Annotated in this window: 45 protein-coding genes and 1 riboswitch (2 of these 46 only partly in view); of the genes, 25 read left to right on the top strand and 20 right to left on the bottom strand. The window is 71.5% G+C overall.

What is annotated here, in order from left to right:
• The 4 genes from UA74_RS13335 to UA74_RS13320 all read right to left on the bottom strand — a co-directional run.
• Positions 1-10, bottom strand: the beginning of a protein-coding gene (locus UA74_RS13335; RefSeq protein ID WP_083683180.1) for a FecCD family ABC transporter permease. 1,172 nt of this gene lie to the left of the window's left edge; 10 of the gene's 1,182 nt are visible here — the first part of the coding sequence; its start codon is at positions 8-10; its stop codon lies beyond the left edge, outside the window.
• Entirely contained in the window at positions 10-1,302 is a 1,293-nt protein-coding gene (locus tag UA74_RS13330; RefSeq protein ID WP_318533299.1) for a FecCD family ABC transporter permease, read from the bottom strand. The genes UA74_RS13335 and UA74_RS13330 overlap by 1 nt, the downstream gene beginning before the upstream one ends.
• 145 nt (positions 1,303-1,447) lie before the next feature.
• On the bottom strand, positions 1,448-2,467 hold the full coding sequence (locus UA74_RS13325; RefSeq protein WP_075764469.1) for an iron-siderophore ABC transporter substrate-binding protein: 1,020 nt from the start codon (positions 2,465-2,467) through the stop codon (positions 1,448-1,450).
• Positions 2,468-2,860: 393 nt separating this feature from the next.
• Complete coding sequence (locus UA74_RS13320) at positions 2,861-3,760, bottom strand: LysR family transcriptional regulator (RefSeq protein WP_075740517.1); 900 nt, start codon at positions 3,758-3,760, stop codon at positions 2,861-2,863.
• A 279-nt stretch (positions 3,761-4,039) separates the two neighbouring features.
• Between UA74_RS13320 and UA74_RS13315 the strand changes: the two genes are divergently transcribed.
• Entirely contained in the window at positions 4,040-5,269 is a 1,230-nt protein-coding gene (locus UA74_RS13315; RefSeq protein WP_404799975.1) for a YeiH family protein, read from the top strand.
• Between the two features lie 43 nt (positions 5,270-5,312).
• Here UA74_RS13315 and UA74_RS33520 read toward each other — a convergent pair whose 3' ends face one another.
• The 4 genes from UA74_RS33520 to lanKC form a co-directional block, all read right to left on the bottom strand.
• On the bottom strand, positions 5,313-7,337 hold the full coding sequence (locus UA74_RS33520; RefSeq protein WP_232237744.1) for an ATP-binding cassette domain-containing protein: 2,025 nt from the start codon (positions 7,335-7,337) through the stop codon (positions 5,313-5,315).
• A 404-nt stretch (positions 7,338-7,741) separates the two neighbouring features.
• The gene (locus UA74_RS13305; protein ID WP_318533298.1) at positions 7,742-9,451 is read right to left on the bottom strand and encodes an ABC transporter ATP-binding protein; all 1,710 of its coding nucleotides are present in this window, start codon (positions 9,449-9,451) and stop codon (positions 7,742-7,744) included.
• A 101-nt stretch (positions 9,452-9,552) separates the two neighbouring features.
• Positions 9,553-9,690, bottom strand: a complete 138-nt coding sequence (locus UA74_RS13300; protein WP_075740515.1) for a SapB/AmfS family lanthipeptide — start codon at positions 9,688-9,690, stop codon at positions 9,553-9,555.
• A 79-nt stretch (positions 9,691-9,769) separates the two neighbouring features.
• A complete protein-coding gene (gene lanKC, locus UA74_RS13295) occupies positions 9,770-12,337 on the bottom strand; it encodes a class III lanthionine synthetase LanKC (protein ID WP_075764465.1) in 2,568 nt (855 codons plus the stop codon).
• 617 nt (positions 12,338-12,954) lie between these two features.
• On the opposite strand from lanKC, the gene UA74_RS13290 reads away from it, so the two are divergent.
• Entirely contained in the window at positions 12,955-16,068 is a 3,114-nt protein-coding gene (locus tag UA74_RS13290; protein WP_075764463.1) for an AfsR/SARP family transcriptional regulator, read from the top strand.
• Positions 16,069-16,175: 107 nt separating this feature from the next.
• On the opposite strand, the gene UA74_RS13285 is transcribed toward UA74_RS13290, so the two are convergent.
• Positions 16,176-18,032: an ABC-ATPase domain-containing protein gene (locus UA74_RS13285; protein WP_075764461.1), complete on the bottom strand. Its 1,857-nt coding sequence runs from the start codon at positions 18,030-18,032 to the stop codon at positions 16,176-16,178.
• A 276-nt stretch (positions 18,033-18,308) separates the two neighbouring features.
• On the opposite strand from UA74_RS13285, the gene UA74_RS13280 reads away from it, so the two are divergent.
• Positions 18,309-19,358 carry a bile acid:sodium symporter family protein gene (locus UA74_RS13280; RefSeq protein WP_083683177.1) on the top strand — a complete coding sequence of 350 codons (1,050 nt, stop codon included), beginning with the start codon at positions 18,309-18,311 and terminating at the stop codon, positions 19,356-19,358.
• Positions 19,359-19,452: 94 nt separating this feature from the next.
• Complete coding sequence (locus UA74_RS13275; protein WP_075764459.1) at positions 19,453-19,890, top strand: SRPBCC family protein; 438 nt, start codon at positions 19,453-19,455, stop codon at positions 19,888-19,890.
• A gap of 147 nt (positions 19,891-20,037) precedes the next feature.
• On the opposite strand, the gene UA74_RS13270 is transcribed toward UA74_RS13275, so the two are convergent.
• On the bottom strand, positions 20,038-20,571 hold the full coding sequence (locus UA74_RS13270; protein ID WP_198043012.1) for an adenine phosphoribosyltransferase: 534 nt from the start codon (positions 20,569-20,571) through the stop codon (positions 20,038-20,040).
• A 158-nt stretch (positions 20,572-20,729) separates the two neighbouring features.
• Between UA74_RS13270 and UA74_RS13265 the strand changes: the two genes are divergently transcribed.
• The 6 genes from UA74_RS13265 to UA74_RS13240 all read left to right on the top strand — a co-directional run bounded on the left by UA74_RS13265 (position 20,730) and on the right by UA74_RS13240 (position 28,823).
• Positions 20,730-21,530, top strand: coding sequence for an SAM-dependent methyltransferase (locus tag UA74_RS13265; RefSeq protein WP_232237743.1), 801 nt, complete (start codon positions 20,730-20,732; stop codon positions 21,528-21,530).
• A gap of 317 nt (positions 21,531-21,847) precedes the next feature.
• Positions 21,848-24,013, top strand: a complete 2,166-nt coding sequence (locus tag UA74_RS13260; protein WP_075764457.1) for a catalase — start codon at positions 21,848-21,850, stop codon at positions 24,011-24,013.
• Positions 24,014-24,114: 101 nt separating this feature from the next.
• Positions 24,115-24,531: a CBS domain-containing protein gene (locus tag UA74_RS13255; RefSeq protein WP_075743768.1), complete on the top strand. Its 417-nt coding sequence runs from the start codon at positions 24,115-24,117 to the stop codon at positions 24,529-24,531.
• Positions 24,532-24,667: 136 nt separating this feature from the next.
• The gene (locus tag UA74_RS13250; RefSeq protein WP_075743767.1) at positions 24,668-25,258 is read left to right on the top strand and encodes a DNA polymerase ligase N-terminal domain-containing protein; all 591 of its coding nucleotides are present in this window, start codon (positions 24,668-24,670) and stop codon (positions 25,256-25,258) included.
• Positions 25,259-25,386: 128 nt separating this feature from the next.
• Positions 25,387-26,301: a non-homologous end-joining DNA ligase gene (ligD, locus tag UA74_RS13245; RefSeq protein ID WP_075740508.1), complete on the top strand. Its 915-nt coding sequence runs from the start codon at positions 25,387-25,389 to the stop codon at positions 26,299-26,301.
• An 836-nt stretch (positions 26,302-27,137) separates the two neighbouring features.
• Complete coding sequence (locus tag UA74_RS13240) at positions 27,138-28,823, top strand: BCCT family transporter (protein ID WP_075740507.1); 1,686 nt, start codon at positions 27,138-27,140, stop codon at positions 28,821-28,823.
• Between the two features lie 181 nt (positions 28,824-29,004).
• On the opposite strand, the gene UA74_RS13235 is transcribed toward UA74_RS13240, so the two are convergent.
• Positions 29,005-29,223, bottom strand: coding sequence for a hypothetical protein (locus tag UA74_RS13235; protein WP_075764455.1), 219 nt, complete (start codon positions 29,221-29,223; stop codon positions 29,005-29,007).
• Between the two features lie 248 nt (positions 29,224-29,471).
• Entirely contained in the window at positions 29,472-31,001 is a 1,530-nt protein-coding gene (locus UA74_RS13230) for a serine/threonine-protein kinase (RefSeq protein WP_232237742.1), read from the bottom strand.
• A gap of 188 nt (positions 31,002-31,189) precedes the next feature.
• Between UA74_RS13230 and UA74_RS13225 the strand changes: the two genes are divergently transcribed.
• Positions 31,190-32,233 (top strand): methyltransferase, encoded by a 1,044-nt coding sequence (locus UA74_RS13225; protein WP_075764451.1) that lies wholly within the window; start codon positions 31,190-31,192, stop codon positions 32,231-32,233.
• A 411-nt stretch (positions 32,234-32,644) separates the two neighbouring features.
• On the opposite strand, the gene UA74_RS13220 is transcribed toward UA74_RS13225, so the two are convergent.
• Complete coding sequence (locus UA74_RS13220; RefSeq protein WP_075764449.1) at positions 32,645-32,869, bottom strand: hypothetical protein; 225 nt, start codon at positions 32,867-32,869, stop codon at positions 32,645-32,647.
• A 929-nt stretch (positions 32,870-33,798) separates the two neighbouring features.
• On the bottom strand, positions 33,799-34,356 hold the full coding sequence (locus tag UA74_RS13215) for a YceI family protein (RefSeq protein WP_075764447.1): 558 nt from the start codon (positions 34,354-34,356) through the stop codon (positions 33,799-33,801).
• 141 nt (positions 34,357-34,497) lie between these two features.
• Between UA74_RS13215 and UA74_RS13210 the strand changes: the two genes are divergently transcribed.
• Positions 34,498-35,205, top strand: coding sequence for a TetR/AcrR family transcriptional regulator (locus UA74_RS13210; protein WP_083683174.1), 708 nt, complete (start codon positions 34,498-34,500; stop codon positions 35,203-35,205).
• Between the two features lie 1,072 nt (positions 35,206-36,277).
• Here UA74_RS13210 and UA74_RS13200 read toward each other — a convergent pair.
• Complete coding sequence (locus tag UA74_RS13200; RefSeq protein WP_198043011.1) at positions 36,278-36,751, bottom strand: hypothetical protein; 474 nt, start codon at positions 36,749-36,751, stop codon at positions 36,278-36,280.
• Positions 36,752-36,985: 234 nt separating this feature from the next.
• Between UA74_RS13200 and UA74_RS13195 the strand changes: the two genes are divergently transcribed.
• The 3 genes from UA74_RS13195 to UA74_RS13185 all read left to right on the top strand — a co-directional run bounded on the left by UA74_RS13195 (position 36,986) and on the right by UA74_RS13185 (position 40,270).
• Complete coding sequence (locus tag UA74_RS13195; protein ID WP_075740499.1) at positions 36,986-37,183, top strand: DUF397 domain-containing protein; 198 nt, start codon at positions 36,986-36,988, stop codon at positions 37,181-37,183.
• Positions 37,184-37,460: 277 nt separating this feature from the next.
• The gene (locus UA74_RS13190) at positions 37,461-38,753 is read left to right on the top strand and encodes a glycosyltransferase (RefSeq protein ID WP_198043010.1); all 1,293 of its coding nucleotides are present in this window, start codon (positions 37,461-37,463) and stop codon (positions 38,751-38,753) included.
• 233 nt (positions 38,754-38,986) lie between these two features.
• Positions 38,987-40,270 carry a glycosyltransferase gene (locus UA74_RS13185; RefSeq protein ID WP_075764440.1) on the top strand — a complete coding sequence of 428 codons (1,284 nt, stop codon included), beginning with the start codon at positions 38,987-38,989 and terminating at the stop codon, positions 40,268-40,270.
• Between the two features lie 197 nt (positions 40,271-40,467).
• Here the strand turns inward: UA74_RS13185 and UA74_RS13180 are convergent, their stop codons facing one another.
• On the bottom strand, positions 40,468-41,688 hold the full coding sequence (locus UA74_RS13180; RefSeq protein ID WP_075764438.1) for a hypothetical protein: 1,221 nt from the start codon (positions 41,686-41,688) through the stop codon (positions 40,468-40,470).
• A gap of 469 nt (positions 41,689-42,157) precedes the next feature.
• Positions 42,158-42,301, top strand: a riboswitch (cobalamin riboswitch).
• Between the two features lie 280 nt (positions 42,302-42,581).
• On the opposite strand from UA74_RS13180, the gene UA74_RS13175 reads away from it, so the two are divergent.
• The 7 genes from UA74_RS13175 to UA74_RS31775 all read left to right on the top strand — a co-directional run bounded on the left by UA74_RS13175 (position 42,582) and on the right by UA74_RS31775 (position 49,448).
• Positions 42,582-43,679, top strand: a complete 1,098-nt coding sequence (locus UA74_RS13175) for a CbiQ family ECF transporter T component (protein WP_232237741.1) — start codon at positions 42,582-42,584, stop codon at positions 43,677-43,679.
• A complete protein-coding gene (locus UA74_RS13170; RefSeq protein WP_075740494.1) occupies positions 43,676-45,292 on the top strand; it encodes an ABC transporter ATP-binding protein in 1,617 nt (538 codons plus the stop codon). The genes UA74_RS13175 and UA74_RS13170 overlap by 4 nt, the downstream gene beginning before the upstream one ends.
• Positions 45,289-46,152 (top strand): ECF transporter S component, encoded by an 864-nt coding sequence (locus UA74_RS13165; protein ID WP_083683173.1) that lies wholly within the window; start codon positions 45,289-45,291, stop codon positions 46,150-46,152. The genes UA74_RS13170 and UA74_RS13165 overlap by 4 nt, the downstream gene beginning before the upstream one ends.
• A gap of 319 nt (positions 46,153-46,471) precedes the next feature.
• Positions 46,472-47,224 carry a DUF742 domain-containing protein gene (locus UA74_RS13160; RefSeq protein ID WP_075740493.1) on the top strand — a complete coding sequence of 251 codons (753 nt, stop codon included), beginning with the start codon at positions 46,472-46,474 and terminating at the stop codon, positions 47,222-47,224.
• Positions 47,225-47,440: 216 nt separating this feature from the next.
• Positions 47,441-48,088 carry a DUF2231 domain-containing protein gene (locus tag UA74_RS13155; protein ID WP_198043009.1) on the top strand — a complete coding sequence of 216 codons (648 nt, stop codon included), beginning with the start codon at positions 47,441-47,443 and terminating at the stop codon, positions 48,086-48,088.
• Positions 48,089-48,114: 26 nt separating this feature from the next.
• Positions 48,115-49,146: an NAD-dependent epimerase/dehydratase family protein gene (locus UA74_RS13150; RefSeq protein ID WP_232237740.1), complete on the top strand. Its 1,032-nt coding sequence runs from the start codon at positions 48,115-48,117 to the stop codon at positions 49,144-49,146.
• Between the two features lie 128 nt (positions 49,147-49,274).
• A complete protein-coding gene (locus UA74_RS31775; protein WP_157434155.1) occupies positions 49,275-49,448 on the top strand; it encodes a hypothetical protein in 174 nt (57 codons plus the stop codon).
• A gap of 275 nt (positions 49,449-49,723) precedes the next feature.
• Here UA74_RS31775 and UA74_RS13145 read toward each other — a convergent pair whose 3' ends face one another.
• Positions 49,724-50,449, bottom strand: a complete 726-nt coding sequence (locus UA74_RS13145) for an SGNH/GDSL hydrolase family protein (protein ID WP_083684034.1) — start codon at positions 50,447-50,449, stop codon at positions 49,724-49,726.
• Positions 50,450-51,164: 715 nt separating this feature from the next.
• Positions 51,165-52,643 carry a phytoene desaturase family protein gene (locus UA74_RS13140; protein ID WP_075743763.1) on the bottom strand — a complete coding sequence of 493 codons (1,479 nt, stop codon included), beginning with the start codon at positions 52,641-52,643 and terminating at the stop codon, positions 51,165-51,167.
• A gap of 501 nt (positions 52,644-53,144) precedes the next feature.
• Between UA74_RS13140 and UA74_RS13135 the strand changes: the two genes are divergently transcribed.
• The gene (locus tag UA74_RS13135; protein ID WP_075740490.1) at positions 53,145-53,390 is read left to right on the top strand and encodes a hypothetical protein; all 246 of its coding nucleotides are present in this window, start codon (positions 53,145-53,147) and stop codon (positions 53,388-53,390) included.
• 101 nt (positions 53,391-53,491) lie between these two features.
• On the opposite strand, the gene UA74_RS13130 is transcribed toward UA74_RS13135, so the two are convergent.
• Both UA74_RS13130 and UA74_RS31770 read right to left on the bottom strand, forming a co-directional pair.
• On the bottom strand, positions 53,492-54,478 hold the full coding sequence (locus UA74_RS13130) for an aldo/keto reductase (RefSeq protein ID WP_075740489.1): 987 nt from the start codon (positions 54,476-54,478) through the stop codon (positions 53,492-53,494).
• A 405-nt stretch (positions 54,479-54,883) separates the two neighbouring features.
• On the bottom strand, positions 54,884-55,609 hold the full coding sequence (locus tag UA74_RS31770) for a zf-HC2 domain-containing protein (protein ID WP_257787507.1): 726 nt from the start codon (positions 55,607-55,609) through the stop codon (positions 54,884-54,886).
• Positions 55,610-55,646: 37 nt separating this feature from the next.
• On the opposite strand from UA74_RS31770, the gene UA74_RS13120 reads away from it, so the two are divergent.
• Positions 55,647-56,252, top strand: coding sequence for a sigma-70 family RNA polymerase sigma factor (locus UA74_RS13120; RefSeq protein WP_075764434.1), 606 nt, complete (start codon positions 55,647-55,649; stop codon positions 56,250-56,252).
• Positions 56,253-56,647: 395 nt separating this feature from the next.
• On the top strand, positions 56,648-57,671 hold the 5' portion of the coding sequence (locus tag UA74_RS13115) for a cellulase family glycosylhydrolase (RefSeq protein WP_075740487.1). The gene runs 593 nt beyond the window's last position; 1,024 of the gene's 1,617 nt are visible here — the first part of the coding sequence; its start codon is at positions 56,648-56,650; its stop codon lies off the right edge, out of view.

The raw sequence follows: 57,671 nt of genomic DNA, 5'->3' as shown, positions 1-57,671 counted from the left end.
TGGTCGCCATCACAGCTCCAGCAGTCGACGTCGGCGGATCAACGCGATGAACAGGGGCGCCCCGAGCACGGCCGTGACGACCCCGACCTGCAGTTCACCCGGATTCGCGACGACACGCCCCAGGATGTCGGCGGTCAGCAGGAGGATGGGGGCGAGCAACGCCGAGTAGGCGAGGATCCACCGGTAGTCGGGTCCGGTGATCAGCCGGGCGACGTGCGGCACCGCGAGACCGATGAAGCCGATCGGACCCGCTGCGGCCGTGGCCGTCCCGCAGAGCACCACGACGGCGATCAGGACGAGCAGTCGATCACGGCCGACCCGTCTGCCGAGCGACCGCGCGAGGTCCTCCCCGAGCGAGAGCGCGTTGAGCACCCGGCCGCAGACCAGCGCGAGCAGCAGCCCGGCGAGGATGAAGGGCAGCGCCTGCACCACCACGTCCATCCCTCGACCCGCCAACGCGCCGACCTGCCAGAAGCGGAAACGGTCGAAGGCGGCGGAGTCGGTGATCAGCACCGCCGTGGTCAACGACAGCAGCGCGGCGTTCATGGCCGCACCGGCCAACGCGAGCTTGAGCGGCGTCGCGCCCTCGCGACCCATCGCCGCGATGCCGTAGATCACGACGACGCTCACCGCCGCCCCCGCGAAGCCGAACCACACGTATCCGGTCAACGTGGTGACCCCGAGAACACTGATCGCGGTCACCAGGAAGAAGGCGGCGCCCGCGTTCACCCCGAGGATTCCAGGGTCGGCCAGCGGATTGCGGGTCACGCCCTGCATCAGGGCGCCCGCGACACCGAGCGCCACGCCCGCCAGGATGCCGAGCAGCGTCCTGGGCAGCCGCATCTCCCGGACGACGAGGTGATCGCCGTCGGCGGCGTCGAAGGTCCAGAATCCGTCGTGGGTGAAGGCGTCCAGCACCACGGAGAACGGGATGGGCTTGGCGCCGACGGCCAGCCCGGCGAGCACCGCGACCAGCAGCACCAGCCCGAGTCCCAGCAGGCCCGCGCCGAGCCCGAGGGTGCGCCGGACGGACGGGCGGCCGACGGGATCGACGGTCGCGGGGTCGGTGGAGTCCTCGTCCGCCGGGCCGGTCGAGGCTGAACCTGCTCCGACGACGTGGTCCCCGGCGGAGCCCCGCTCCTGCCCCGCGGCGGCGGTGCCGCCGCCCGCCTGCCGGGATTCGTCGGCGGCAGGCGGCCCGGAGCGGGTCCGCGCACCACTGTCGAGGGCAGCCCGGTCCGTCGATCGATTCGCGACGGACCGGGGTTCGACCGTGCCGGTGCCCGGCACTGGACCGGGCACCGATCCGCCAGGGGGCAGCGTCGTCACGGCTGCCGCCCGGGTGGCCCCGGAGGCCTCGACAACGCTGCGACGAGTCCGGTCGCCTCGTTCCACATCTCGTCTTCCCTCGTGCATGGACGTTCGCGGCTGCCGAGCTGCGGCCGGGTCAACCCACCTTCTCGACGATCAGGGGCAGGAGTTCGTCGATCGTGTAGGGAATGCTCAGCACCGTGTTGTGCGCCATGGCCAACCCGAGGTATTCGGTGTCCAGCCAGATGACGTCATCCCGCTCGACGACGTCCAGTGCCTGGAAGACCGCGTCGTCCTGGGCGGCCTCCTCGCTGCCGCCCTGGTCGAGGATCACCAGTACATCGGACTCCAACAGGTCCATCCGCTCGGCGCTGAGGTCGATGTAGAAGGCGCCGTCGTCGAGTTCGGCCAACTCGTCGGGCAGTCGTAATCCCATGGCCGTCATGAACTGGCCTCGGGCGTCGAGGTCGGTGAACGGCCAGTAGCCGCCGTCGGGGTTGGGCAGCAGCGCGGCGCCGGTCCGGCCCGCCAGTTCCGGATGTTCGGTGGCGGTGTCGGCGAGCAGCGTCTCGGTCTCCTCGATCAGCGCGGCGGCCTCGTCGGGCTTGCCGACGGCATCACCGATCACCTCGGTGTGGTCCTGCCACGGGATGGCGTAGTCGGCGTGATCTGCCGAGCGGACGACCGTGGGCACCAGTTCGGAGAGCGCATCGTAGGTGGCCTCGTCCATGGAGTAGGTCACCGCGAGGATCAGATCGGGTGCCAGAGCGAGCACCTCCTCTGGCGTCGGGTCGGAGTTGCCGGGCAGGACCGCCGGCTCGGCGTCGCCGAGGGCGTCGGCCGCCCACGGGCCCACCGAGTCCAATCCGACCCAGGGATGGACGGCCATCGGCGTCACGCCCAGCGCCAGCAACGGGTCATGATCATTGATGCCGAGGGTGACGATGCGCTGCGGCGGCTCGGTGATCTCGGTCTCGCCGTACTGGTGCTCGATGGTCACGGGGAAGGCGGCGCCCGCTCCGCTGTCGCCCTCGAATCCGGTGTCCGGTAACTCGGCGGACTCGTCGGCCGTGCCGCAGGCCGACACCAGCAGGAGAGCGGCGGTGAGGCCGACGACCACCCGGCGTAGATTCCGGGGGGACGAGTGCGGCACCATGATTTTCCCTTCACCAGCACGGACCAGAGTTAGGTCAGGCTAGCCTAAAGCTCTCGATCATTCGTCGGCGCATGAACGTGTCCCAGGTCGCAGGTCCGCGCCGCCCCGCAGGACCGCGTTCACACTGCCCCGCCGATCCCGCCGCGCAGGTCGCACGTCACGCCGTCCGGGCAGGCTCGGGCCGCTGCTGCGGAGGATCAGGGCCGGTCAGCGCGCCCGGCGGATCGGAGACCACTTCGGTGCCGGAGCGGGCACGCCCACCACGCGCACCGAACCAGCCGCGTGTGATGTCGACACCGCCCTCGCCGAACGCTCTCCGCTGCCCGAGACACGCTCGGTCGCGTGACCCTGGAGCCGGACGGGGCCGTGAGCGGGTGGCGGCGGATACGCGGGCTAGCTCGGGCGCAGCGCGATGGCCAGCAGCTCGGCAGGCGGCCCGACGAGCCTGCGACCCGACGTCCACACCGCCCGCAGCGTCCGCCGCAGGTCGACGTCGGCCACCGCGACCTCGACCAGTCTGCCCTCGCGAAGATCCACGGCGACCGCGAGGACGCTGAGCACGGCGGGGCCTGCCCCGGCGATGACCGAACTGCGCACCGCCGTGGTCGAGCCGAGTTCGAGCAGGACGGTGGCGGGCGGCGCACCCGCTCTGGTCAGGGCACGATCCAGTGTCTCGCGCGTGCCGGAGCCGATCTCGCGCACCACGAGCGGCGTGGCCGCCAGGCGCGCGGCGTCGACGGGCCTGCGACGCCGCGCCCACGGATGCCCCGGCGCGACCACCACGGCCAGCCGATCGGTGCCCACCCGGCGAGCGGCCAGCCCTGCCGGGGCCGACGGCGACTCGACGAACCCCAGATCGACCCCGCCCGAGCGCACCAGCTCCGCCACCGTCTCCGAGTTGGTGACCTGCAACCCCGCATAGAGGTCCGGTGCGGCCGCCCGCAGCTCGCCGAACCAGCCGGGGGCGAGGTGCTCGGCCACGGTCATGCTCGCCGCGACCCGCAACGTCGCCTGATGCCTGGCGCGCAAGGCCTGCGCCCCGGTCACCAGACCCGCGAACTCGTCGAGCACCCGCCGCGCCCAGTCGGCGACCATCTGCCCGCCGGGGGTGAGTGTGGAGCCGCGCCGGGTGCGATCGACCAGCACCAGGCCGAGCTGCCGCTCCAACAGGGAGAGTCGCTTGCTCGCCGAGGGCTGACTGACGTGGAGGTCGGCGGCCGCCCGGCTCAGGCTGCCGTGCTCCCCGACCGCCACGAGCAGCCGCAACGAGCGGAGATCCGGGTCGTCGGTCATGCACACAGGTTATGACCCCAGTCGGATTCGAGGGCTACCGACCCGCAGGCGACACCCGAATGCTGGGGCGTCGTGAGCATCGGCGACCCGACGACAGGAGCAGACCGCCTCCCGAGGTGGGCGGGCGAGGAGGCGGTGGACGCGGGACGGGCCCGGCCTGCGTCGGATTCGTGGGACTGCGCGGGTGGTGCCGGCTCGGCGGACGGCGAAGCGTGCCTCGCGGCCTGCGACGCCGGGGCCGGATGCAGCCCGGCCGCCCTCGGTGCCGACAGTGTCGCCGTGGGCACCGCCGCGTCGGCCTGCAATCGTGGAGCCGTCACCGAGACGACCCGTCCGGTGGCAGGCGGACCGCACCCGACCGGTTCCGACGCCGAGCGTCCCAGCGCAGACCGTCCCACCGCAGACGCGGAGGCCTGCGGCGAGAGCACCGTCGGCGTCTCGACGGCAGCCGGCGACCCGTCCTCCGACGCCTGCGACATCGGCGCACCGCCGACCGACCCGCGACCGTCGACCGTCGCCGCCTCGAGTTCTCGCCTCGCCCCCGCCCGGCTGGTGCCGGGGCTCGTCGTCGTCGCCGTCGCCGTCGGGCTCGCGGCGGTGCTGCACGCCGCGATCCCGTCCGTCGGGTTGGTGACGGCGGCACTGCTGCTCGGTGTGCTGGCCGGAAACCTGCCGCTGCTGCCCGCCGCCGCCTCGGTCGGCGTCACGTGGGCGACCCGCAGACTGCTGCGGGCGGGTGTGGTGCTGCTCGGGTTGGGGCTGTCGATCCCGCAGCTGCTCGGCGTCGGTCCCGGCGTGCTGCTCGCCGTCCTGCTCACCGTGGCGGGGACCTTCGTGGTCACGGTCTGGCTCGGCAGGCTCCTGGGGCTCTCCCGTGGCCTGTCGCTGTGTGTGGGCACGGGATTCGCGGTGTGCGGCGCTTCGGCGGTGGCGGCCGTCGAGGGAGTGATCAGACGCGAGGAACGGGACGTCGTGACCGCGATCGCCCTGGTCACCCTCTACGGCAGTCTCGCGGTGGCGGCGCTGCCCCTGGCGGGCGGGGCGCTCGGGCTCGACGAGCAGCACCTGGGCCGGTGGATCGGGCTCAGCGTGCACGAGGTGGCGCAGGTGGTCGCCGCCGCCGCACCCGCAGGCGAGGAGGCCGTCACCTCGGCCGTGGTGGTGAAGCTGAGCCGAGTCGTGCTGCTGGCACCGCTGATCGCGGCGATCAGCGTCGTCGAACGGCGCCGCAGACCGACGACGGGGACTCGGCCGCCGCTGATCCCGCTGTTCGTGGCAGGCTTCCTCGCCTCGGTGGCGCTGCGCAGCAGCGGCCTGCTGCCCGACGTCGTCCTGGCGCAGGCCGCGACACTCACGACCGTCCTGCTCGCGGCGGCGTTGTTCGGCCTCGGCACGACGGTTCGCCTGGCCGCGCTGCGGCGGACCGGCCCGCGCGCCCTGCTGCTCGGGCTGGCCTCGACCCTCGTGGTCACCGGGTTGGCCTGGTCGACGCTGTGGGCGCTGGGCTGAGCCGCGACAGCCGTCCGCCTGCCGGGTAGACCGGGCGTACGGCTCAGCCTGCGCTGCCCGGCCCGGGTTCGCCGGGGGACTCGGCCGCCCCAGGGGCCGCTGCGCCGGCCGGCACGGACCAGGCCCGCATGAGATCGGCGTAGAGCCTGGAGGACTCGATCAGCTCCCGATGGCTGCCGGAGTGGACCCTGGCGCCGTCCATGAGCAGCACCCGCCGCGCGCGGACGGCGGAGCTGAGCCGGTGCGCGATGACCACGAGGATGCCGCCTCGGTGCGCGAAGGCGGTCTCGGCGCGCGCCTCGGCCCGCGGATCGAGGTGGGCGGTGGCCTCGTCGAGCACGACGACCGGTGCGTCGGTGGCGTAGGCCCGACTCAGGGCGATGAGCTGCGCCTGGCCTGCGGAGAGCGCACCGCCGCCGTGGCCGATGTCGGAGTCGAGCCCGCCCAGTTCGCGGATCAGTCCGGCCGCGCCGACCGCCTCGGCTGCGGCGAGCAGCGTGCCGTCGTCGGCCGTCGGCGTCAGCAGCGCCAGGTTCTCCCGCACGGTGCCGGCGAACAGGTAGGTCTCCTGCGGGATGAGGACGATCTCGCGGCCGCGAGCCGCCGGGCGCATCGCCGCGACGGGCACGCCCCCCAGCGTGACGGTCCCGCAGGCAGGTCGGAGCCCGCCGGTGAGCAGCCCGGCCAGGGTCGACTTGCCGATGCCGCTGGGGCCGATCACAGCGAGATGATCGCCGGGGCCCAACTCGACCGAGAGATCTCGCACCACCGGTCTCGCGGCGGCGCCCCAGCCGAAGGTGACGCCCCGGACCCGCAGCAGCGGCGCGCCGTCGCACCGTGCGCCGGAGATCGAGGCGTCGCGAGCGACCGAAGCTGTGGGGAGACGCTCGGCGGCAGGCGTCGGAGCTCCTGGCAGATCGCTCTCGGCCTGCTCTGCCGCAGCCTGCGGCGACCCGGTCGACCCTGCCGACCCGGTCGACCCGGTCGGGCTGGCGGGCCTGCCTGCCGCGCGGGAAGCGGCAGGGCGGGCGGCGTCGCCTGCGGCGGGTTCGCGGACGACGACGGCGGTCCCGGAGTCGGGCTCGGTGCGCGGGCCCGACGACTCGCCCGTGCTGCGGCTCGGATCCGCAGCGGCGGACGAGATCGTGGCCGTCTCACCGGGGTCCTCCGGCGCGGCCGCGCCCTCGGCGAGCCGCCGCAGGGTGGTGACGAGGCGGAGCACGGCGGTGCCCGCCGTCTGAGCCAGCGCGATCAGCGTCGGCTGCACACCGGTCGTCAGGTAGACCATGGCGGCCAGCACGGCCCCTTGGCTGAGGCGCTGCTCGGCGACCAGGCCGGGGGCGGCGGCCAGCACGAGCAGCAGCGGCACCAGCCCGCCCAGCCCGACGATCAACACCCGCAGAGCCCCGGCCGTCCCGAGTCGGACGGCCGCCCGACGTTGGGCCTCGACTCCGGAGGCCACCTGCGTGATCGCGGTGTCCGATGCGCCGCAGGCCACCACGTCGCGCATCCCGGCGAAGACGGTGCCCGCCGTGGCCGCCGTCCCCTCGTCCGCCAGGACCAGGTCCCGCTGCCTGCGGGCGAGCGGACGCAACAGCAGGGCGAAGAGCAGCAGCGCGCACACCACGGGGGGCAGGACCAGCCAGATCAGCGGGCCCGCGACGACGGCCAGCCCGACCACCGAGGCGACCGTGGTCACCACCAGTCCCCTGGCCTGGACGAGCAGGCCCGCGACGACGTCCCGGACGACCTCGACGTGTCGGGTGATCCGCGCCACCGCCCCGGCATCGCCGGTCGAGGCACCGCCGGGTGCCGCGTGCAGGACGCCGCGCACGACCTCGGTGACCAGGTTGTCGCGCAGCGGCTCCACAACGTCGCCGAGTCGGGCGAAGACGAGTCGTGACCCGATCGCCCCGATGACACAGACCCCGGCGAGCAGCAGCAGCCATGCGGTGCCGATCCACGGCAGGCCGATCCCGAACCCCCGGTCCAGCGCGAGACCGACCAGTGCGCCGGAGAGCAGCGCGGGCACGCCCTCCACCAGCGACCAGCCCAGGATCACCGCCACGGTCCGACGACTGCCCGCGAGGGCTCGACGCAGGAGGCGCAGCGGGCCCGGCGGTCGATGGACAGCGACCTCGCCGACATCGACCGGGGTGCGTCCCCGGTCCTCGTCCGCGGCGGAAGCCCCCGGCACGGCGGAGGTCGCGGGGGACGGGAGGGCACCGAGGCCTCGGGCACCCCGACGATCTCGGGCGCGACGTCGGAGGCGGCCCCCGGCATCCTCGGGCATGACGGCCTCGGCACCCGCAGCGCGGTCCCCCCGGCCTGCTCCGCCCGGCGACCGCCGCCGCAGGCTTCGGTCCTCTCGGTCCGGTCGATCGGGCCGCCCGGCGAGACCGGGCCGGCCGGGTTCCAGTGCCACGCCGTCTCCGGTCCCCCGGCGCCCGTGGGCGGGCTGCTCCTCTGCCGTCATCCCGGTGCCTCGGCGAAGACCGCGCGATAGGCGGGATCGCGCCAGAGCGTCTCGTGCGTCGCCAGGCCTCGGCGGCTGCCCTGGTGCAGCCACAGCACCCGATCAGCGCCCGCCGCCACGGCGACGCGATGCGTCACGACCAGCCGTGTCCGTCCGGGCAGCGCGGTGACGATGGCCCGGTTGACCTCGGCCTCCGTGACCGTGTCCAGGCTGGCGGTCGCGTCGTCGAGGACGAGCACCCTCGGCTCGGCGACCAGCGCCCGCGCCAGCCCCAGCCGCTGGACCTCCCCGCCGGAGAAGGGCGCGTCCGCCGTCGCGGTGCGATAGCCCTCGGGCAGCCGGAGCACCGCGTCGTCGATGCGCGCGGCCACGGCCGCCGACCGCACCCGTGACTCGTCCTCGGTCCCGCCGTAGCCGACGACCGCGCCCACGGTGTCCCCGATCAGCACCGGTCGGTCGAACGCCTGCCCCACCACGGCGCGACGCGCGGACGGGCCGAGCGCGCTGACCGCGACGCCGTCGATGCGGACCTCCCCGGCATCCGGAATCAGCAGACCGCCCGCCGCCGCCGCCACGGCGGACTTTCCGGCACCGGAGAACCCCACGACGGCGAGGAACCCGCCCTCGGGCACGTCGAACGTGAGGTCCCGGAGCGCGGGCTCGCCCTGATCGTCGTGCACGCTCACCCGGTCGAACTCCAGCCTCCCCCCGCCCGCCGGGGCCGGGAGTCCCAGGTCTGACGGAGTCGGCGTGGTCAGGACCTCGGCGAGCCGCGCGGCGCCCGCCCGCGCCGACGCGAGGGTGGTGAGCAGCGCGGCGGAGCGCACCAGCCCCATGCCCAGGGCGACATAGCCGAGCGCGGCCAGCAGCTCTCCTGCGGTCAGCCTGCCTGCGGCGACGCCGAACCCGGCGGTGACGCCGACGGCGGCCTCCACTGCGGGCAGCAGCAGCGCGGCACGCCAGACCATCACCGACTGCGTGCGCCACATGCCTCGGCCCGCCTCGCCGAGCGCGCCCAGCGGGCGCAGCACCCTGACGGTCTCCTGCTCGGCGATGCCTGCGGCGAGGATGGTGCGCCGCCCGCGCACGGCGTCGACGAGTCTCCCCGCGAGTTCACCGGAGATCCGCTGGTAGTCGGCGACATGGCCTGCGGTGCGACGCAGGTGCCCGCCCGCCAGCAGGACGGCGGGCGGCAGGCTGAGGACGAAGACCACCGCGAGCCGCCAGTCCAGCAGCGCCAGGGCGGCCAGGGCGCCCAGTGCCGACAGCGCCGCGGTGAGCAGGCCGACGAGGATCACCGCCGCGCCACCAGCCTCGGCGCAGTCGCTGGTGAGTCTGCTGAGGGCGTCGCCGGGGCGGAACGGATGACGTCGGGTGCCCAAGGCGACCAGGTGCCGGACGAGGCCTCGGCGCAGCTCGGCGCCCGTGTCGGCGACGAGCCGGGCACGCAGGACCTCGCCGAGGATCTCGGTGACGATGTCGACCACGGCCAAGGCCAGCACGACCCAGACGGCGGCGGCCATCGGCGAGCCCGCCACGGCGGCGTCCACTCCTCGGGACAGTGCGGCAGGCAGCAGCAGCACGGCGATCGTGCCGCACAGACCACTGCCGACCAGGAGGAACAGGGCTCCTCGGCGCTGCGAGACGGTGCGCATCAGGAGGCGATCTCCCGCTCCGAGCGCCATGCCCGTCCTCTCTCTCGTCAAGATCGACCATGATGGACGGGGCGGGAGCGGCGCACGTGGATTGTGCCGCTCCCGCCCGTCTCACTCAGCAGCCGATCCCGGCTCCGAGCGGTGTCCGAGCGTCAGTTACAGGTGACGACGCTCAGGCCGCTGTCGCCGCACAGCAGGAGGCTGGCACGGCTGCCGCCCGCTCCCCCGCCTGCCACCTCGAGGTGGGCGTCGGGGGTCTCGGTCGCCTGCAGGTCGAGGACGAACTCCATCGGTGGATCTCCTTCGTTGATTCTTCTTCTCCGCCGTCCGCCGGACGGCGGACGGGCTCAGGGGGCCGACGGTCGAACGTCACGTCGGCGGTCGGGCGACCTCGTCGAGGAACGGCAGCAGCGGAGCGATCGGGTCCAGCACGCAGGTCATGGCCAGCAGCACGCCCGCCCCGCCGGTCGCCAGGTCCATCGACAGCCGCAGCAGGTGGTGCCCGGGGAAGGCCAGTTCGCCCTGGTAGGGCACGGCGTGCAGGGCGAAGAGGTCGCGATGCCGCCGGATGCCCGCCTCGATCCTCGGGTCGGCGCGGCGCCGGGCGGCCAGCGCCAGGGTGCCCATCAGTCCCGCCCGGCCCAGCAGCAGTCCTGGGTGGATCACGAAGTCGCCGAGGCAGGCGTGCAGGAGATCCGGCAGTGCCGAGGCGGAGTCGGCCTCGGGGTGCTGCGCGGCGAGCGCGTTCACCACGACGGCGATGCCCGCGCTGCCGACGTCCAGGTACGGCAGGGTGCGCGTGGACCCGTCGCGGACCTGGGTGGCGCCGTCGGGAACGGCGACGCATTCCGACAGGTCTCGACCCACGGCCCGGTCGGCGGCGGTCAGCCAGGCCGGGTCGCCGGTGCGCTGGTACAGCCGCAGGAACAGCAGCGCGGGCCCGGACCAGCCGTACAGCAGCCCGGCTCGTGCCCGCCCCTCCGGGTCGGGTGCGGGCGCGAGGGCCAGCACGTCGACGAGCCGAGTGCCGATCTCCACCGCCGTGGCGTGGTGGTCCGGAGCGCGCCGGGTGGCCGCGAGATGCAGATGGTTGAGGCCGATGCCTGCCAGCCCGCCGCGCAGGCCGTGGTCGGTGATCCTCGGCACGAGACTCGCGGCGCCGTCGATCAGTTCGTCGGCCGTCTCACGGTGGCCGAGGCGGTCCAGCACGTGGGCGATGCCGTGCGCGCCGTCGTAGAACCCGGCACGCGGCGGCGGCTCGCGGCGGACGGCCTCGATCAGCCACCGCTCATGCTCGACACGCCGTTCGGCGCCCGCGACGTCCAGCGCGTACAGCACCCCGGCCGCCCCGTGGGCGAAGCAGGCGCCGCCGACGGAGAACTGTTCGACGTCGCCGGGGAAGAGTCGGTCGGCGCGGTCCGGGGTGGCGGAGGCGAGGACCGCTCGCAGCAGGGAGTCACGGGCGGCGACCGGGTCCGTCGTCGCGTCGTCCAGCACGGTGCGCGGCGCCGGGGAGTCGACCGCCGAGCCGCGCCCTCGGAGGGTGGCGGCCAGCCGGTCGCCGTACGAGGCGGGCAGGTCGAACCGTTCGGTGGCGAAGGCGAGGTGCGCGGTCAGCCGGTCCGGTGCCAGCGCCAGCATCGCGTTCAGCGGCAGGAACATCCACAGGCGCAGGGCCGCCAGGGCGTAGTGATCGATCTCGAAGCCGACGCGGTCGGCAGGCGCGGTGAAGCCCGGCGCGCCGAGCGCGGGGCGTCTGGCCTGCTCCACCGGCAGGGTCAGCTCGAAGTCGATCAGTGAAACCGAGTCGTCGGCGTCGATGAGGATGTTGCGGTCGTGCAGGTCTCCGAAGACCAGGCCGCGCTCGTGCACGCCGTCGACGAGCCGCTCCACGGCGGCCAGGATCGCCATCGCCCGGTCGCGGAAGGCGATCAGCTCGTCTCGGGCGGGGTCCTGTCTGGTGAGCGGGTAATGCACGGCCAGCCAGCGACCCAACGGGATGCCGGGCCGACGCTCCATCGCGAGGAACCGGTGCTCCCACAGTGGAAAACGTTCGTAGGCCTCGGGGACGCCGGGCAGGCCCGCGAGGGCGCGCAGGGCGGTCCACTCCCGGTCCAGTCGGGTGACGGCATCGGTGCCGTCCCGGTCGAGACCAGCCAGCGGACGCGCCTCCTTGAGCACCACCTCGACGCCGTCGCCGAGCCTGTCCGCGAGGTAGACCCCGCCGCCGTTGGAGAAGTGCAGCGCACTGTGGATCCGATAGTCGAAGTCGGCAGGCGGCCCGCCGCGGCGGGCGGCGAGGTACGGCTGGAGGAAGTCCGGCAGCGTGACCCAGTCCGGCAGGACGAAGCGGGGCTCGCGGCGGTCCGGGACCAGGGTGCCGTCCGGGCGGGTGACGGCGCTCACGCGATTCCCCGACTCATCGATCATCCACTGGTCGACGAAGCCGCCGTAGCGGAGGTACAGCGGACCGGAGGCAAACCGAAGATCACTGAGTATATAAGGGCCTTCTGCGCCGTCTAGCCGACGGTCCAGATCGACCAGAATTCGACGAAGCGCCACCTCGTCCGGCGGGTATATGGTGATCAGTTTTCCACTGCCAGCCCGCTCGGCATATTTCGAGTTTCTAGCGAGAAGAATACGTCTGGTACGCAAGAACTTGAACGAGACTCCCTGCGATGTGCAATATCTCCACACCGCGTCGAGAACCTGACCGGCATTGCTCAGACCTGCGGAAACGTGGATCTTCCACCCCTGCCTCGGCAGCGCCCCCGACATATTGAGGCACACCGCCCAGTCTTCTCGATCATGTCTTCGCCAGCCGGGCGGCAACGCGGGCAGCTCGACCTCGAATGCATCGGATTCAACACCGACCGCCGTCGACGAGTCATAGAAGACGGGATCGGCGAAGCAGTAGGCCTCATACCGAGCAGTCATCGTCGACGCCCCTCCAGTCGGTCGTTGTCACATCATTTGTTCACGCTGAACACCGGCCAGCCAATCCACCGAATTACTGAATCGACTACTCCGAACGAGCAAGCCGATTCCCACGGAAAGATGAGCGCTACGTGAGTCGGACGGCGCGATACCACTCGAACGTGAAACAAATTTCGCCGACAACATGCGGGGATTTCATCGACCTCCCAACGCTCGCAAGCGTCACACCCGCCGGAAACACCCTCGCCCGCTGCACGAAGCCGATCTCCGAGGCAGGACGACCACTCGTCACCTTCCGCACCCGACTCGCCACGATCAGTCACGCATCGTAATCGCCTGCCTGGCTGGTCGGCCGGTGAGCGCACGGCGGGCCCGCCCGTACGGACCCGCGTCTGCCGTCCTGAGGCCCGGGCATCACGCCCACCCCGCGAGGACAGCGGAACGGGCCGCGAGGTGTTCAGCCCGGAGTCACCTCGTCACCCGGTGTCGACTTCGCAGGCGATTTGCCCGCCTCATCGCGCCGACCAGTGCGTTCTACACTCATTTCATGGTCATCTCGTTCATTTCCCTCGCTCCGGCATACCGGTGAGGACACAGCCCGCACGCCGAATCGACGGATGAACAGACCGGATCACGCCACCGCCCTCCCGCTCGAGGGAACCGAGTCGACGGTGACGGGGTCTACTCAGAACGAGGGAACCTGGATGGGTGCGAACGACGTGAGGACTGACGACGGCGAGCCGATGTTCCGGCTCCTGGGTGTCGTGGATGTTCGGGGGACCGACATACCGCTCGGGCCGCCCAAACAGCGCTGTGTGCTGGCCACCCTGCTGCTGGAGCCCGGCCGCACGCGCACCGTCGAGCAGCTCATCGACGCCGTGTGGGGCGAGCATCCGCCCGCATCGGCGCGCAAGGCGATCCAGGTCTACGTGTCCAATCTCCGGCGGGCGTTGAGCGGCCGGACGTCGGTCGTGGTGGAGACCCGCCCCGAGGGCTACCGGCTCACCGCGTCGGAGGGGGCGGTCGACCTCTTCGTCTTCCGCGCCCTCCTCGACCGGGCGAAGGGCGCGCAGGGACCGCATCGCCGCACACTGCTGCACGAGGCGGTCCGGCTGTGGCAGGGCGACCCGCTCGCGGGCGCAGGCGAGAGCGACTTCGTCCTGCGCAACCGGCTACGACTGCAGGAGGAACAGCTGACCGCGGTCGAGGCCCGGATCGCGGCGGATCTCGACGCGGGCGAGATCGAAGGGCTGGCCCGCGAACTGGGCGGCCTGCTGGCGGAGCATCCGCTGCGGGAGCCGCTCTACGAACTCCTGATGCGCGTCCGCTGGGCGGAGGAGCGACCTAACGAGGCACTCGCGGTCTTCGCCAAGGCCCGCGAGTCGCTCTCCCGCGAACTCGGCACCGATCCCGGCACCGGCCTTCGCCGACTGCATCAGCAGCTGTTGGCGGCCGACCAGGGTTCCGGCGAATCGGAGCAGGCAGGCAGGCCGCTCGCGCAGCTCCCGGCCGGGACCGCGCAGTTCACCGGCCGACGAGCCGAGCAGCGGCGCATCCTGGGGCTGCTTCAGGACGACGATCCGAGCATCAGTCCCGTGATCATCGTCGACGGCATGGCGGGCGTGGGCAAGACCGGCCTGGTTCTGCGCTGCGCGCAGCAGGCCGCCGACCACTTTCCCGGCGGCCAGCTCTACCTCGACATGCGCGGCCACGGCGGCGGCCACCCGGTGTCCGCTCAGGAGGCGCTGGAGCGGCTGCTGCGGTCGTTGGACGTCCCCGCCGAACGGATACCCGACGACGAGTCGGCGGCCGCGGCCCTCTACCGCAGCACCCTGGCGGGGCGACGCCTGCTCATCGCCGTGGACAACGTGCAGCGCGCCGAGCAGCTGTACCCGCTGATCCCCGGCGACAATCAGTGCAGGCTGATCGCGACCAGCAGGCGCAGGCTCGGCGGCTTCATCGCCACGACCGGAGCGCACTCGGTGACCCTGGACGTCCTCTCACCGGAGGACTCGGTCGAGCTGATCGGTCGGGTGGCCGGAACGCACGTGGTGCGGCGCGAGCCCTCGGCGGCGCTCGCCCTGGCCGCGTTGTGCTCGTACCTGCCGTTGGCGCTGCGCATCGCCGTGGCGCGGATGTCGGATGATCGCGGGCTCGGGGATCTGGCCAGGCGGCTGATCGACGGACGCAGGCTCGCCGACCTCCAGTTCGACGACGATCCGCACGCCTCGGTCCGCACCGCGTTCCACCAGTCCTATGTCCTGCTGCCCGAGGCCCAGCAGTGCCTGTTCCGCCGGATCGGCCTCAGCGGCCTGGCCGAGATCGACCTGCACAGCGCCGCCGCACTGCTCGACGTCGGGCACGACGAGGGACGGCGACATCTGACGGCTCTGGCGGACGCGCATCTGGTCGAGCCCGGCGAGCATCGCGGCTTCCGGCTGCATGACGTGGTGCGGGAGTACGCCACCGAGCTGGGCACCGAGCAGGACTCGCCCGCCGAACAGGACGCCACGATGACGCGTCTGCTTCGGCACTTCCAACGCAGCGCCGAGGCCGCCGTCGCGCACATCATCCCCATGCACGAACAGCAGCCCAGGACGCCGGGACAGGCCGGACTGGAGTTCGCCGACCGGGCCGAGGGCCTGGACTGGCTGGACGCACAGCAGGTCAACCTGGTGATGCTCGTAGAGCACGCCGCCGAACAGGGGCGCGGCGAGGCCGCGTGGCGGCTGGCGAACGCGCTGTGGCGGTATCTGCTCTACCGCAGGCACATCACCTACTGGCTCGCTACCCACCGCACTGCGCTGCGAGCGGCGGAGCAGGCGGGCGACACGGTCGGCGTGGCCGTGACCCTGACGCACCTGGCGATCGCCACCTGGAGCGCAGGCCGCTTCCAGGAGGCCTCGGGGCTGGCACGGCGTGCACTGCACCTGCACCGTCAGACCGGGGACTGGGTGTACGAGTGGCGCACGATGAACAGCCTCGCCAACACCGCGTTCCGCCTCGGGCACACCGCCGAGGCCCTGGACTGGCACCGCCAGGCCGCCGCGCTGTGCCGACGCCACGACGCCAACGCGATGTTGGCGGGCACCTTGAACAACAAGGCGCTGCTGCACGAGCAGCTCGGCGAGTTCGACCAGGCCCTGAACTGTGCGGAGCAGGCGCTGACGGCGTATCGGGAGGTCGGCGACCGCACCGGCGAGGCTCGCGTCCTCACCAACCTCGGCAAGATCCTCGCCAGAGGCGACGAACCTGCCCGCGCCCTGGCGGTGCTGCACGACGGTCTGCGGATCAAGCAGGAGCTGGGGGATCGCGACAGTCAGGCCGCGCCGCTGACGAACCTGGGCAACGCGCTGGCCAGGCTGGGCAGGCATGCGGAGGCGGCGGAGCATCATCGTGCGGCGCTGGAGATCGTCGGCCGCACCGAGCCGACCGTGGCCGCCGAGATCCTCAACAACCTCGGTCTGGCGCTCACCGCGCTCGGCAACGGCACCGAGGCGCTTCGCCATCACCGCGCGGCACTGGCCTGGGCACGCGAGTGCCAGAACCGCTATGAGGAGGGCAGGGCACTCGACGCGCTGGCCACCGCCCACCTCTCACTGGGCGACCGGGACGCGGCGATCGAGCGGCTGCGGGAGGCGCTGGCCGTCTACGAGACCCTGGAGGTCCCCGAGGCCGAGCAGGCTCGCGCGCGACTCGCCGAGGAGATCTGCCCGTGCGGGCGGTCGTGACGCCCGCGTCGACCCGTTGATCACCAGCCGGAGGACGGCCGGGCAGGCGCGGAGCGCGGGGTCCTGCCTCGCCGAGGCCGCCGCGGTCGGCAGCGGGGCCGATCGGGTCAGTCTGCGACGAAGCCCGCGACGCGGAGGGTGCGCAGCCGGTTGAGCGCGGCGGCGACCTCCAGCATCCTCGGCACTGCCAGATCACCGGCGAAGTCGTCCGCCAGCGCCGGGAACCCGCGATCGGCGATCTCGGCGGCGAGGACGTCCAGCGCGGCGCGCATCGGGCGGTCGCCGTCGAGGCGTCCGCCGGTCGTCAACGCCGCCATGGCCAGGCCGACACCGACGAGCTGCGCCTGATCCACCAGTTGCTCGACGGCGCGCACGTCGATCTCCTCCTCGCCCAGCAGCACGGCGTCCCGGCCCCTGGCCCGGACGCGGCGTCGCCCGGTCCCGGTCGCGGCGACGACCGAGTCGGCCCGCACGATCCTGGCCCGGACCGGCGGAAACCGACGATCCGCCGCCGCCGTCCGCTCCCCGCCGAGCAGCCGAGCCCGCTCGGTGACCTCGTGCGGCTGATAGGACTCCATCATGATCACCCGGTCGGCGACGGCCAGGTAGTCCCCGGAGCCGCCGGTGACGACGACGGTGGAGACCCGGTGCTCGCGCGACAGCGACCGGACGACGTCCACGAAGGGGGTGAGCGGCTCGTGCTCGGCCGCCACCAGGGCACGCATCCTGGCATCGCGGATCATGATGTTGGTCGCGGCGGTGTCCTCGTCGATCAACAGCGCCCGCGAGCCTGCCTCCAGCGCCTCCACGATCGACGCGGCCTGCGACGTGGAGCCGGAGGCGTCGGCCGTGCTGAAGTCGTCCGTGGCGGTGCCCTGCGGCAGGTGCGAGAGGAAGGCGCTGACATCGACCCGAGTCACCGCGCGGCCGTCCTCGGCCCGGATCTTCACCGCGTCCGCCCTGGTGACGACGAGTTCCCGACCGTCGCCGGGCGCATGGTCGTAGACACCGCGTTCCAGCGCACGCAGCAGGGTGGACTTGCCGTGATAACCGCCGCCGACGACCACGGTGACTCCCTCGGGGACACCGAGGCCGGTCACCTCGCCCCGATGCGGCAGCCGGACCCGGACGGTCATCGACTCGGGGGCACGAAACGGCAGCGCTCCCGGCATGGGCTCGTCGTCCACCCCCGAGCGTCGCGGCAGGATCGCGCCGTCGGCGACGAAGGCGACGAGCCCGAGGTCGGGAAGCAGCTCCCGGAGGGCGACGGAGTCCTCCACCGAGGCGACGAAGCGGCGGGCCGTCGCCAGGTCGGCCCGCGCACCGCGCACCGCGTCGACGGCGGCGGGCAGGGTCTCGATCAGGGCTCGGCGGGCGGTGACTCCGTCGATGCGGCGGCCGTGGGCAGGCAGCGCCAGGGCCATGCGCAGCGTCAACTCGCCGTCGACGATGCGTCCGGCGCTGCGGTCGAGGATCTCGGGTCCGCCCGCGTCCACGGCGAAGGGGCCGGTGCGCCGCGTCGACCGCCGAGACCCGGCGCCCTCGAGTCCCGCGTGCTGCGACCGCCCACGTCCCGAGAACGCCGCCTCCGACGGCGAGCCCGCCTGCGCCGAGCCGCCCAGCGCCGAGGCGAATCGGCGCAGCAGATGAGAGCTCGTGGCCCGCGCCGCCGCCGGGGTACGCCAGAGTTCGGCGGGCAGACCTGCCGCCTCCGCCGAGACGCGCACCTCCACTCGGCTCGGCGGTGCATACGGATCGGCCTGGACCCGCCGGACGCTCAGGGTGAAGTGCGGGAACTTCCAGTCCCCGTGCAGGTCGTGATAGGCCGGGTAGCCGCTGCCGTCGAGCCGGTCGAGCAGCGCGGCCAGTGCGCTCGCATCACCGCCGCCCGCGCCGCGCGAGCGCGGCCGTCCTCGGTTGCCTGCGGACGTCCTGCCGCTGGGGCGGCCGTACTGTCGGGTCACATCGGACTGCCTATCACGACCACGACGGGCCGCCCGGCCTGGGCCGAGGCCGAGCCGGGCGGGGCCGCAGCGGCAGGGCGCAGGCGTGGAGATCCGCCGGGAACACCTGTCCCGGCCGCCGCTCGTGCCCCTCGCCCGGAGCGCCCGCCACAGGGTGCGGCGCGGACCACGGCTCGGCTGAGCAGGCGCGACGTCGGGGTAGCCTTCCCCGGCGTGCCCAGGCCGGCTGGTCGCCCGGCCTGCCAGGACGACACGCCTTGCTCGACTGGAGGAGCCATGACCGACGGCACTTCGCCGATCGCCCGCCTCGCCGCAGCCGTGGGCCGCTGGTTCGCACTGCTGGTGCTGCTCGGCGCGATCGTCGGCCTCCTCATCCCCGGTCCGGCCGCGACGCTCGCCCCGTGGGTCCCGCTGCTGCTCGGCGTGATCATGTTCGGGATGGGGCTCACCCTGCGCGGCCGGGACTTCGCCCTCGTCGCCAAGCGGCCCTACGCCGTGATCATCGGCGTCATCGCGCAGTTCGTCATCATGCCGCTCACGGCGTGGCTCATCGGCACGCTGCTCGGCCTGCCCCCGGAGCTGATGGTCGGAATGGTCCTGGTGGGCGCCGCACCCGGCGGCACTGCCTCCAACGTCATCGTCTACCTCGCCAAGGGCGACGTCGCCTTGTCGGTGACGATGACCTCGGTCTCCACCCTGCTGTCACCGCTGTTCACGCCGCTGCTGGTCCTGTGGCTGGCGGGCTCGGCGCTGCCGGTGGACGCGGGCGGCCTGCTGCTGTCGATCGTGCAGGTCGTGCTGGTACCGGTGGTGGCAGGGCTGCTGCTGCGGGCGCTCGCCGGCCGGTTCGTCGAACGGCTGCTGCCGCTGCTGCCGCTGGTGTCGGTGACCGGAATCGTCCTCGTGGTGGCCGCGGTGGTCGGCGCGAACTCCTCGGCCGTGCTCGGCAGCGGGCTGCTCCTCGTGCTCGCCGTGGTGCTGCACAACTCGGCGGGCCTGGCCCTGGGCTATCTGGCGGCGCGGCTCGCCGGGTTCACCGAGTCCGCGCGGCGCGCGGTGAGCGTCGAGATCGGGATGCAGAACTCGGGGCTCGCGGCGAGCCTGGCCACGGTCCACTTCACGCCGCTGGCCGCGCTGCCCGCCGCACTCTTCTCGGTGTGGCACAACATCTCCGGCGCGTTGATCGCGACGTACTGGGCACGCAAGGGCGCGCCGCGTGAGACGGTGGACACGGCGTCTTCCGGTGAGGGCGGCTCGAAGAGCGGATCGCCCGACTCCGGTGTCGACACCCGTCCCGCAGGCGACGACGGGCCCGCCGAGCACTGAGGATGATCGCCACCCGACCGCTGTGGTGATCGACACCACTCGCACCGCGCAGAGTTCGGGTATCAAGCAGTGAGACGTCAACTCTGGAGGCACGATGGAAGACCGTCAGATCAGCGCGACCCGCACCATCTCCGCGCCCGCCGATCGCCTGTTCAACATCGTGGCGGACCCGTCGAAGCACGCGCTGATCGACGGGTCGAGCACCGTCAGGGCAGCACAGGACGGCACGCCTGAGCGACTCGAGCTCGGCACGAGGTTCGGCATGTCGATGCGCCTCGGCGTGTCATACAAGATCCTGAACAAGGTGGTGGAGTTCGAGGAGGGCAAGGTGATCGGCTGGTGTCACATGGGCCTGCACGTGTGGCGCTGGGAGTTCCGAGCCCTGGACGAGGAGCGCACCGAGGTCGTGGAGACCTTCGACTGGTCTCAGGTCAAGTGGCCGAAGGCCTACGAACTGGCGGGCATCCCGCGTCGTAACCTCCGGGCGATGCAGGCGACCCTCCGGCGCATGGAGCAGATCGTCTTGATCTGATCGACGGGCGGTTCCACGCCGCCTCGACACGGTCGAGACGAGTCCACGAGGCGGCGGGCGCCCGTCGTGCCGATCGCTGATCGTGCCCAGGCGGCGGCTCGCCGCAGGCAACCATTCGCCGAGGCCGCGCCCGCCCGCGACGGCGCGTCAGAAGCCTGCGGCGGGCACGCCACACAACGAGGCGACCTCATGGCCCGCCAGCGTCCGGTCGGCACCGAGGCCCGCCAGGCTCACCAGCGTCGCCATCCCGGCCACGGTCCCGCCTGCCGCCGTCACCAGTCGGGCGGCGGCCGCGAAGGTGCCGCCGGTCGCCAGGAGGTCGTCGACGATGAGCACCCGCGTACCGGGGAAGACGGCCTGTCGGCCGATCTGCAGGGAGTTGGTGCCGTACTCCAGCGAGTAGCTCTCCTCCAGCACCTCGCCGGGGAGTCTGCCGGGCTTCCTCGCCAGGATGAGCGGTCGCGCGGTCTGCCGCGCCAGGGCGGCGCCCAGCACGAAGCCGCGCGCCTCGATCGCCAGGACCGCGTCGAACCGCTCGGCGAACCGCCGCGACAGTTCCGTCACCGCCGCGCCGAACAGCTCCGGATCGGCGTAGATCCCGGCCAGGTCGCGAAAGAGCACGCCCGGTGTGGGGAAGTCCGGGATCGACACCAGGCTTGCGGCAATGCGGTCGGCCAACACCCGGCGAACCTACCTCAGGCGAGGACGATCTCGGTCGACACCCGACCACGAGATGTCGGATCGGCCAGCAAAGCACTCACCCGAACAATGTAATGTCACTCACCCGTTCGAGTCGCTCCGACACCGAGAGCGACGAATTCGGCGCAGTGGAGGTCATCGTGACGGACAAGCAGAGCAGTCTTCCCGAGGCTGTCGACGTCAAGCGGCCCAGCGCTGCGCGGATCTACGACTACGTCCTCGGCGGCAGCACCAACTTCCAGGTGGACCGCGAGTTCGCCGACCGCGCGCTGGCCCGGTTCCCCGGAGCACGCATGGTGGCCATGCTCAATCGCTCCTTCCTGCGCCGGTCCGTGCAGTTCTGCCTCGATCAGGGCATTCGCCAGTTCCTGGACATCGGCTCCGGCATCCCAACCGTCGGCAACGTCCACGAGGTGGCGCGGAAGATCGACCCTGGCACTCGGGTCGTGTACGCGGACAACGAGCCGGTCGCGATCGCCCACAGCCGTCAGCTCCTCCAGGACGACCCGCTCACCACCGCGATCCTGGCCGACGTCCGCGATCCGCGTGTCCTGCTCGCCGATCCCGAGGTCCGGAAGCTGCTGGACTTCGAGCAGCCGGTGGCCGTCCTGATGGTGGCCCTGCTGCACTTCGTCCCCGACTCCGACGACCCGGCCGGGCTCGTCGCGGCCTATCGGGACGTCATGGCGCCGGGCAGCATGCTCGTGCTCTCCCACGGCACGACCGACGGGGTCCCGGAGGTCGCCGCGCTGGCCGAGCAGTACAAGGAGAGCGCCAACCCGGCCACCATGCGTGGCCGCGACGAGATCACCGCCATGCTGGCGGGCTTCGAGATCATGTCGCCCGGCGTGGTGTTCACCGCCGCCTGGCGGCCGGATCAGGAGCCGGTGGAAGCGCTGCCCGAGCAGTCCGGCGCGTACGCGGCCGTGGGCCGACGCTGATCCTCGCCGAGCAGGCCCGTCAGGACGGGGCTGCCGTGGTCCGGACGGCCGGAGCGCCCAGCGATCACGAGTCGTCGAGCCTCGGGTCACGCGACGCTCGGCCGGCCCCCTGGCCGAATCCCCGGCAGCCGAGCGATCCGGCAGCCCACAGCGTCCTCCTCGGAACCGGCGTCCGCCTCGAAACCCGGGAGCCCTCGGCACCGTCGACACTCGTGATCCGCTCGAGATCCGCACACCGCGTGGCCGCCACGAGTTAGGCGGGCCTGCCTCCGGGTATTCGACGCCGACAACCAGGCATCGAAGATCAGGAGGACGGCATGGCGGTCTCGCCAGACTCGGCAGGACATCCCGTCGATCCCGCGCGCGGCGGGGACGAGAAGGACGCCGACCTCGCCTCGGCGCGGGTCGACCCCGCCGAGGCGAGACTGACCACCAGTCAGGGCGTCCGAGTCGAGCACACCGACGACTCCCTGACCGTCGGCGAACGCGGACCCACCCTGCTGGAGGACTTCCATGCCAGGGAGAAGATCACCCACTTCGACCACGAGCGCATCCCGGAACGCGTGGTGCACGCCCGGGGCGCGGGCGCCTACGGGTTCTTCCAGCCGTACGACGATTCGCTGGCCGACCACACGGTGGCCGAGTTCCTGCGTGATCCCTCGATCCGCACCCCGGTGTTCGTCCGCTTCTCCACCGTCGCGGGCTCGCGGGGGTCCGCCGACACGGTGCGCGACGTCCGAGGGTTCGCGACCCGGTTCTACACCCGGCAGGGCAACTACGACCTGGTCGGCAACAACATGCCGGTGTTCTTCATCCAGGACGGCATCAAGTTCCCCGACTTCGTGCACGCTGTGAAACCGGAGCCGCACAATGAGATCCCGCAGGCTCAGTCCGCTCACGACACGTTCTGGGACTTCGTGGGCCTGCAGCCCGAGTCGCTGCACGTCGTGATGTGGCTGATGTCGGATCGGGCGCTGCCCCGCAGCTACCGGATGATGCAGGGCTTCGGCGTCCACACCTTCCGGCTGGTCGACGCCGCCGGTGTCGGCACCTTCGTCAAGTTCCACTGGACGCCGAAGCTGGGCACGCACTCGATGATCTGGGAGGAGTATCAGCGAGTCGCGGGCAACGATCCGGACTTCCATCGTCGGGACCTCTGGAACGCCGTCGAGTCCGGAGACCACCCGGAGTGGGAGCTCGGCGTGCAGCTGGTGCCGGAGTCCGACGAGTTCGCCTTCGACTTCGACCTGCTGGACGCGACGAAGCTGATCCCGGAGGAGATCGTCCCGGTCCTGCCTGCGGGCAGACTGGTCCTGGACCGCAATCCCGACAACTTCTTCGCCGAGACCGAGCAGATCGCCTTCCACACCGCCAACCTCGTCCCCGGCATCGACTTCACCAACGATCCGCTGCTCCAGGCACGCAACTTCTCCTACCTGGACACCCAGCTCATCCGGCTGGGCGGGCCGAACTTCAGCCAGCTCCCGGTGAACCGGCCGATCGCCCCGGTGCACGACAACCTGCGCGACGGCCACGGACAGCAGAACATCCACCTCGGCCGGGCCCCATACCACAAGAACAGCCTCGACTCCGGGTATCCGATGGTCTCCAGCACGGCCGAGGGCGGATTCCGGCACTATCAGGAGAAGGTCGAGGGGCATAAGATCCGGACCCGCAGCGGGAGCTTCGCCGATCACCACAGCCAGGCGACCCTCTTCTGGAACAGCATGTCCGGCTGGGAACGCGAGCACATCGTGGCGGCCTTCCGCTTCGAGCTGGGCAAGGTCACCGATCAACAGGTCCGCGAACGCGTCGTCGAGCAGCTGGATCGGATCTCCCGCGAGCTGGCCGAGCGCGTCGCACCGGGCATCGGCGTCGCGGCGCCGTCGGGGCCCGCGCCCAGGACGCACTCCGACGTCTCCCCCGCGCTGAGTCAGGAGAACACCGTCCACGACGTCGTCCGGGGTCGGACGGTCGCCGTGCTGGCCGCCGACGGCGTGCGAGGCCCGCTGCTGCGCTCGCTGACCTCCGCGCTGACCGAGATGGGTCTGGTCGTCGAGGTCGTCGCGCCCCGAGCCGGAGCCCTGCGCTCGACGGAGGGAACGGACGAGGGCTCCGAGGTGACTGCGGATCGGGCGCTGCCCACGACCGCCTCGGTGCTCTACGACGCCGTGCTGGTCGCTGACGGTGCGGAGTCGGTCGACACGCTGCGTGCCGACGGGGGCGCCGTGCACTTCGTCGCCGAGGCCGTGCGACACGCCAAGACGGTGGGCGCCCTGGGCGCGGGCGTGGAGCTGCTGCACGCGGCGCCGCTGACCGGCCTCCGACTCGCCCAGCCCGGCGAGGATCTGGTGTCTGACCAGGGCATCCTGACCAGCGGAACCGCGCACGACCAGGCATCCGCGCGCTTCCTCACCGCCTTCGCGGGCTCCGTGGCGGCGCACCGGGTGTGGACTCGGGACACCACCGGGATTCCGGCGTGAGTCATCGCTGGTCAGAGGGGTGCGTGGTTTGGCAGTAGCTGAATCGAGGTAGTAAGCCAGCACCGGCCCGACCGCCCTCGCGCAGGATGGAGGAGACCTCGATGACGGCCGCACGACACATCATGACCCCCGATCCGGCGTTCCTCCAGGTCGACGAGACACTCCGCTCCGCCGTGGGCAGGCTCCAGGAGCTCGATGTCGAGTCGATGCCGGTCTGCGACTCCGACGGCAGCCTGCTCGCCATGCTCAGCCAGCGGGACATCATGCTGCGCGTGCTCCTCGGCGGACTCGACCACGAGACGACGACCGTCGGCGAGGTGCGTGGCGACGAGCCGATCAGCATCCTGCCGGACGACTCGGCCGAGGGATTGATCAACATCATGATCGACCACCGGCTGCGGCGGCTGCCGGTGCTGGACGGCCCTCGACTGATCGGCATCGTGTCGCTGGCCGCCGCAGGCGAGGCGATGCCCGACGGCGACGTCCAACTGCTGATCGAGGCGCTGTCCATCCCCTGATCCGCGTCCTGCGGATCAGGGTGCAGGCCGGGCGTGACCCGCCTCGCGCGGCCGACTGGACAGCCGAGTGCGACGGGACGAGGGCGAGGGAGACGACGAGGTCAGGGACCGAGGTATCAGGGAACGGAGTGCAGCCATGTCGAACGACGAGCGACTCGAGACCTACGCGGGCCGACGCGACACCTCCGTCTCCGGTGAGCCCAGCGGCGGCGAACCCGGTGAACGTCCGATCTTCGTGATCCAACGTCATGACGCTCGCAGGCTGCACTTCGACCTGCGGCTGGAGATCAACGGCGTCCTGGTCTCCTGGGCCGTGCCTCGCGGTCCGTCGCTCGACCCCGGGGAGAAGCGGCTGGCCGTGCGCACCGAGGACCACCCGATGGACTATGCGCGGTTCGAGGGCGTGATCCCTCGCGGCGAGTACGGCGCGGGGACCGTCGTGGTCTGGGACACCGGAACCTACGACAACCACTCCCACGACCGGAGGAAAGAGCCCGTCGCCGTCGAGGACGCCCTGGACAGGGGGCATCTGACCTTCTGGCTGCACGGCAGCAGGCTCACCGGCCCGTTCGCCCTGACCAGGACGCCGACCGGCGGCCGCCAGGAGTCGTGGCTGCTGGTGAAGGCACGCGGGGCGGGCGTGGATCGCCAGGCGCATCCCGCCGAGAACAGTCCCGAGTCGGTGTTGACCGGACGAACCAACCATGACCTCGCCGAGGGCTCCTGACCGGCGGAGGAGGCGGTCAGATCGCACGAACGACGCCCCCGCCATCCGGCCGCGCAGCCCGCGGCCGTCCGGCCCGGCCGGGCCGCCGCAGCACCCGTCCCGTCCCGTGACCATGGAGGAGCACCGACATGAGCGGTCGAGAGCGCGTCGAGATCGACGGCAGGGTGCTCACGCTGTCGAATCCGACGAAGGTCCTCTACCCGGCGACGGACGATCGAGCCGAGATCACCAAGGCCCAGGTCGTCGACTACTACCGTGCGGTCGCCGCCACCCTGCTCCCGCACCTGCGCAACCGGCTGCTCACCCTGCGCCGCTATCCCGAGGGCGTCGAGTCGGCCGGCTTCTTTCAGAAGGACTCGGGCGGACGGCTGCCCTCGTGGGTGCACACCGTGTCGGTCCCCCATCGACACCAGTCCGGGTCGGTGCGCCACGTCGTCTGCGAGGACGAGTCGACGCTGGTGTACCTGGCCAACCTCGCGAGCCTGGAACTGCACATCCGGCTGTGCCCGGCCGATCGACCCGGCTACCCGGACCGGTTCGTGGTGGACCTGGACCCGCCGCCCGGCCATGACCCGCGCGAGCTTCGGCCGTTGGTCCGGCGCGTCAGCGAGCGCTTCGAGGAGGTCGGGCTGACCCCGTACGTGCAGACCACCGGCGGCAAGGGCTTCCACGTGGTGGCCCCGCTGGTGCCGGACTGCCCCGTCGACGAGGTCCTCGCCTCAGCACGCGAGATGGCTCGCAGGCTGGCCGAGGAGGACCGGCGATTCACTGTCGAGCAGCGGCGGGACCGCCGGAACGGGCGGGTGCTGCTCGACGTCAACCGCAACGGCCACGCACAGACGGTGATCGCACCGTACTCGACGCGGGCCCGGCCCGGCGCCCCGGTGGCGACGCCGATCCAGCCGCGCGAGCTGGCCAGGGCACGTCCGGACGCCTATCACCTCGGCAACGTGGCTCGTCGGCTGGCGTCCAAGGGCGACCCCTGGGCCGAGATGGATCGACATGCGGTCTCCGCGGCACGGCTCCATGCCCGGCTGAGCTGACGCGGGCCCCGCACACTCGTCGGCGGCGGTTCGCAGGCACTCGGCCCGACGCCGACCCTCGCCCGCAGATCCGAGCCGGCGCTCTCGATCGTCGCGGCTCGACACGCGGTTCCCTGCTGCGCCCCGCCCCGGTCCACGCCCCCGCCCGAGCCCAGGCAAGAGGATCCGTGGGGACCCGCCGCCCGGCCCGCAGGCCCGGTCCCGGGGCCGCATGCCCGGCTCGCAGGGAGACCGCAGCGAGGGCCTCGTTCGCCGCCGCCGGACCACGGCGGGAGCAAGACCCCACCCGACACGCAAAGTGACCATGCTCGCGGACACTCGACCGTTCAAGCTTCCCTGCCGTGGACGCGTCGGCAAGGGCGGCCGGAATCCTGGGCTCGGTCCGGCGTGCCGGAGGTGAATTCTGATCGCCGTCATATTGCGATCAGAAAACGATCCGTGGCCGACTTCCGGACGTGAACGATTCGCGGACTCGGGCGGCGAATCGACCCGATCCGACCACTCGGCAAGCCGATGAGCTGGGAATACGCCACCTAGAAGCGGAATTCCGCCCACCGGCGGCAGTGGGTCGACCCACCCGCCGGGGTCGTCGGCGTGCCGAGAGATCTTCTCCGATTCGCCACCTGTCGCTCGTCGATGTCAGGGATGATCGTCGCCGGTCTTTCACACCGACTTCAGACCGGCTGAGGGCAGCCACTACGCTGCGTGAGGCAGTTTGCCGTCAACCGTCCGAACTACTGAATCTGGGAGGCGCACGACTCGTGCCCGCGTCAGCACCGAAATCACCACCCCCGGCCGTCGACGACACGACCAAGGTCCCCAAGAAGAAGAGTTCGATGGCGCCCAGAGTCTTCTGGCCAGCCGCCGGGATCATGGTGGCCTTCGTTCTGTTCGCCATGATCTTCCCCGGAACCGCGCAGGACGTGCTCGGCGCGATCCAGGAGAACGTGATCGGCGTCTTCGGCTGGTACTACGTCGTGCTGGTCGCGGCGTTCGTGGTGTTCTCCATCTGGGTCGGCGTCAGCCACTTCGGCGACATCAAGCTCGGCAAGGACGACGAGAAGGCCGAATTCCGCTTCCTGCCCTGGCTGGGGATGCTCTTCGCCGCAGGCATGGGCATCGGCCTGGTCTTCTTTGGCGTCGCCGAGCCGCTGGGTCACTTCGCCAGCCCCAAGCCGGGGACGGACACGGCGGCAGACCCGACCCAGCTCGCCGAGGGCGCGCTGGTGCAGACGTTCCTGCACTGGGGTCTCCAGCCCTGGGCGATCTACGTGGTCGTCGGTCTGGCCATCGCCTACTCCGTCCATCGCCGCGGCCGCCCGGTGTCGATCCGCTGGGCGTTGGAGCCGCTGCTGGGTGACCGGGTCAAGGGCAAGATCGGCGACGCGGTCGACGTCATCGCCATCGTCGGCACCCTCTTCGGCGTCGCAACCTCCCTCGGTTTCGGCGTGTTGCAGGTCGCCGCCGGTCTGGACTACATCAACCTGGTCGACGACCCCGGCACGACCACCCAGATCCTGCTGATCATCGGGATCACCGCGCTGGCCACGCTGTCGGTGGTCTCCGGCGTGAAGAAGGGCATCAAGTGGCTGTCCAACATCAACGTCGGCATCGCGGGCGCCCTGCTGCTGTACGTGCTGGCCTTCGGACCGACGCTCTTCCTGCTGCGTGAGTTCGTCCAGGCCACCGGTTCCTACCTGCAGAACTTCGTCAGCCTGAGCTTCGACGTCACCGCGATGCAGGGCATGGAGGGGCAGGCCTGGCAGGCGGGCTGGACGATCTTCTACTGGGGCTGGTGGATCTCCTGGGCGCCGTTCGTCGGCGTGTTCATCGCCAGGATCTCGCGCGGCCGCACGGTGCGGGAGTTCGTCGCAGGCGTGCTGCTGGTGCCCACCGTCTTCACCTTCCTCTGGTTCACCGTGCTCGGCGGCACCGCCCTGTACCGGGAGCTCAACCAGGGCGGCGGCCTCGTCGGCGCCGACGGATCAGTGGACACAGAGGGATCACTGTTCGCCCTGCTCGACGGGCTGCCACTAGGCGGAATAGCCAGCGTCGTCACCATCGTGCTGATCATCATGTTCTTCGTCACCTCGTCGGACTCCGGCTCACTGGTGGTGGACATGCTGTCCTCCGGCGGCGACCCGGAGCCGCCGACCTGGAGCCGGATCTTCTGGAGCATCACCGAGGGTCTCGTCGCCATCGCTCTGCTGGTCGTCGGCGGTGAACAGGCCTTGGCTGCCTTGCAGACCGTGGCGATCCTCATCGCGCTGCCGTTCAGCGTGGTGATGATCGCGATGGCCGTCGCGCTGTGGAAGGAGTTCAGCGCCGAGCGCAAGGAGGCGCTGCGCATCCAGCGCAGGCGTCGAGCCGAGGAGCTGACCGTGCACGTCTCGCGGTCCCTCATCGAGGACGGGCTGATCACCACGCCCGAAGAGGAGGCCGTCGCGAAGGCCACGACGGCAGGCGGAGCCAAGGTCGAAGCCGTGACGGTGACCACAACGACGAAGTCGCGCGACGACTAGTCTGCGTCGATCCCCACCGCGTCACCAGGCGCGAGTGCGACCCGAGTCCAGGGCCGCACTCGCGCCTCGCCACGATTGCGGGGCTGATCCCCGCCTGGTCCAGGCGGGCGAAGCACGAGGCGGCTACGGTGGGTCGGCCACCGCGATGCCGGTGAAGCCCGACCGGCCGCGATGAGCGCTCTCAGCCGTGTTCGGTGTCCTCCTCGTCGTCGAGCACCTCTTCACGCTGCTCGACGACATCCGCCTCCGTCGCCTCGGGCGGCAGTTCCGCACCCGCGTCCGGCGGCAGGTCCTCCCCCGCCTCGACGCCGCCCCCGACGTCGCGTTCGGCGACCTCGCGCTCCTGCTCGGCGAGATCGGCCTCGGTTCCCGCTGGCTGACTGGGCTCGATGCCGGTCACGGTTCCTCCACTCGTCGCCGTGGTCTCCTCGGATGCGATCCATCATGCCCCCGAGACCACGGGTCGGCCGTGCCCGACGAACGGCGACACCGAGGTACAGCTCCTCCCGAGCAGCACCTCGGCGGAACCCGGCGGTCAGCCGGGCGTCAGGCCCGAGGCGCCTGTACAGGAAGCGGTCGCTGCGGCGCAGGCCCGCGCTTCGAGTTCCGTCACCAGGAGTGGGCCTGCCGCAGCCCTGCCCGCAGGACTCAGTCCTCCGGCGTGTTGATCATCGAGCCCCTGATCGTGGCGCCGTCGGCCCGGTGCAGGACGCAGTAGCTGAGATTCGTGTCGTCCAGGCCGGTGATGTCCTCGGTGTTCGTCGACCACTCCGCCGCAGTGGGCACGATGACCGTGAAGGTCAGAGCGTCCGCCTCGTCCTCCGGCAGCTCGATCCGGTCCGACGAGAAGTGCAGCTGGCAGAGACCCGTCATGTACCTGGTCAGCTCCTCCTGCCCCGGATAGGCGGTCCCGGTGTCCAGATCGAACGGCCTGTTCCGCCGGACGACCTCGAAGTCGTGGTCCTCCTCGCAGGGCACGGCCGACTCCCGGCTGAAACCCCGCCCCGACAGGGCACCGCTGGCGCACTCCTCGATCCCGAGGGAGAAGCCCGTCAGCTCGCCGCCCGGACCGTAGGCGACGGTGCCGCCCAGGTGCTCGGGAACGTCCTGGACCTGGTCCGCCGAGGTGACCAGATGAGTGACGAAGCCCCCGCCGAAGCTCGCGAGTGCCACGACGAGGAGCGTGCCGAGAACCGCAGGCCACCGCAGTCCCTTCGACCGGACGGGAGCACCCGGCATCGGGTGTCCGCCGCTGGCACCAGGGCCGTATCCCATCGGAGCAGCGGGCCCCATCGGGCTCGTGACCTGCTGGGTGCCCGCCATGGCCGGGCCGGACAGCTCGGGGCGCGACGCCGTGGCGTCCAGCAGCCCGCCCGCCTGTGCCGAGGTGAGTCTGGCGTGCGGGGCGGTGATCAGCAGACCCATGATCACCGAGGCCAGCGGCCCCTGACACCGGGTCAGGTAGGGCACGTCGTTCAAGATCGCGTGCAGGGTGGCGGCCGTGGTGGGTCGGTCGAACGGAGCCCGACCCTCGACCGCGTGGAAGAGCGTGGCGCCCAACGCCCACAGGTCGGAGGAGGCGGTGGCGGCGTTCTCGCTGATCCGTTCCGGCGCCATGTAGGTCGCCGAGCCGACCAGCAGCCCGGTGGTGGTCAGGCGCGGATCGTCCGCCGCCTGCGCGATGCCGAAGTCGGTGAGCTTCGCCCTGCCGTTGGGCAGCACCATGATGTTGCTCGGCTTCACGTCCCGATGCACGATGCCCGCGGCATGGGCGGTCTGGAGGGCGTGCAGCAGTTGGCGTCCGAGTTCGACCACCTGGCCTGCGGGCAGCGGCCCGTGCGCCTGTACCACGTCGGCGAGCGTCGGCGCCTCGACCAGTTCCATGACGATGTAGGTGGCGGTGCCCTCCGACACGACGTCGAAGACGGTCACCACGGACGGATCGTTGAGCCTGCCCGCCGAGCGCGCCTCACGCAGCACGCGCTCCTCCAGGACGCCCCGTTCCTGCTGGGGCACCCCGTCCGGCAGCCGCAGTTCCTTGACTGCGACGTTCCGACCGATCACGGCGTCCTCGGCACGCCAGACGACTCCCATACCGCCACGTCCGATCTCCTCCACGAGCACATAACGACCCGCGATGCGGCGCTCTGAACGGATGGAGGCGTCCTGATCGGTCACCCTCAGTCTCCTTCTTGGCAGTGCAGTTCACTCGTTCGGCATCGTGCTCCCCAATAGGGTGGACGCCGGGTCATGCTACTGAGACTCACGCTCGGCTCATCCGGTTTCCCTTCTCGGCAGGAGCCCGCCACACCGACCGCACGCCTAGGCTCGACGAGGACGATCGAGAACCCCAGTCAGGAGCGGAGATGCCCGAGCACGAATCAGAACTCGACGCCGCCCGACAGGCGACGTCATTGATTTTCGGCTTCGCGTTCTCCCAGATGCTCGGGACCGCCGTGCGTCTGGGCATCCCCGATCTGATCGGCGAGACGTCGAAGACGGTAGCGGACCTCGCAGCCGAGACGGGCACCGACCACGATGCGCTGCGCCGCCTGTTGCGGGCACTCGGACAACTCGGCGTCGTGGTCACGACCGGCGACGACTCGGTGGAGTTGAGCCCCCTCGGCAGGCTGTTCCGCAGCCAGGCCCCGCACTCGCTCCATCCGATGGCCGAGTTGTACGGCGACCCCGCCTGGTGGCAGGCCTGGGGCTCGCTGGAGGCGTCGATCCGCACCGGCAGGCCGGGATTCGATGCCGTGTTCGGCACCGGGTTCTTCGATCACCTCGGCACCGACCCCGCGTTGGCGGCCCGGTTCCACCGCGCGATGAGCACGATCTCGGAGATCCAGCTCCCGGACACCGTCCGAGGAATCTCGTTCACGCAGGGGGAGCGACTGGTCGACGTCGGCGGCGGGGACGGCACCCTGCTTGCGGCGATCCTGGCTGCCGGACCGAGCCTGCACGGCACGGTGTTCGACACCGAGGCCGCACTGGAACGTGCAACCGAGATGCTGCGCAAGGCAGGCGTGGCCGACCGGGCCGACACCGAGGCCGGTGACTTCTTCGCGACCGTTCCCGCCGGGCGGGACGTCTATCTGCTGAAGAACATCCTGCACGACTGGGATGACGAGTCCTGTGTCCGCATCCTGCGCAACTGCCGGACGGCGATGCAGCCGAACGGCCGGGTGCTGGTGATCACGGCGCTGGTGCCGGACTGGGATCAGCCGACCGAGGATGCGAACCTCATGACCGCCTTCGGTGACATGGAGATGCTGGTGATGACCACCGGTCGAGAGCGCACTGTCGGCGAGTACGAGCGACTGTTCGACCAGGCAGGCCTTCGGCTCGGCGGGACCGTCACCCTGTCGACCGAACTCGACTCACACGTGGTGACGGCCCTGCCGCGCTGAACGGACCGGACTCCGGCGACGAGTGCCCCGTACGCCGCCGCGCGACGGTCGGGGCACGGGCGCCGAGGTTCTCGTGGCGGGACTGGTCAGCCGGACCGGTGGCGAACCGGTCGGGCGTGCGGGCGCTCCGGGATGCGGCGGCCCGCATGCCGTGCCAGGCGCCGGACCGAACCGGTCGCACTGTGCTCGTCGCCTCGGGCGTACTCCGTCGGGAGGCGACGACGCGGTCCGGACGGACGTCCTCGGCCGGCGTGGCGAACCGGTTCCGTCGACGTCACGAAGGGGCTGTTCCGCAGAAGATCGGGCGCCCTGATCCTCGGGCGGCCGCCGGGCCCGCCTGCGGTCGATGTGCCCGCCGACGGGCATGTCGTCCCCTGCCCGGCGGTCCGGTGGACCGGCGTCTCCCGGTGCTCATCGCACCGAGGCCAGTCGTGTCTTGGGACGGGGGCGGGTCAGCTCGAGGCAGCGGGGACAACGCTGCTCGTCGAAGTAGCAGACCTCGATGGGCTCCCGATTGAGCGGTGAGAAGGCGACTGTGGACTCACAGACCGGCACGACGGGGTTGTAGCCGTCCCAGTCCTCCTCGGCGAGATGGGTGTCTCCAGCGCGGACGGAACGCACGAACCAGGCGTACATGAGGACTCCGGAATGACGGGCGAACCTCGGTGCGACCGACGGATTCGCGGGTACGACCGAGGGAACCCCCACGGCGGAGGACGACACGGGCCGGTCGGAAACCGGCGGTGATCTGTCCACCGCACTCACAACGGCGTCGATTCGGCGACGACTACCGCGCCGGACTAAGTCGAGATCAGCCGAGCCATGCTGCGACGACGGTCCACCGACGTCCATATGATCACCTCCAGGAGAAGCGGCCGAGGGCCGACCCTCAGCTTGGTACGCATTCCGGCCGCGTGGTCGGGTTGCACCCGGACGTGCTACCCGATGTTGAGCCGGATGGAGTACTCGTCGGCCCCGACGAGCCCGCGCCGATGCGACGGCGCGGGCTCCAATGGACTCGCGACGCCGACGCCGACGCCGACGCCGACGGAGCGTTCGGACGCCTGTGGACGGTCCCGCGACGGGGTCTCGGGGCGCCTCGCGAAGCCTGCGGAGTCGACATGGTCCGCATCATCGCGTCGTCGGTCGGGTTTCGCATGACGATCTTGCGAGGCTCCCCGGACGTGGCGGGCCCGAATCGATGCAGGGCGCGCGGAGCCCGGCTGCCTGCGCCGTCCGGCGGCAGCCCGAATCGAGGCGAAGCCACGGACTGGACAGGGCGAAGGCGAACGAAGTCGTGTGCTCGTCCAGACGGGCCGAGCGCTGCGTACCCAGGGCAGCCGGTCGACCGACGTCCGACGATGCGCAGTCTGCCGCTCGAGGGCAGGCAGGACGCGGCGTCGCTCGGCGGCGGGGACTCCGTCGGGATCGAGTCCGCCGACGTCGACGAAGCGGGCGACCGGTGGCGATGGCGATGGCGATGGCGCGAGCACACGGCCGGCGGACGACCCCCAGACACCGATCCCGCGGCGAGAACCGGCCGATGTGCCCTCGGTGCGCAGAGATCAGGCGTTCAGGACGGCCTCGATCTCCAGCTGAATGGTGATCTTCTCGCCGATCACCACGCCGCCGGTCTCCAACGGCTGGTTGAAGGTGATGCCGAAGTCGCCCCGGTTGATCTCGGCCTTCGCGGTGAGCCCGACCCTGGTGCCGCCGTAGTTGTCCGGGCCGAAGCCGCCGAGCTCGACGGTCAGCGGGACCGACCTGGTCACGTCCTTGAGCGTCAGCTCGCCCTCGATCACCGGGTCCTCGCCGTCGAGCCGGATCGACGTCGAGCGGTAGGTCATGGTCGGATGCTTCTCGACCTCGAAGAAGTCGGCGGAGCGGATGTGGTTGTCCCGCCCTTCGTTGCCGGTGTGGATGGAGTTCAACACGATCTCGGCGGTGACCGAGGAGTCGACGGGATTCTCCGCCGTCACGAACTCGCCGGAGAACTCGGTGAACCTACCGCGCACCTTGCTGATCATCATGTGGCGAACCGAGAAGCCGATCTCGGAATGCGCCTGGTCGATCGTCCAGGTGCCGACGACGTAGCCGGGGATGGACGAGGTGAGGCTGGACATGCGGACTCCTCGAGAAGAGAGCGAACGACCGGAACGAGGCAAACGGACGAGATTCTTCCGTTCGCCGCCAACCTAGGCGGTCGGCGTTTCGGTGGCAAGGAAAGAGGAGGAATCCCGTCCGATTACGTAGGCTGGGCGACCATGACCTTCGGGACGGCGGACGACCAGGCCTGCCCCGGCCTGCCGCCTGCCGGGCGACGGCCGAGGCGGGATGCGGAGCGCAATCGCAGACGCATCATCGCCGCCGCCCGGGAGGCGTTCGCCGATCAGGGCATGGACGTGCCGATGGAGGAGATCGCCCGGCGGGCCGAGGTCGGCGTCGGGACGTTGTACCGGCGCTTCGAGACCCGTGTCGATCTGGTGGAGGCGGTGTTCCTCGCCAAGACACACGAGTATCTGGCAGCGGCGGAAGAGGGCCTGACGGCTCCGGACGGCTGGAGCGGCTTCGTGGGCTATCTGACTCGGATGTGCGAGTTGCAGGCCGCCGATCGCAGCCTGACCGACGTCCTCACCGTGACACTGCCGGACTGCCCCACGATGGCCCGAGTACGCAGGCAGCTGCACGAGGCGCAGCAGGCGCTGCTGGAACGCGCGCAGCGGGAGGGCTCGCTGCGCGCCGATCTGGTGGCCGCCGATGTCGTGCTGCTGCTGCTGGCCAATGCGGGCGTGGTGCAGGCCACGGGCGGCACGGCGCCGGATGCCTGGCGACGCACCCTGGCGCTCATGCTGGCCGCGCTTCCCGTCGGGGACGGCCCGCCGCTGCCGTGTCCGCAGGTGTCGGAGCGCCTGATGTCGGCGTTCCAGGCGCCGAGGACCGGCCGCAAGCCCGGTCTGCCCGAGCTGCGGTGACACCGTCGGGCAGGCGAGACGGTCGAGCCCCGATCACGACGGCCGGGAGCCGCGCCGCCTCGGGGAGCCGAGCGCCGGGCAGACTCCGACGGGCCGTTCGTCCGGACCTGATCCCCGCTGATGTCCACCTGATCGGCGGAGCCGGCCGGGCGTGATCGGACCCGATGAATCAGAAGTACCCCCTGCGGCCCCGGCGCTCCTCCCCCTGGCGTCGGGGCCGTTCCCTGTCCCGAGTGCGCGACGGTCCGAGCCGCGACGTCCCGAGTACGCGACGTCCTCGACCATCAGGCCCCGCCGAGCGGTGAGCATCCTCGGCGAGGCCCGCACCGGTCGGCTCCGGGGAATCGGACGTGCAGGCGCCCGACGCGCGGTGCCCTCCATCGGCGGCACGGCACTCACGACGTGGCGGCCGAGGCGAGGCACGGCGGGTGAAACCAGGTGTCGACCCGGCCCGCGGCCATGCAGCGAACGCAGGTCCAGGTTCGGTGGCCCAGGAGATCGGGGGTGCAGTCGCAGGGATGCCAGCCGACGAGCAGCTCTCCGGGCAGGAGCCGATGCCGCCCGCTGGGACACCGGGGAGGCCATCGCGGTTCGCTCATATGTTCGATGCTGCGCGGGCAATAGTTGTGATCGCAACAAGATGGATGTCACGTTCGTCAGCACGTCTACCTGCAACGATCTTGGTTCCGGCACGGCGGCCGCAGCCGCCGAGCCCTGGTTTTGCACCCCCGGCAGTGCGGTCGGGTGCGAGCTGACGGGCCGTCACGGCCGCAGGGCTCCGCGGCGGTGTCGCCGCCGGCGGCGAGCAGGCGACGACACGCAGCCGGACGGGTCGGCAACGGGCCCGACCGAACAGGCTCGACAGCGCCGCCGCCGACCGCTGCGGGAGATCGGATCACGCGACGGGGCCTGCGGAGACGACCAGCCGGGATACGGCATGGAACGGCCCCGACGTACGGGGAAGTCGACCGTCGGGGCCGTCTATTCGCGGTTATCGGCACGCGAGACGGGCTGCCGGCTAGGCCGACCGGATGATCACCGGCGATCGAGCCGCCGCAATCGGGTGATTCACTCACGGCTCGTCGGCTGCGGCCTCGGTGTCGACGACGCCGAGCTGGGCGGCACAGGCGTCCCGCACCAGCACGCGCAGCTCCGACGTCGGCCCCGCCCATCCGTCGTCCCAGGCCTCGTCCACGCCGAAGGCACCCGCCAACGGCTGCTCGTAGACCTCGTCGGCGAAGTCGGCGGAACACAGCACCTGATCGACGATGCCCGCCACCCAGCGCTCGTCGGCTCTGCCCTCCAGACATAACCGGGCCAGATACCCGAAACACACCTCGGCCGCCGTGATCACCGTCTGCGGAGGCCGGATGGAGAGCTCGGCGAAGACCGCGGGAAGCAGATCCCGGGTCTGCCTCGTGTCCTGGGCGCCGAGTCCGGCGAGTTCTCGCAGGCAGGGTCCGTCGTGTCCCTGCGCGAGCCACTCGGCCGCCCACCACGGCACTCGTTCCGCCGCCAGCAGGTCGAGTACCCACCAGGCCGCCACCTGACGAGGTGGCGGAGCAGCCGACCCTAGCCCCGGAATGATCACTTCTCTCTTTCTAACCCTGTTCGAGCCGAAACTCCATCGTCTCGCGCCGATCAGGGTCGATCATCGCCCCGATCGGCGGAGTGACCACGGCAGGGGACGCGCCGAGGGCGTGGGCGGCGGCCCCTCCGACGCGGGAGTGCGGTTAAGGTGGAGGTGAACCCTCTTCACGAACCGCGGAGGGAGCAACCGATGGCACACCACGCCCCCGGCGTCCGCCGCTCGGCGCACAGCCCGTTGGGCTCGCCCCAGGTCGAGATCGCCCAGGCCCCCGGCCTGACCTGCATCCGCGATGCCAAGCACCGCCAGGGCGGCACCCTGCAGGTCAGCAGACAGGCCTTCCTGGCGTTCGTCCAGGCCGTCAAGGAAGACCGGCTGCGCCGCGACTGACTCGCCGGGCGCGCCACGCATTCGCAGGCATTCCGCGAATCGAGAAACGGGCCGGTCAGTCGTCGCCGAGGACGATCGACCACTTCGTTGCAAATTCAATTGAATTTCCGCTCGGGCAGCGGTGGTGCCATTCCGGGCAGGCCGGGATCGGGCTATGGCACTCGCCGACGCCGCGCGGCGATACGGTATAAACGATCAGCGCATCGGCGCGACCAGGCCGTTTCAGTTCGTCGCAGGCAGAACGCGCCGCACCCGTGAGCGAGGAGCAGACCGCACAGTGACGAAGGTGTTGATAGCGGCAGTACCGGTGCACGGGCATGTGACGCCCATGCGAGAGATCGCGCGGAATCTCGTCAAACGCGGACACGACGTCACGTTCCTCACCGGCAGCATCTTCCGCGAATCAGTCGAGCGCACGGGCGCCCGATTCGCACCGCTTCCCGGCCAGGCGGACCTGGCCGGTTCGTTGAACGCGCTGTTCCCGGAACGGGAGGCCCTGCGCGCCGGGCAGGAACAGATCGAATTCGACATCGATCTGACCATCCAGGGCCTGCCGGCGCAACACGCGGCCGTTCAAGAACTGCTCGCCGAGGACCCGCCGGAGCCGGTGGTCGTGGTGCACGAGACCACGTTCGTGGGTGTCTGGCCGGTCCGGCTCGGGGCGCCCGGCCGCCGGCCCGCCGGGGTCATCGGCATCGGCGTCATCCCGGTCCCGATCAACAGCATCGATCACGCTCCCTGGGGAGTGCGCCTGCCCCCGGACAGCTCGGCGGACGGCCGAGCCCGCAACACCTTCCTCAACGAGGTGGCGGCCTCGGCGCTGCGGGCGGGATCGCATCGCGACCTCGTCACGACGCTGGCGGAGCTGGGGACGACGGAGGAGCCGCCGCTGATCTACCAGGGGCTGGTCGAGATCCCCGACCTGTTCCTTCAACTCACCATCGAGAGCATGGACTACCCCCGCAGCGACGCGCCGCCGCACCTACGGCACGTGGGCACGCTGCCGCCTGGTGAACCCGATGACGTCGAACTGCCCGGCTGGTGGAGTGAGCTGACGAGTGCGTCTCGGGTGGTCCTCGTGACGCAGGGAACCCTGGCCAACTCGGACCTCGGCCGTCTGATCGAACCGACGCTGCGCGCACTTGCCGATCTCGACGCGCTGGTCATCGTGACCACCGGCAGCGACGCGGTGCCCGCCGCACTGCCCGCCAACGCGCGGGTTGCCGAGTACGTCCCCTTCGACCTCCTGCTGCCCCACGTCGACGTCCTGGTCAGCAACGGCGGCTACGGCGGCGTCCACCGGGCGCTCTGGCACGGCGTCCCGATGGTGCTGGCGGGCGACACCGACGACAAGGCAGAGGTCGGCGCCCTGGCGGAGTGGGCGGGAGCCGCGATCAACCTCGGCACCGGAGATCCGCACGAGGCCGACGTCCGCAAGGCCGTCGAGACGATCCTGACCGATCCGAGCCGGACGAAGCGGACGGAGGAGCTTGCGGCCGAGTGCCGGAGTCACGACCCCTACGAGGCGATCGCCGCCGCCGTCGAGGAGTTGGCTCGCCGCGAGGCGTGAATCACGCAGGACTCCCGCAGCAGGTCTGCACGCGGTCCGGCACGGCAGCGGCCCTCGCCACGGGCGCCTGCCCCGCTCCCCCACGGCGCCGCCCACGGCTCTGGCGTAGGCGCTTGCGTGCCGCCTGCGCCCGAGGGGCAGTGCGGGTCGTCGGCGGTGCTCCCCCGACGACAGACGGAATAGCCTGTTGCTCGCCGAGGACAGATCGACCACCTCAAGGAGCAGGCCGCACGATGACCAGGGTGTTGATCGCCGCAGTCCCGTTCTTCGGACACGTGCGGCCGTTGCGGGTGATCGCGGCGGATCTCGTCGAACGCGGACACGAGGTCACGTTCCTGACCGGCAGTGCCTTCCGTGCCGCCGTGGAGCGGACCGGCGCCCGGTTCGCGGCGCTGCCCGCCGAGGCGGATCTGCGTCCCGATCAGTTCCCCGACCGGAACTCGATACCGGCCGGACCGGCCCGGCTGGAGTACGACAACCAGCAGCTGTTCATCGCGCCGATGGCCGCGCAGCACACGGCGCTCCAGGAGCTCCTCGCCGAGGACGACGCGGCACCGACGGTGCTCCTGCACGACACGATGTTCCTGGGAGCCTGGCCGGTCCTGCACGGCGCGGCGGGCGTCCGCCCGGCAGCCGTCATCGGCGTCGGCGTGATGCCGCTGCCGCTGAACAGTGCCGATCATCCGCCTTTCGGCACCGGGCTGGCCCCGGACGGCTCCGAGGAGGGCCGGACCCGAGGTCGCAGGCTCACCGAGCACGCCGAGGCGGCCGAGCGGGCGGGCTCGCATCGCCTGCTGGCCGCCGCGTTGACCCGGCTGGGGAGCACCGAGCCGCCACCGCTGCTGTCGCGGGGCCTCGTCGGCGTGCCGGACCGCTTCCTTCAGCTCAGCATCGAGAGCATGGACTACCCCCGCAGCGATGCGCCGCCGCGCCTGCGCTACGTGGGAGCACTGCCCCCGGACACCGGCGACGCCGTCGAACTCCCGGACTGGTGGGACGAGGTGACGTCCGCGGGTCGACTGATCGTCGTCTCACAGGGCACCATCGCCAACGACGACCTCAGCAGGCTGATCGAGCCCACGCTGCGCGCCCTGGCCGATCTCGATGCGTTGGTCGTCGTCACCACCGGCCGCGACGTCGTGCCCGCCGGACTGCCCGCCAATGCACGAGTCGCCGAGTTCATCCCCTTCGACGCCATGCTCCCCCACGTCGACGTGCTGGTCAGCAACGGCGGCTACGGCGGCGTCCAGCAGGCACTGCGTCACGGGGTCCCGATGGTGCTGGCGGGCGACACCGAGGACAAGATCGAGGTCGGTGCCAAGGCCGCCTGGGCAGGGGCGGCCGTCAACCTCGGCACCGGGGACCCGGACGAGGCGGACATCCGCAAGGCCGTCGAGAGCATCCTGGACGATCCGCTCCTCCGCGACCGGGCCCGACGGCTCCAGGCCGAATACGAGGCGCACGACCCCTGCTCCGCGATCGCCGCCGCCGTCGAGCAGGCCGGGCGGTCCTGCTGAGTCGCGGCGCCTGCCTTCGGCCCGCCTGGCTCCGGCGTCAGTCGGGAGACGTCGCGAGGCACCCAGCCGCACCCGAGCCGCAGCGCTGCCGCGCCAAGGGTGCGAACAGCACCGACACGGCAGGCGCCTGCGCTGCTGAGCGGCCCCGGAGCATTCGCAGGCCGGATCACGGCTGATACGAACCCGGAGTCGCCGGTTCAGACCGGCGGACAGCCCCGAGGCCACCCCGCCGAGGTGAACAGCGGGCTCATCTCCAGCGCGATGGCCGCGAGCTGACCCGGCGATCCGGTGAGCAGGGCGTCCGGGGGAAAGTCGCGCAGCCACTTCGCCAGGAGCACCGGATCGTCCGCCGTGACGAGCAGCCGTTGGAAGTCCACCGGCAGCGACCGGTTCGTGGGCAGCGGAAACTGTCGCCTCATGCGCACACCCCACGGCAGTCCCGGCAGCTGCGCGTCGAGACGGATCGGCAGCTCCAGGGCGAGCCGGCGGGCAGGCGGCACGACACGGGGCTGGCCGAGGCAGGCGTCGACGAAGGCGTCGTAGGGATCGAGGCCGGTGGTGGCCGCGCTGAGATCGGCCATGCCGCTGAGCCTGCCGTTGACCTCCAGCACCTGGAGCCTGCCGTCGCAGACGGCGAAGTCGATCTGCCATGGACCGCACACGTCGAACTGGTCGGTCATGCCGCGGATGAACCCGGCCAGCTCGGTGATCACGGCAGGCGAGAGCGCGATCGGAGCGAGCCGCGCCCGATGCCCCGGAATGCAGCGCTGGTCCAGCGGACCGAAGGAGGCGATCGGCCAGCAGTCGGTGACGTTCGCGCCGCTCAAGAGTTCGAGGCCGAACTCCTCACCCCGGCAGACACGCTGAACGACGACGGGGAAGGCGGTCAGCGGCAGCGTCGTGAGGCGCTGCTCGGTGTCGACATGCCAGCGGCCCGCGCGTGGGAGTGACCTGGCCTCCTTCACCATGACGGGCAGGCCGCCGATCCGACGCACCGCCGACTCCAGTTCCTCCACCCGGTCGCAGATGACGGCCTCGGGCACCGGCCAGCCCGCCGCGAGCGCGACGCGATGGAACATCGCCTTGTCGGTGACCAGGTCGGCGAAGCGGGTCGAGTGGACGACGGCGTGCCTGCCGGGGCCGCGCCACGCGTCGGCGGCGGCGGCCAGGCTGGGCAGCAGCTGTTCCTGGTCGACCGGATAGAGGCTCGGGATGACCAGCTCGACGTCTTCCTCGGTCCAGACCGCCAGCAGGTCCTCCGGTTCCGCACTCGCCGCCAGGTGCCGGTGACGAGCCCGCCTGCCGACGTAGTCGGCGACGTCCGTCGGCCCTAACAACACCAGGTCGTGGTGGCCGGAACGGGTGATGGCGTCGACCACTCGGTCAGCACGGAATTCTCCGATGACGGCGATCCTCATTGCGGCTGCCTCGTCTTTCGTCCTGGACACGGGCCTGCGGTAGCTGGCACACCGCCGGTCGATCTCGTGGCTGCCGTCGCGACATCACGAGCCCTGTCACCTGAACTTCGCGGATCTACCACCCTTAGTGACGGACGTCGACTACTCATCGTAATGATCTCCGTGGGTGGCGGACCACTCGGCACAGCAGTCCCGTCTCCGACGATGCATCCGGCGGGCCGAGGGTCGACCGCGTCCTGCCCATCGGCGACGAGCGCTCGATGCGGCGCCCTTCGCCGTGCGTCACCGGGTTCGACTGCGTACCGCCGCCTGCGCCGATCCGCCGACCGCGCCGAGTCGAGCACATCGAGCCGGGTGTCTCGGGCCCGGCGCAGGGCGGAGGAACGACTTGGTGGCTCGAGCCGGCACGGCTGAACGGTCTGCCGCGTGCGCCGACCCAGGACCACTCGAGTGAGTTAATCTCCTCGGTAGTCTCTCGACGACCGCTGACCGGTCGTGACAACTTCAGACGTCCCCGGCGGGGGAAGCCGGTCGAAGTCCGGCGCTGACCCGCAGCCGTGGTTCGTGCCGAGGCACGACGAGCCGGAATGCCCGTCCGGGGACGAGGGCTCGTTCACACTGTCGTGGTCCGCAGGTGGAGTCCGATTCGAGCACGCACGCCGACGTCGGCGGCGCCTGCTCTTGGTCGGATGCCTCTCTCGACCCGCTCGGGGAAGGCATCGAGGCATGTCGGGTACCACGCTGCGCAGGCCGCAGACCGCCGCCGGACACCGGATCGTGGTCGAGACGCCCTCGCTCCGCGCCGCGCAGGCCCGTCGGCGGCCCCGAGACCGGCATGACAGCCCTCCTGCCGAGCGGCCCTGCGAGCCCCGTGCCTCCGGGACGTGGGCGGCGTGACCGCATCGGTGCTCCGGGCCTCGACGCGGCTCCCGAGAGCCCTGCATCCCGGTGCCTGGTGGTTATGGGCACTGGCCCTGGCGGCCGCAGCGGGCCGCACGACCAATCCGCTGCTGTTGTCGCTGATCCTGGTGGTGGCGGGGTACGTCGTGGTCCGGCGTCGCGGCCGGGCGCCGTGGGCCGCCACGTTCCGGATGTACGTGTACCTCGGGGTGTTCATCGTCGTCATGCGCGTGTTGTGGCGGATGATCTTCGGGGGCGGTGCGGGCGAGCACATCCTGTTCGTGCTGCCGGAGATCACGCTCCCGGAGGCGGCGGCGGGCATCCGGCTGCTCGGCCCGGTGAGCGCCGAGGAGCTGCTCGGCGGGCTCTACGACGGGCTGCGCCTGGCGACGATGCTGATCTGTCTCGGCGCGGCGAACTCGCTGGCCGATCCGCGCCGGATGCTCAAGGCGGTGCCTGCGGCGCTCTACCAGATCAGCACGGCCGTGGTGGTGGCCCTCTCCGTGGCGCCGCAGCTCATGGAGAGCGTCCTGCGGGTCCGCCGGGCCCGGCGGCTGCGCGGCGGCAGACAACGCGGGCTCCGGGCGTTGCGCGGCATCGTGGTCCCGGTACTGGCCGATGCCATGGACCGGTCGCTCGCCCTGGCCTCGGCGATGGACTCCCGAGGGTACGGCCGGTTCGGCGACACGCCGAGGCGGACTCGTCTGCTGACCGGGGTGCTGGTGATCGCGGGCCTGCTCGGCGTGTGTGTCGGCGTGTACGGGCTGTTGGACGGCACCCGGCACGCCTTCGGGCTGCCGATGGCGGTCGCGGGCCTGCTCGTCGCCGGTGCGGGCTTCCTCGTCGCAGGCAGGCGAATCCGCCGCAGCGTCTACCGGCCCGACCGGTGGCGCCTGCCGGAGACGCTCGTGGTGCTGTCGGGCCTGACCGCCGCCCTCGTGCTCACCGTGACCGCCGGGGTCGACCCGGCGAACCTCTATCCCTCACTCAGCCCGCTGAGCTGGCCGACGGTGACGCTGCCGCCGGTGCTCGGCATCCTCGCGGGAGTCGCCCCCGCGTGGTTCGCCCCGCCGCCGGAGGTCCGCTCATGATCCGCTTCGAGGAGGTGGCGGTCCACTATGGCGAGTCCGCCCCCGTCCTGTCCGGTGTCGACCTGGAGATCGAGGAGGGCGAGCTGTGCCTCGTGGTCGGTCACACCGGCTCGGGCAAGTCGACGCTGCTCGGTGCGATCAACGGCCGGGTGCCGCACTTCACCGGCGGGACGCTGCGCGGCCGAGTCACGGTGGCGGGACGGGACACGAGGACGAATCCACCCCGTGAACTCGCCGACCTGGTCGGAGTCGTCGGCCAGGACCCGCTGGCAGGTTTCGTCACCGACACGGTGGAGGAGGAGCTGGCCTACGGCATGGAGCAGCTCGCGATTCCCGCCGAGGTGATGCGCAAGCGCGTCGAGGAGACGCTGGACCTGCTCGGAATCGCGGAGCTGCGGGACCGGTCGCTGCGTTCCCTGTCTGGTGGGCAGCAGCAGCGGGTGGCGATCGGCTCGGTGCTCACCGTGCATCCTCGGGTGCTGGTGCTCGACGAGCCGACCTCGGCGCTGGACCCGACGGCCGCCGAAGAGGTGCTGGCCTCGGTCACCCGGCTCGTGCACGATCTCGGGGTCACGGTGGTGATCGCCGAGCACCGGCTGGAACGGGTCGTGCAGTACGCCGACCGCATGGTCTACCTGCCCGGCGACGGCGGCGTGGTCGACGGGCGGCCCGCCGAGGTGCTGGCGGACGCGACGCTGGCGCCGCCGGTGGTGGAGCTGGGCAGGCTGGCGGGCTGGACGCCGCTGCCGTTGTCGGTGCGCGACGCCCGCAGACGGGCGCCTGAGCTGCGCGCCCGGCTGACCGACCACGCCCCGCCCGCGCCGGAGAGGGCGGCGACGGAGTCGCCGCTGCTGTCGGCACACGACGTGGTGGTGCGGCACGGCGACGTCGTGGCGGTCCGGGCGGTGAACCTCGACCTGCACGGCGGTCAGGTCACCGCGCTGATGGGCCGAAACGGCTCCGGCAAGTCCTCACTGCTGTGGGCTCTGCAGGGTTCGGGCCGCCGCGCGGGCGGCACTGTGCTCACCGGCGGACTCGATCCGGCGGCCGAGCCCGCGCATCGGGCCAGGGCTCTCGTCGGCCTGGTGCCGCAGACGGCGGCCGACCTGCTGTATCTGGAGACGGTCGCCCAGGAGTGCGCGCAGGCCGATCGGGAGTCGGCGGCGCCGCCGGGAACCTGCGTGACGCTGCTGGGGCGGTTGATCGACGAGGTCGACCCGCACGGTCATCCGCGTGATCTGTCCGAGGGGCAGCGACTGGCGCTGGTTCTGGCGATTCAGCTCGTCGCCGCGCCGCCGGTCGTGCTCCTCGATGAGCCGACCCGGGGCCTGGACTACCGTGCGAAGCGGGCATTCGGCGCCCTCGTCGCGGATCTGGCCGCGCAGGGCCGTTCGGTGGTGATCGCCACGCACGACGTGGAGTTCGTCGCGACCGTCGCCGACCGGGTGGTGGTGCTCGCGATCGGCGAGGTCGTCGCCGACGGCACCACCACGGACGTCGTGGTCTCCTCGCCGTCGTTCGCGCCGCAGGTGGCGAAGGTGCTGGCCCCGCAGTCCTGGCTGACGGTGGATCAGGTACGGCAGGCGCTGGCCGATGCGGCGGTGCCGCGATGACCGAGGGCGCAGGCATCCCGGCGGCGGAGGGCACGACCGAGACGCCCCGAAGCCGGGTGCGGGTCGTGCACGTGACGCCGCGCCGCGCGGTGGTGCTCACGCTGGCCTCGGCGGCGGGGCTGGCGATGTTCCTCTGGCCGCTGTTCGCCTCGGAGTCCCCCGATCCGACGGCTCGCGCGGCCAATGCTCCGCTGGTCTTCGTGGTGCTGCTGCCGTTGCTGCTGGCGATCGTGCTCGCCGAGATGTCGGACTCCGGCATGGACGCCAAGTCGCTGGCGCTGCTCGGCGTGCTGTCGGCGGTCAACGCGGGGCTGCGCCCACTCGGCGCGGGCACGGCGGGCATCGAGACGGTGTTCTTCCTGCTGGTGCTGGCGGGCCGCGTCTTCGGCCCCGGTTTCGGCTTCCTGCTCGGATCGACGTCGCTGTTCGCCTCGGCCCTGCTCACCGCGGGCGTCGGCCCGTGGCTGCCGTTTCAGATGCTCTCCTCCTCCTTGCTGGGACTGGGCGCCGGGCTCCTGCCCGCCCGGCCTCGGGGCCGGGCCGAGATCGCGATGCTCGCCTGCTACGGAGTCCTCGCCGCCTATGTCTTCGGCTTCCTGATGAACATGTGGTCCTGGCCGCTGCTCGCGGGAACCGACACCCAGCTCTCCTTCGTGCCGGGCGATCCGATCACCGAGAACCTGCACCGCTTCGTGCTCTTCACTCTGACCACCTCCACACTGGGCTGGGACACCGGACGGGCGATCACCAACCTGGTGGCGATCCTGCTGGTGGGTCCTGCGGTTCTGGCGGTGCTGCGCCGAGCCGCCCGGCGAGCCGCCTGGGACACGCCGCTGCCGTCGTCGGCCCGGCGGAGCTGAGTACCCAATGTGACGAGCGCCGAGCCCGCCCGGCTTGATACTCCTCTCGGACCAATATGTGCAATCAACCGGACCATTCTTGACAATGCGAAGCGCGAACTACTGAATTCGCTCCCCGAAAGCACCAGCGCCGCCCGGTGTTCATTCCGATAGAATCCAGTGGAAATACATCGGAAACGACTCTCTCGACATCCGCCCTACAGTGTTTCGCACCGGGACGATCGAGTGATCACCGTCGATCAGCAGACCGTCTCGAACACGGGGGCCGGTGCCGCACGGGGAGAACCGGTCGGGGAGACGGCGAGAAGCGGGCTTGTCGATGACATCGGATCAGCACCACTCAGACGAGGCGGACGACTCGGTGGTCGGACTCACCGGAGCGCGATTCGGCCCGTCCACCCGGCGACGCGCTCGCCACGACACACCGAAACCGAACGAGGGAGCCACGGCGTCGACCTCGGACTCGGTGACCGGCACGAGTCGCGCTTCGGTCGGCAGTACCGGCGCCCGATTCGGCGGGGCCGCGCGGCGGCGACGCGATCGGGATGACGACACCTCCCCTGCGGAGACGGTGCAGGCGGAGAACGCCGTGCACATCGACTTCGATCAGACCAGGTCGTCCCGACCGGTGCCATGGAACGACCCGCTGGACGAGGTCGGCGAGGAGTTCGAGGAGGACCCGATCTGGCCGCCGAGCGTGGGCGAGCCGGGGACCTGGCTGGAGGCCTCTTTCACCGGCTCGCTGGTCCGCCCGTACGCCAGGACGGGGGGCCGCACCTCGGTCGCCGTCGACCTCGCGATGGAGACGCTGATCTCCTCGTCGACGGGACCGGTGTCGATCACGACGGCGGCCCGCCCCGAGCTTCGACGGATCACCGAGATCTGCGTCGAGCCGCGCTCGCTGGCGGAGGTCTCCGCGCTGCTCGCGCTCCCGATCGGGGTGACCAGGGTGCTGATCGCCGATCTCGCCGAGTCGGGCGGGGTGCAGGTGCACCAGCCGATCGACCCGCGGCGCCTCGTCATGAACGGCGACTTCCTGCAACGGGTACTCACCGGCCTGCGCAGGCTGTGAGCAGCGCGGTCGCCTGACGACGGCGGCTAGCCACCGAGGGAACGATCACGCAGCGTGACTCTCGCGACGTCCTGGGCGGTGATCGGCGATCGTCCCGGCGGGTTCTCCCGGCGACGCGCCTCGACAGGACCCGAACGGGCGTCCGGTCGGAGTCGACGCCGTCCCGTCGAGGGGCGACGGCTGTTTCCCGGCGAAGGCCGGGGGTACCCGCCGCACATGAACGCAGTACAGCGATGGTTGAAGTCCCTCGAGTCGCGACAGTCCGTCGACGGGGCGGCCGAACGCCTGCGCGCACGGGTCCGTCCGTTCCTGCGGGACCGCCCCGCCCTGGACAAGGCGCTGCGTGGTGAGTGGGCGGGGCACGCGATCCACCCGGCGCTGGTCACGCTGCCCATCGGCTGCTACAGCGCGGCCGCCGTGTGCGACCTGCTCGGACGGCGCGAGACCGCCCGGCACCTGATCTCCCTCGGGCTGCTCTCGACGCCCGGTGCGGTGATCACCGGGCTCGCCGAATGGAGCGATCTGGACCTGCGGCAACGCCGGGTCGGCCTCGTCCACGCGATGGCCAACGCGACCTCCTCGGTCTGCTACCTGCTGTCGTGGCTGTCCCGACACCGCAGCGGCGACACGGCGGGGCGCGGCTGGGCCGTGCTCGGCCTGGCGGCGGTCGGCGCGGCGGGCGCGATCGGCGGTCATCTGACCTATGCACAGGGCGCAGGCGTGTTCCGCTGGTCCGATCGGCCGGCGGAGGCGGTCGGCGAACGGCCCGGCCCTCGACCGCGCACCCCGTCCGACGACGCGGCCGACGACGACGCGACGGCGGGCGGGCGTCACGAGCGGGCAACCCGGCCCGGCGGGTCGTGACCACGGCGGGCAGTCGAGTGGTCGTCGTGGGGGCCACCGGCAATGTGGGGACGAGCGTCGTGCGCAGCCTGGTCGCCGACCCACGGGTGGGCGCCGTCATCGGCGTCGCCCGGCGCAGGCCGACCTGGCAGCCGCCGAAGACGACCTGGCGGACGGCCGACATCACCGAGGACGACCTGACCGAGGTCTTCCATGGCGCCGACGTCGTCATCCACCTCGCCTGGCGGTTCCAGCCGACCCACGCTCCCGCCGTCACCTGGCGGACCAACGTCCTCGGCGGCATCCGGGTGTTCGACGCCGTCACCTACGCCGGGGTGCCCGCGCTGGTGTACGCCTCGTCCGTCGGCGCCTACTCCCCCGGCCCGAAGGATCGGGGCATCGACGAGAGCTGGCCGACGCACGGCTGGCCGGGCGCCGCGTACTCGCGGGAGAAGGCCTATCTGGAGCGGGTCCTGGACGCCGTCGAGGACAGTCGTCCCGACCTGCGGGTGGTGCGGCTGCGGCCCGGCATCATCCTGCAACGGCAGGCGGCGCGCGCCCAGCACCGGCTGTTCGCCGGGCCGCTGCTGCCCGCCGCGCTGCTGCGGCCCGGCGGAGTGCCGTTCGTGCCCGACCTGCCGGGGCTGCGCTTCCAGGTGCTGCACGCCCAAGACGTGGCGGAGGCGTTCCGGCTGGCGGCACTGAGCAGCGCGGCAGGCTCCTACAACCTGGCGGCGGAACCCCCGGTGGATGCCGCCCTGCTCGCCGACTGCCTCCAGACCCGGGTCTCGCGCCTGCCGTCGGGCCCGCTGCGCGCCGCACTGGCGGCGGCCTGGCGCCTGCGGCTCGTGGGGGCCTCGCCCGATCTGTTCGACGCGCTGCTGCGGATGCCCCTGCTGGACACCACGCGGGCCCGGGTCGAGCTGGGCTGGTCGCCCGTGCACAGCGCCCGCGACACCCTCACCGAGGGTCTGCACGGCCTGCGAGAGGGTGCGGGCATGGCCACCCCGCCGCTGGCGGCGGGCGGACTGGGCAGGACGCTCGGCAGGCTGCGGGTCACGGCCACCCGGCGGCGCTGACCGACGCGGGCCGGGTGAGCCGCTGTTCGAGACAGCCCGTCGAGGCCCGGAACGACGCGAGCATCGAGCGATCCGGCTGGTCGACCGATCGCCTTCTTGACCTTGACGCTCAACGGCAGGCTCCTACGGTGAGCGCCCCCGTTGGTTCCCGGTCAGGAAGGCGCATACCCGACCATGATTCCTCTTCGCTCACGAGCGAGCACGTCGTCGTCGGACTGGTCAACGTCGTCTCCATGACCTTCGTCGTGGGTCCTTTCCCCACCCGGCCTGCCGCGACGGCCGTGCCCGACGACGCCGGGTGACCGTCCACGACGGCGAGGTCCGGGGAGAGATCGCGAGTTCCGGCTCTCGTGTCATCGAGAGCCGGCTCCGGTGGCATTGCTCTCCGAGGCGCCGATCGCCGAGGCACCGTGGTCGAAGGCCGCCACACGGGCGGCCGATCCGTCCCGAGAGGACGAATCGGCCCGGCGCACCCATCGCAACGGCAGGGCGGGGACGCGGCGGGGCAGGCGGGAGGCGCCGGCCCGACGTCGAGACACCCCGACGTCGGCCGGGTCTCCGAGCCGGGCGGCCCTGGTCAGGACAGCGAGTCGAGCACGCCCGAGAGCACCGGATGCCAGCGTTGCGCGATCTTGCGGTCACCGGACTCGACGGGGTGCACCCCGTCGTAAGTGTCCACCGCCGTGTCGAATCCGGTCCACTGATCGACGACGAGCACCGCAGACTGCGCCGTGGTCAGCTCCGCCGCCCACGCCGGGATCGCCGCGTTCAACTCGACGACCCGCTGGGCGCACTCGCCGCAGTTGCTCGGCGTCATCGGGATGATCTGCGCGACGAGGACGTGCATGTCGGGGTTGTCGGCCCGCATCTGCGTCACCAGCGTGGTGAACGCCGACAGGATCGTCTCGGTCGGCCGCCCGTTCCAGGCGTCGTTGGTCCCCAGGTGCATCAGCACGACGTCCGGGCTGGTCGCGGACAGCCAGCCGGGCAGCAGGTTCTGGTCGGCGATGCCGGTGGCGAGGAAGCCGCCGTGTCCCTCGTTGTCGCCGTCGTGGTCCACGCCGCAGCCCTGCGGGCCTCGGGTGCCCACGAAGTCGATGTCGGTGTGGCCGGAATCCTGGAGGTCGTTCCACAACATCGCCCGCCAACACCCCGGCGAGCCGGTGATCGAGTCGCCCAGCGGCATGATCCGCACCGGGTCCTGGGCGGCGGCCGCCTGCCCTCCGGTCACCGCGACCAGCATGGCCGTCAAGATCGTCATCACCATGCCGAACACGACACTGTGCACAGCCTTTCCGCGCATCGCTCGTCTCCCGATGTCGTCGACGGCGACCCACGGGCGGCGCGTCTCGGCGTGCGGGGCGGGATCGCCGGACGCCGCCGGACGACCGAGTCGCGGCTCGATCGCCTGCCGAGGGAAGCACCCGGGCGAGATGCTCCTGCCGCCGTCTCGACCGTACGGCGGCGGGGACCGCACCGATAGCGGCCCGTCGGGGGGCGTTCGCCCACCGAACGGCGCAAGACCGGTCGGCGAGCCGATGACGGCGTGCTGCAGGTTCGGCGTCCGGGGCGGGAGCGGATAGGCACTCGGCGGTGGCGTCGGCCCAACCGGAGCCGTCCCGGCGTGAGCGGGGTCGATGGATGGTGAGGCGGGCGCGATCCGGGACATCGAGCCGTCCCCGCAGGCGCGAGGCCGATATCGGGGGTGACTGGTCGCAGCTCCGACTCGGCGAGCCATCCCCGCATGCGCGGGGCCGATACTTCCTGATCTGGGGATTCATCACCGTCCAGAGCACTGGATTACCACGTGATCCAGATCACTCCGGCACGATTCTCCGGTCTGGCCAGACTCTCGCCGGAGTCGAGAATCCTCCGACGCAGCAGGAGCCCCGCCCGCCGACGCCGTACCGCGCGCCGCCGCCGGACCCCCCACCACACGCCCTTGCCCGGACCGCTTTTCGGCGGCAGGCGAGCCCGGCGCGTCAGCTCGGCAAGGAGCAGCGCGCGGCGACCCGCAGTCACGGCAGCCGCAGGAGCCGCAGCGGATCGGTGCGAATACCGAATCGGGCGCGCAGCACGCGACGGGCGGCGTGCAGGCCTGCCATGCCGTGCACGCCGGGACCGGGCGGAGTCGAGGCCGAACACAGGTAGACCCCGTCCAGCGGCGTGGCGTACGGGTCGCGTCGCGGCACCGGCCGCGCCACGGTCTGCCACAGCGTGAGGGCGCCTGCGGCGATGTCGCCGCCGACGTCGTTGGCGTCGTAGCGTTCGAGGTCGAGTGCCGTGCGCACGCTGGTGGCCGCCACGAGATCGCGGAATCCCGGCGCGAACCGTTCGATCTGGGCGATCACCGCCGCGCTCACGTCCACACCGGACCCGTTGGGGACGTGGGCGTAGGTCCACAGGGTGTGGCGGCCCGCAGGGGCCCGCGAGGAGTCGACCACGCCCGGCTGGGCGGCCAGCACATAGGGCCGGTCCGGGTGCACGCCCCGCGCCACGGCCCGCTCGGCGGCGACGGCCTCGGCGCGCGTCCCGATCAGATGCAGGGTGCCGGCCAGCGCGCAGCCCGGTGCCGACCAGGGCACCGGTCCGGTCAGCACGAAGTCGACCTTGCAGGCCGCCCCGCCGTACCGGAAGCGCCGGAGGCTCCGGACATAGGAGGACGGCAGTTCGGCCTCGGCAAGCCGGAGCAGGCCCGCCGGGGCGAGGTCCAGCAGGACGGCGTTCGCGGGCGGAAGCTGATCGAGGCGGTCGATCCGGCTGCCGGTGATCACCCGGCCGCCGTGGGCGATCAGGTCGCGGACGAGCGCGGCGATCACCGATCCGCTGCCGCCCTCGGGGATCGGCCAGCCCACGGCGTGCGCCAGCGTCGCCAACAACAGCCCCGCTCCCGCCGGGGCGAGTCCTCGCGGCGGGGCGATCGCGTGCGCGCCGACCCCGGTCAACATCGCAGGCGCCGTCTCGCCCCGAAAGCGCAGATTCCACAACGGCGAGCCCTGCTCCACCATCCGGCGGGCCAACGCGAACGCCGTGATCGGGTCGGGCGGCGGCGAGCGCAGGTCCGACATCGCGACCCCGACGACACCCGGCCACGCCCGGACGAGCGGTGCCAGCAGACGTCGCCAGGCCCGGCCGTCGACGCCCAGCCCGTCGGCCGTCCGGTCGAGGTCCCGCCAGGCCAGTCCGGCCCGCCCGCCGTCCAGCGGATGCGCGTAGGCGACCTCGGGCTGCAACATCCGGACGCCGTGCGCGGCGAGGTCGAAGGCCCGGAAGAACGGGGACGCCAGTCCCATCGGGTGCACCGCCGAGCACACGTCATGGCGGTGCCCCGGCAGTGTCAACTCCTCGGTCCGAGCCCCGCCGCCCGGCGTCGCGGCGGCCTCGTGCACCTCCACCCGAAGACCGGCCCGCGCCAGGATCACGGCGGCGGCCAGCCCGTTCGGCCCGGCTCCGACGATCACGGCGTCCAGTGCGGGGCGGCGGCCGGTCCCGGTCATCGACCGATCCCGAAGCAGCCTCGGCACCCTGCCCGAGAGTGGTCCTGTCCGCGTCCTGCCGTTCGGGCTCGCATGGCGGTCATCATCACAAGCGACGGCACAGCAGGCATCGCGGCGTCCGGCCTGTATCGGTCGGAGCCGGGGCCCGGCAGTCCGTCTGCATGCGGCGATCGGACCGGACCGGGGCCGCACCGCGTCGACCCGACGCCCTGCCCCCCGTCCGCAAGGCTCCTCAGGACGCCGCTGAGAACGAGCCGCCGAACACCCTGCCCGCGTCGGAATCCTCGGATTCCGCTGATCGGGGGAAAAATCGTGGAAACCCGCCTGCCGACTCTGCCGGGCCGGTACTCAGGTCCCTGATGATCACGGACCCCGGCTCGCCCCGGCGCGGACTGCACGCGATGCTGGATCACGCGCCACCACGCACCTATGCACCGCGCTCGTTCCTGCTGCGGCAGGGCGAGCGCGGCGGCCACGTACTCGTCCTCACCCGGGGGCGGGGTGTCCGGTACGGACGTCCACGGCAGACAGGTGCTGGTCTCCTTGCGAGCGGCGGGCGATCTCCTCGGTGAACCGGATCGCCGCCTCGATTCGGCGGCGACCCCGTACGCGAGCGAGGCGATGTCCACCGGGCCTGTCGACGACGGCGGAGCGCCCACCCCGCCCCGCAGGCCCGACGACAGCGGCGCCGACCGACCGGCGCCGCGATTCCAGCCCGGTCCGGTATCGGACCCGCCGCCGTTCTGACCCCGCAGGGCGCGGCGGGGCCCGGTCGGGGCCCGCCGCACCTCCCGTCGGCTGTCCCGAGCGAACGGCGGCGGAGCCGGCGGCGTCGTCGAGGCCGCTGCTCACGTCACATCGATCGCCGCCAGGTAGGAGTCGTCGGCCTGGCCGCCCGCCACGGCGTCGCGCGGAACCAGGCTCTCCAACCGATCGAACACGGCCGGATCAAGCGCAAGGTCGGCTGCGGCGGCATTGGCCAGGACGTTCGAGGCTCGCCGAGTCCCGGGGATCGGCACGACGCCGCGTTGGATCAGCCACGCAAGCGCGAGCTGAGCCCCGGTGACCTCCAGCTCCGCCGCCACAGTCTCCACCGCGTCGGCCACCGACACGTTGTGTTCGAGGTTCGGCCCCTGAAAACGGGGATTGGTCCGTCGCCAGTCGTTCTCGGCGAGATCTCCTGCCGCACGGACGCCGCCGCCGAGAAGTCCCCTGCCCAGCGGGCTGTAGGCGACGAAGCCGATGCCGAGCTCCCGACAGGCGGGCAGCACGCCGTCCTCCGGCCCCCGGCTGAAGAGCGAGTACTCGGTCTGGATCGCGGTGATCGGATGAACGGCGTCCGCGCGCCGAATCGTGCTCGCCGACACCTCCGAGAGTCCGATGTGGTTGATCTTGCCCTCCTCGACGAGTTCGCCGAGAGCGCCCACCGTCTCCTCGACGGGTGTGGTGACGTCGAGGCGATGCAGGTAGTACAGATCAAGGTGATCGGTGTTGAGCCTGGTGAGGCTCGCGTCGAGTGCCTTGCGCAGGTAGGAGGCCCGACCCATGCCCGGCAGGAGCCTGCCCTCGGCGTCGGTGTCGCCGCCGAACTTCGAGGCGAGCACGACGTGATCACGTCGACCGCCGAGGACCCGGCCGATCAACGTCTCGCTATGGCCTGCCCCGTAGATGTCGGCGGTGTCGATGAAGGTGACGCCCGCGTCCAGCGCCGCGACGAGGGCTGCGGCCGCATCGGCCTCGGTCACCCCCGCGTAGATGCCCGGCGAGAGCGTCATCGCACCGAACCCGACGGCCGACACCTCGAGTCCACGTCGCCCCAACGATCGATACTGCATTCGTTCCGGCCTTCTTTCCCTCGCCGTCTGGACGGCTCCGCCGCCGCCGTGCGCCGAGCCTCGCCAAGTCTGCCGCGACGGCAACCGGCGGAGAAGGCTCGCCAGATCAGCTCAGGCAGAAGTGGACCCGGTCGATGCAATGAGGACCGGCGCCGTCGACGCTCGGTGACAGAGATCGGGCCGGGCTTCCCCCCGTTGGCGGTGGTCGTCCCGGTTCGAGGACACCCGACCGATCAGTGGGACGCCGTGCTGCCGCGCACGCCGCACCACCGCCGCAGGTGCGAATCGAGGCGATGGGTGCATTGCTCGGGCCGGCCGGACCACGGCGCGAGCAGACGCTCCGGCGGGTCCGATGCGAGCCGCCGTCGGCCGCGAACCGTCCTCGACGAGGCGGGCGCGGCCTGGTCACGCCGCGCGACGGCCGGTGATCGAGCGCAGGCGACGACGTCCCGACCGGGGCAGATCCGGTGCCTGGAGTCGGATCTCGGCAGGCAGCGGCGCGGCGGCCTGCCGTGGTTCGCGGATGCCGGGTCTGCCCGGCTCCGGGCTGTGCCGGGACTCCTGCCGGTGCACCACGGTCAGGAGCCCGAGCCCGATGACCAGCAGGCCGTGGGAGAGCACCCTGGACACGGTCACCTCCCCCGCGATCAGGTCCTGCACGCTGAACACCGAGAGCACCAGGACGAACCCGCCCACCAGCGGCAGCATTCCCCGGGAGTGGCCGCTGCGCAGCGCCGCCCAGAGCAGTCCCAGTCCCATCGCGAGGCTCCACGCGGTGCTCTCGTTAAACAGATGCGTCGCCGCCGCACCGTCGTGGGTCATCCCGTGGTCGACTCCCAGCAGCTGCGCCGCACCGAGCGCGAGCTGGGCGACGCCCACCGACGCCAGCGCGGCCCGCACCGCCTTCTCACCACGACCACGCCCGCGCGCGGCGAGGATCGCGTCGGTGAGATCGGGAGGCGCCACCGCGGCTCTGACCCGCATGGACCTGGTGAGAAGCGTCGCCCGCTGCTGCCAGGACCGACACTCCACACAGGTTCGCAGGTGCTCGTCGGTCTCGTCCGCCCGCACGGGTTCGGCCTCGGAATCGAGTCGGGCGGACAAGGCTTCACGGCAGGTGTCGCACTCCACGAGTGCAATTGTCCTCCATTCGGCGGACCGGGTCAGTATGACGACTGCGCTAATCTTCCGATCTGTGACCTGGCCGGCCGACGTCGACGTCGAGACCACCGAGTCGGCACTCGCGGCGAGTGCCGGCGATCGTCACGCGCTGGAACGATTCATCCGGGCCACTCAGCACGACGTCTGGCGGTTCACCGCCCACCTCGCAGGCACGGCGGCGGCCGACGACCTGACGCAGGAGACCTACCTGCGGGTGCTGCGCAGCCTGCCCGACTTCGAGGGTCGCTCCTCGGCGCGGGTCTGGCTGCTGTCCATCGCCCGCCGTGTCGTGGTCGACCAGTTCCGCAAGGCCGGGCGCAGGCCCCGACAGGTGCTCGGCATCGATCTCACCCAGCTCTCCGACGACCGACAGCTTCGCGGGCGCTCCGCTCCCAGCGGCTTCGAGGAGGCCGTCGACCTCGATCTGCTGCTGGCGAGCCTCGCGCCGGAGCGACGGGAGGTGCTGGTGCTGACCCAGCTGCTCGGTCTCTCCTATGAGGAGGCCGCGCTGGTCTGCGGCTGCGCGATCGGCACCGTGCGCTCCCGAGTGGCCCGTGCTCGTGACGAGCTGATCCGGGCCATGGACGAGTCGCACGACACCGGGACGGCCTGACGGACCGGCGGCTTCGCACCGCCTTGGACCGCGTTCGACTCCGTGGGCGGACTCCCCGACGCCGACTCGCGTTCCCGGCCGACTGCCCCGACGTCTCGCCGGGCTGATCCGGGGGGCGGCGATCAGCTGGGCGCCCCGTCTCCGCGACAGCGTCGTCGGCGGGCGACCAGGGCGGTCACGCACCACCCGGGGCTCCGCGAGCACCGAGCCGACTCGGTCCGGGCGGCATCGCGTCGCAGGAGTCGGCCACCGGCCGGGATACGGTCCATTGTGTCGCCGATCACCGTCGACTACGCTCGAGGGTGCTGCCACAGGAAGCCGGGAACCTGTCGTCGGGCCGCGCTGCGGGCCCGCTCGCCCATGCCCCGTTGCGGGCTTGTTCCCTGAGGTAGGTCATGAGAAGACGAGTCGCATCCATCGGCGCCGCCGTGTTCGCCCTCCTGTTGTCGATGTTCGTCGCGATCCCCACCGCCCATGCCGAGGCGGGCTTCCAGGTGGACGGCGGCAGGCTCTACGACGCCAACGGCCAGGAGTTCGTCATCCGCGGCGTCAGCCATCCGCACACCTGGTTCACCTCGCAGACGACCCAGTCCCTCGCCGACATCAAGTCCCTGGGCGCCAACACCGTGCGCATCGTGCTCAGCAGCGGCGACCAGTGGACCGAGAACAGCGCCGCAGACGTCGCGAACGTGGTCGACCAGTGCAAGGCGAATCGGCTGATCTGCATGCTGGAGGTGCACGACACCACCGGCTACGGCGAGCAGGCCGCCGCCGTCAGCCTGGACCGGGCCGTGGACTACTGGCTGCGCATCCAGGACGCCGTGATCGGCGAAGAGGACTACGTGCTGGTCAACATCGGCAACGAGCCGTACGGCAACACCGACTACGCCGGTTGGGGAGCCGACACCTCCGCCGCGATCAACCGACTGCGCGACGCAGGCTTCGACCACACCTTCATCGTGGACGGTCCCAACTGGGGCCAGGACTGGTCGGGCACCATGCGCAGTCAGGCGCCCGGCGTGTTCGCCTCCGACCCGCACGCCAACACGGTGTTCTCCATCCACATGTACGGCGTCTACGACACCGCCGCCGAGATCCAGGACTACCTCCGGCACTTCGTCGATCAGGGACTGCCGATCATGGTCGGCGAGTTCGGCCACAATCACTCCGACGGTGATCCCGACGAGGACACCATCATGGCGACCACCGAGGAGCTCGACCTCGGCTACATCGGCTGGTCGTGGAGCGGCAACGGCAGCCCCGTCGAGTACCTGGACATGGTCCAGAACTTCGACGGCGACAGTCTGACGTCCTGGGGCGAGCGGATCTTCCACGGCGCCGACGGCATCGCGCAGACCTCCCGCGAGGCCTCGGTGTTCGGCAACGGCGGATCGGACACGACGGCGCCGACGACGCCGG

The sequence above is a fragment of the Actinoalloteichus fjordicus genome (genome assembly GCF_001941625.1).
Classification (GTDB): Bacteria; Actinomycetota; Actinomycetes; order Mycobacteriales; family Pseudonocardiaceae; genus Actinoalloteichus_A; species Actinoalloteichus_A fjordicus.
This window is presented reverse-complemented; position numbering and strand designations above follow the sequence as displayed.

Bases quoted from the DNA above. Each gene is read 5' to 3' on its own strand.
- UA74_RS13325 (WP_075764469.1), bottom strand. From the start codon at position 2,467: ATGGTGCCGCACTCGTCCCCCCGGAATCTACGCCGGGTGGTCGTCGGC.
- UA74_RS13320 (WP_075740517.1), bottom strand. From the start codon at position 3,760: ATGACCGACGACCCGGATCTCCGCTCGTTGCGGCTGCTCGTGGCGGTC.
- UA74_RS13300 (WP_075740515.1), bottom strand. From the start codon at position 9,690: ATGGAGTTCGTCCTCGACCTGCAGGCGACCGAGACCCCCGACGCCCAC.
- lanKC (WP_075764465.1), bottom strand. From the start codon at position 12,337: ATGACTGCTCGGTATGAGGCCTACTGCTTCGCCGATCCCGTCTTCTAT.
- UA74_RS13290 (WP_075764463.1), top strand. From the start codon at position 12,955: ATGAACAGACCGGATCACGCCACCGCCCTCCCGCTCGAGGGAACCGAG.
- UA74_RS13280 (WP_083683177.1), top strand. From the start codon at position 18,309: ATGACCGACGGCACTTCGCCGATCGCCCGCCTCGCCGCAGCCGTGGGC.
- UA74_RS13275 (WP_075764459.1), top strand. From the start codon at position 19,453: ATGGAAGACCGTCAGATCAGCGCGACCCGCACCATCTCCGCGCCCGCC.
- UA74_RS13260 (WP_075764457.1), top strand. From the start codon at position 21,848: ATGGCGGTCTCGCCAGACTCGGCAGGACATCCCGTCGATCCCGCGCGC.
- UA74_RS13255 (WP_075743768.1), top strand. From the start codon at position 24,115: ATGACGGCCGCACGACACATCATGACCCCCGATCCGGCGTTCCTCCAG.
- UA74_RS13250 (WP_075743767.1), top strand. From the start codon at position 24,668: ATGTCGAACGACGAGCGACTCGAGACCTACGCGGGCCGACGCGACACC.
- ligD (WP_075740508.1), top strand. From the start codon at position 25,387: ATGAGCGGTCGAGAGCGCGTCGAGATCGACGGCAGGGTGCTCACGCTG.
- UA74_RS13240 (WP_075740507.1), top strand. From the start codon at position 27,138: ATGGCGCCCAGAGTCTTCTGGCCAGCCGCCGGGATCATGGTGGCCTTC.
- UA74_RS13225 (WP_075764451.1), top strand. From the start codon at position 31,190: ATGCCCGAGCACGAATCAGAACTCGACGCCGCCCGACAGGCGACGTCA.
- UA74_RS13220 (WP_075764449.1), bottom strand. From the start codon at position 32,869: ATGTACGCCTGGTTCGTGCGTTCCGTCCGCGCTGGAGACACCCATCTC.
- UA74_RS13215 (WP_075764447.1), bottom strand. From the start codon at position 34,356: ATGTCCAGCCTCACCTCGTCCATCCCCGGCTACGTCGTCGGCACCTGG.
- UA74_RS13210 (WP_083683174.1), top strand. From the start codon at position 34,498: ATGACCTTCGGGACGGCGGACGACCAGGCCTGCCCCGGCCTGCCGCCT.
- UA74_RS13195 (WP_075740499.1), top strand. From the start codon at position 36,986: ATGGCACACCACGCCCCCGGCGTCCGCCGCTCGGCGCACAGCCCGTTG.
- UA74_RS13185 (WP_075764440.1), top strand. From the start codon at position 38,987: ATGACCAGGGTGTTGATCGCCGCAGTCCCGTTCTTCGGACACGTGCGG.
- UA74_RS13180 (WP_075764438.1), bottom strand. From the start codon at position 41,688: ATGAGGATCGCCGTCATCGGAGAATTCCGTGCTGACCGAGTGGTCGAC.
- UA74_RS13170 (WP_075740494.1), top strand. From the start codon at position 43,676: ATGATCCGCTTCGAGGAGGTGGCGGTCCACTATGGCGAGTCCGCCCCC.
- UA74_RS13165 (WP_083683173.1), top strand. From the start codon at position 45,289: ATGACCGAGGGCGCAGGCATCCCGGCGGCGGAGGGCACGACCGAGACG.
- UA74_RS13160 (WP_075740493.1), top strand. From the start codon at position 46,472: ATGACATCGGATCAGCACCACTCAGACGAGGCGGACGACTCGGTGGTC.
- UA74_RS13155 (WP_198043009.1), top strand. From the start codon at position 47,441: ATGAACGCAGTACAGCGATGGTTGAAGTCCCTCGAGTCGCGACAGTCC.
- UA74_RS13145 (WP_083684034.1), bottom strand. From the start codon at position 50,449: ATGCGCGGAAAGGCTGTGCACAGTGTCGTGTTCGGCATGGTGATGACG.
- UA74_RS13140 (WP_075743763.1), bottom strand. From the start codon at position 52,643: ATGACCGGGACCGGCCGCCGCCCCGCACTGGACGCCGTGATCGTCGGA.
- UA74_RS13130 (WP_075740489.1), bottom strand. From the start codon at position 54,478: ATGCAGTATCGATCGTTGGGGCGACGTGGACTCGAGGTGTCGGCCGTC.
- UA74_RS13120 (WP_075764434.1), top strand. From the start codon at position 55,647: ATGACGACTGCGCTAATCTTCCGATCTGTGACCTGGCCGGCCGACGTC.